The 57671-nt window shown below is 22.2% G+C and carries 52 protein-coding genes, 1 other RNA gene and 2 pseudogenes; 11 read left to right on the top strand and 44 right to left on the bottom strand.

The window, feature by feature from the left end; genetic code table 4:
* Positions 1-104: 104 nt before the first annotated feature.
* Positions 105-926, top strand: a pseudogene (locus tag ACICQF_RS00280) (IS5 family transposase).
* On the opposite strand, the gene ACICQF_RS00275 reads toward ACICQF_RS00280, so the two are convergent.
* From ACICQF_RS00275 to ACICQF_RS00255, 5 genes are all read right to left on the bottom strand, one after another.
* The gene (locus tag ACICQF_RS00275; RefSeq protein WP_395473677.1) at positions 927-1043 is read right to left on the bottom strand and encodes an AAA family ATPase; all 117 of its coding nucleotides are present in this window, start codon (positions 1041-1043) and stop codon (positions 927-929) included.
* An 8-nt stretch (positions 1044-1051) separates the two neighbouring features.
* Positions 1052-1246, bottom strand: coding sequence for a hypothetical protein (locus ACICQF_RS00270; RefSeq protein ID WP_395473250.1), 195 nt, complete (start codon positions 1244-1246; stop codon positions 1052-1054).
* Between the two features lie 125 nt (positions 1247-1371).
* The gene (locus ACICQF_RS00265) at positions 1372-1521 is read right to left on the bottom strand and encodes a hypothetical protein (RefSeq protein WP_395473249.1); all 150 of its coding nucleotides are present in this window, start codon (positions 1519-1521) and stop codon (positions 1372-1374) included.
* Between the two features lie 51 nt (positions 1522-1572).
* On the bottom strand, positions 1573-1854 hold the full coding sequence (locus ACICQF_RS00260) for a hypothetical protein (RefSeq protein ID WP_395473248.1): 282 nt from the start codon (positions 1852-1854) through the stop codon (positions 1573-1575).
* A 275-nt stretch (positions 1855-2129) separates the two neighbouring features.
* Positions 2130-2555, bottom strand: a complete 426-nt coding sequence (locus tag ACICQF_RS00255) for a hypothetical protein (protein ID WP_395473247.1) — start codon at positions 2553-2555, stop codon at positions 2130-2132.
* Positions 2556-3237: 682 nt separating this feature from the next.
* Here ACICQF_RS00255 and ACICQF_RS00250 point away from each other — a divergent pair.
* From ACICQF_RS00250 to ACICQF_RS00240, 3 genes are all read left to right on the top strand, one after another.
* A complete protein-coding gene (locus ACICQF_RS00250) occupies positions 3238-3936 on the top strand; it encodes an IS30 family transposase (RefSeq protein WP_395473246.1) in 699 nt (232 codons plus the stop codon).
* A 400-nt stretch (positions 3937-4336) separates the two neighbouring features.
* Entirely contained in the window at positions 4337-5599 is a 1263-nt protein-coding gene (locus tag ACICQF_RS00245; protein ID WP_395473245.1) for a rod shape-determining protein, read from the top strand.
* Between the two features lie 41 nt (positions 5600-5640).
* On the top strand, positions 5641-5955 hold the full coding sequence (locus ACICQF_RS00240; protein WP_395473244.1) for an HU family DNA-binding protein: 315 nt from the start codon (positions 5641-5643) through the stop codon (positions 5953-5955).
* Positions 5956-6029: 74 nt separating this feature from the next.
* Here the strand turns inward: ACICQF_RS00240 and ACICQF_RS00235 are convergent, their stop codons facing one another.
* The 3 genes from ACICQF_RS00235 to ACICQF_RS00225 form a co-directional block, all read right to left on the bottom strand.
* Entirely contained in the window at positions 6030-6329 is a 300-nt protein-coding gene (locus tag ACICQF_RS00235) for a hypothetical protein (protein WP_395473243.1), read from the bottom strand.
* Between the two features lie 206 nt (positions 6330-6535).
* Positions 6536-6781 carry a hypothetical protein gene (locus ACICQF_RS00230; protein WP_338980394.1) on the bottom strand — a complete coding sequence of 82 codons (246 nt, stop codon included), beginning with the start codon at positions 6779-6781 and terminating at the stop codon, positions 6536-6538.
* A 28-nt stretch (positions 6782-6809) separates the two neighbouring features.
* On the bottom strand, positions 6810-7172 hold the full coding sequence (locus tag ACICQF_RS00225; RefSeq protein WP_395473242.1) for a zonular occludens toxin domain-containing protein: 363 nt from the start codon (positions 7170-7172) through the stop codon (positions 6810-6812).
* A 208-nt stretch (positions 7173-7380) separates the two neighbouring features.
* On the opposite strand from ACICQF_RS00225, the gene ACICQF_RS00220 reads away from it, so the two are divergent.
* Positions 7381-7707, top strand: coding sequence for a transposase (locus tag ACICQF_RS00220; RefSeq protein ID WP_395473241.1), 327 nt, complete (start codon positions 7381-7383; stop codon positions 7705-7707).
* Positions 7708-7779: 72 nt separating this feature from the next.
* Positions 7780-8730 (top strand): IS30 family transposase, encoded by a 951-nt coding sequence (locus ACICQF_RS00215; protein ID WP_395473240.1) that lies wholly within the window; start codon positions 7780-7782, stop codon positions 8728-8730.
* Positions 8731-8742: 12 nt separating this feature from the next.
* Here the strand turns inward: ACICQF_RS00215 and ACICQF_RS00210 are convergent, their stop codons facing one another.
* From ACICQF_RS00210 to ACICQF_RS00190, 5 genes and pseudogenes are all read right to left on the bottom strand, one after another.
* Positions 8743-9591, bottom strand: coding sequence for an ATP-binding cassette domain-containing protein (locus ACICQF_RS00210; protein ID WP_395473239.1), 849 nt, complete (start codon positions 9589-9591; stop codon positions 8743-8745).
* Positions 9592-9602: 11 nt separating this feature from the next.
* A complete protein-coding gene (locus ACICQF_RS00205; protein ID WP_395473238.1) occupies positions 9603-11282 on the bottom strand; it encodes a hypothetical protein in 1680 nt (559 codons plus the stop codon).
* 55 nt (positions 11283-11337) lie between these two features.
* Positions 11338-12957, bottom strand: a complete 1620-nt coding sequence (locus ACICQF_RS00200) for a lipoprotein (RefSeq protein ID WP_395473237.1) — start codon at positions 12955-12957, stop codon at positions 11338-11340.
* An 89-nt stretch (positions 12958-13046) separates the two neighbouring features.
* Positions 13047-14223 (bottom strand): annotated as a pseudogene (locus ACICQF_RS00195) (IS3 family transposase).
* Between the two features lie 248 nt (positions 14224-14471).
* Positions 14472-15422, bottom strand: coding sequence for an IS30 family transposase (locus ACICQF_RS00190; protein ID WP_395473236.1), 951 nt, complete (start codon positions 15420-15422; stop codon positions 14472-14474).
* A gap of 126 nt (positions 15423-15548) precedes the next feature.
* On the opposite strand from ACICQF_RS00190, the gene ACICQF_RS00185 reads away from it, so the two are divergent.
* The 5 genes from ACICQF_RS00185 (at position 15549) to ACICQF_RS00165 (ending at position 20108) form a co-directional block, all read left to right on the top strand.
* Positions 15549-15731, top strand: a complete 183-nt coding sequence (locus ACICQF_RS00185) for an IS3 family transposase (RefSeq protein WP_395473676.1) — start codon at positions 15549-15551, stop codon at positions 15729-15731.
* A gap of 89 nt (positions 15732-15820) precedes the next feature.
* Positions 15821-17449, top strand: a complete 1629-nt coding sequence (locus ACICQF_RS00180) for a lipoprotein (RefSeq protein ID WP_395473235.1) — start codon at positions 15821-15823, stop codon at positions 17447-17449.
* Between the two features lie 55 nt (positions 17450-17504).
* The gene (locus ACICQF_RS00175) at positions 17505-17990 is read left to right on the top strand and encodes a hypothetical protein (RefSeq protein WP_395473234.1); all 486 of its coding nucleotides are present in this window, start codon (positions 17505-17507) and stop codon (positions 17988-17990) included.
* A complete protein-coding gene (locus ACICQF_RS00170) occupies positions 17983-19191 on the top strand; it encodes a hypothetical protein (protein ID WP_395473233.1) in 1209 nt (402 codons plus the stop codon). The genes ACICQF_RS00175 and ACICQF_RS00170 overlap by 8 nt, the downstream gene beginning before the upstream one ends.
* Before the next feature lie 11 nt (positions 19192-19202).
* Positions 19203-20108 carry an ATP-binding cassette domain-containing protein gene (locus ACICQF_RS00165; RefSeq protein ID WP_395473232.1) on the top strand — a complete coding sequence of 302 codons (906 nt, stop codon included), beginning with the start codon at positions 19203-19205 and terminating at the stop codon, positions 20106-20108.
* A gap of 319 nt (positions 20109-20427) precedes the next feature.
* Here the strand turns inward: ACICQF_RS00165 and ACICQF_RS00160 are convergent, their stop codons facing one another.
* From ACICQF_RS00160 to dnaN, 31 genes are all read right to left on the bottom strand, one after another.
* Positions 20428-21192, bottom strand: coding sequence for an IS30 family transposase (locus ACICQF_RS00160; RefSeq protein WP_395473675.1), 765 nt, complete (start codon positions 21190-21192; stop codon positions 20428-20430).
* A 277-nt stretch (positions 21193-21469) separates the two neighbouring features.
* The gene (locus ACICQF_RS00155) at positions 21470-22048 is read right to left on the bottom strand and encodes a hypothetical protein (protein WP_395473231.1); all 579 of its coding nucleotides are present in this window, start codon (positions 22046-22048) and stop codon (positions 21470-21472) included.
* Positions 22049-22180: 132 nt separating this feature from the next.
* Positions 22181-23305: a bifunctional folylpolyglutamate synthase/dihydrofolate synthase gene (locus ACICQF_RS00150; protein WP_395473230.1), complete on the bottom strand. Its 1125-nt coding sequence runs from the start codon at positions 23303-23305 to the stop codon at positions 22181-22183.
* Between the two features lie 18 nt (positions 23306-23323).
* Positions 23324-24271 carry a hypothetical protein gene (locus tag ACICQF_RS00145; protein ID WP_395473229.1) on the bottom strand — a complete coding sequence of 316 codons (948 nt, stop codon included), beginning with the start codon at positions 24269-24271 and terminating at the stop codon, positions 23324-23326.
* A gap of 109 nt (positions 24272-24380) precedes the next feature.
* Entirely contained in the window at positions 24381-25052 is a 672-nt protein-coding gene (locus ACICQF_RS00140; protein WP_395473228.1) for a uracil-DNA glycosylase, read from the bottom strand.
* Positions 25053-25064: 12 nt separating this feature from the next.
* Positions 25065-25538, bottom strand: coding sequence for a 23S rRNA (pseudouridine(1915)-N(3))-methyltransferase RlmH (locus tag ACICQF_RS00135; protein WP_395473227.1), 474 nt, complete (start codon positions 25536-25538; stop codon positions 25065-25067).
* A complete protein-coding gene (locus ACICQF_RS00130) occupies positions 25538-26350 on the bottom strand; it encodes a hypothetical protein (protein WP_395473226.1) in 813 nt (270 codons plus the stop codon). Before ACICQF_RS00130 ends, ACICQF_RS00135 begins: the two co-directional genes overlap by 1 nt.
* Before the next feature lie 186 nt (positions 26351-26536).
* Positions 26537-27487 carry an IS30 family transposase gene (locus tag ACICQF_RS00125; RefSeq protein WP_395473225.1) on the bottom strand — a complete coding sequence of 317 codons (951 nt, stop codon included), beginning with the start codon at positions 27485-27487 and terminating at the stop codon, positions 26537-26539.
* 395 nt (positions 27488-27882) lie between these two features.
* Positions 27883-28044 (bottom strand): ankyrin repeat domain-containing protein, encoded by a 162-nt coding sequence (locus ACICQF_RS00120; RefSeq protein ID WP_174481339.1) that lies wholly within the window; start codon positions 28042-28044, stop codon positions 27883-27885.
* A gap of 117 nt (positions 28045-28161) precedes the next feature.
* Positions 28162-30396 (bottom strand): hypothetical protein, encoded by a 2235-nt coding sequence (locus ACICQF_RS00115; protein WP_395473224.1) that lies wholly within the window; start codon positions 30394-30396, stop codon positions 28162-28164.
* 222 nt (positions 30397-30618) lie between these two features.
* On the bottom strand, positions 30619-32238 hold the full coding sequence (locus ACICQF_RS00110) for a lysine--tRNA ligase (protein ID WP_395473223.1): 1620 nt from the start codon (positions 32236-32238) through the stop codon (positions 30619-30621).
* A gap of 240 nt (positions 32239-32478) precedes the next feature.
* Positions 32479-33006, bottom strand: coding sequence for a GNAT family N-acetyltransferase (locus tag ACICQF_RS00105; RefSeq protein ID WP_395473222.1), 528 nt, complete (start codon positions 33004-33006; stop codon positions 32479-32481).
* Positions 33007-33071: 65 nt separating this feature from the next.
* On the bottom strand, positions 33072-34097 hold the full coding sequence (locus ACICQF_RS00100) for an ABC transporter ATP-binding protein (protein ID WP_395473221.1): 1026 nt from the start codon (positions 34095-34097) through the stop codon (positions 33072-33074).
* A gap of 90 nt (positions 34098-34187) precedes the next feature.
* Positions 34188-37415, bottom strand: a complete 3228-nt coding sequence (locus tag ACICQF_RS00095) for an ABC transporter permease (RefSeq protein ID WP_395473220.1) — start codon at positions 37413-37415, stop codon at positions 34188-34190.
* 137 nt (positions 37416-37552) lie between these two features.
* Positions 37553-38131: a hypoxanthine phosphoribosyltransferase gene (gene hpt / locus ACICQF_RS00090; protein ID WP_338958485.1), complete on the bottom strand. Its 579-nt coding sequence runs from the start codon at positions 38129-38131 to the stop codon at positions 37553-37555.
* A 122-nt stretch (positions 38132-38253) separates the two neighbouring features.
* Positions 38254-40278, bottom strand: coding sequence for an ATP-dependent zinc metalloprotease FtsH (gene ftsH, locus ACICQF_RS00085; RefSeq protein ID WP_338958483.1), 2025 nt, complete (start codon positions 40276-40278; stop codon positions 38254-38256).
* Positions 40279-40315: 37 nt separating this feature from the next.
* Positions 40316-41605 carry a tRNA lysidine(34) synthetase TilS gene (gene tilS, locus ACICQF_RS00080; RefSeq protein WP_395473219.1) on the bottom strand — a complete coding sequence of 430 codons (1290 nt, stop codon included), beginning with the start codon at positions 41603-41605 and terminating at the stop codon, positions 40316-40318.
* Positions 41606-41637: 32 nt separating this feature from the next.
* Complete coding sequence (locus tag ACICQF_RS00075) at positions 41638-42366, bottom strand: tRNA1(Val) (adenine(37)-N6)-methyltransferase (RefSeq protein WP_395473218.1); 729 nt, start codon at positions 42364-42366, stop codon at positions 41638-41640.
* A gap of 3 nt (positions 42367-42369) precedes the next feature.
* Positions 42370-43335: a hypothetical protein gene (locus ACICQF_RS00070; protein WP_252319072.1), complete on the bottom strand. Its 966-nt coding sequence runs from the start codon at positions 43333-43335 to the stop codon at positions 42370-42372.
* A 52-nt stretch (positions 43336-43387) separates the two neighbouring features.
* The gene (locus ACICQF_RS00065) at positions 43388-44338 is read right to left on the bottom strand and encodes an IS30 family transposase (RefSeq protein WP_395473217.1); all 951 of its coding nucleotides are present in this window, start codon (positions 44336-44338) and stop codon (positions 43388-43390) included.
* Positions 44339-44424: 86 nt separating this feature from the next.
* On the bottom strand, positions 44425-45078 hold the full coding sequence (gene tmk, locus ACICQF_RS00060) for a dTMP kinase (protein WP_395473216.1): 654 nt from the start codon (positions 45076-45078) through the stop codon (positions 44425-44427).
* A gap of 38 nt (positions 45079-45116) precedes the next feature.
* Positions 45117-45386, bottom strand: a complete 270-nt coding sequence (locus ACICQF_RS00055; protein WP_395473215.1) for a YbaB/EbfC family nucleoid-associated protein — start codon at positions 45384-45386, stop codon at positions 45117-45119.
* Positions 45387-45404: 18 nt separating this feature from the next.
* Complete coding sequence (dnaX, locus tag ACICQF_RS00050) at positions 45405-47171, bottom strand: DNA polymerase III subunit gamma/tau (RefSeq protein ID WP_395473214.1); 1767 nt, start codon at positions 47169-47171, stop codon at positions 45405-45407.
* Between the two features lie 58 nt (positions 47172-47229).
* Positions 47230-47682, bottom strand: coding sequence for a nucleoside deaminase (locus tag ACICQF_RS00045; RefSeq protein WP_395473213.1), 453 nt, complete (start codon positions 47680-47682; stop codon positions 47230-47232).
* A 24-nt stretch (positions 47683-47706) separates the two neighbouring features.
* Positions 47707-47801: signal recognition particle sRNA small type (ffs, locus tag ACICQF_RS00040), an RNA gene on the bottom strand.
* A gap of 69 nt (positions 47802-47870) precedes the next feature.
* Positions 47871-49136 (bottom strand): serine--tRNA ligase, encoded by a 1266-nt coding sequence (serS, locus tag ACICQF_RS00035; protein WP_395473212.1) that lies wholly within the window; start codon positions 49134-49136, stop codon positions 47871-47873.
* A 16-nt stretch (positions 49137-49152) separates the two neighbouring features.
* Positions 49153-51642 carry a DNA gyrase subunit A gene (gene gyrA / locus ACICQF_RS00030; protein ID WP_395473211.1) on the bottom strand — a complete coding sequence of 830 codons (2490 nt, stop codon included), beginning with the start codon at positions 51640-51642 and terminating at the stop codon, positions 49153-49155.
* A 31-nt stretch (positions 51643-51673) separates the two neighbouring features.
* A complete protein-coding gene (gene gyrB / locus ACICQF_RS00025; protein WP_395473720.1) occupies positions 51674-53596 on the bottom strand; it encodes a DNA topoisomerase (ATP-hydrolyzing) subunit B in 1923 nt (640 codons plus the stop codon).
* A gap of 240 nt (positions 53597-53836) precedes the next feature.
* Positions 53837-54139, bottom strand: a complete 303-nt coding sequence (locus ACICQF_RS00020; RefSeq protein ID WP_395473210.1) for a hypothetical protein — start codon at positions 54137-54139, stop codon at positions 53837-53839.
* A 243-nt stretch (positions 54140-54382) separates the two neighbouring features.
* Complete coding sequence (locus ACICQF_RS00015; RefSeq protein WP_395473209.1) at positions 54383-54868, bottom strand: hypothetical protein; 486 nt, start codon at positions 54866-54868, stop codon at positions 54383-54385.
* Positions 54869-54925: 57 nt separating this feature from the next.
* Positions 54926-56113 (bottom strand): DNA polymerase III subunit beta, encoded by a 1188-nt coding sequence (gene dnaN / locus ACICQF_RS00010; RefSeq protein WP_252319050.1) that lies wholly within the window; start codon positions 56111-56113, stop codon positions 54926-54928.
* Between the last annotated feature and the right edge of the window lie 1558 nt (positions 56114-57671).

Genomic DNA, 57671 nt, shown 5'->3' with positions numbered 1-57671 from the left:
TTATAGTCCCAGTAGGTTCACTGGGACTATAATTTGGGTGAGCAACGTAGTGGCGAGGGACGTAGTCCCTATATACTTGTTAAGGAAAAAGAATGGTGTTTAACTTGAAATTTATTGAATTTAAAGATATAAGTTATAAAGAATTTTATCGTTTAACGGGTGTTAAAAATAAAACATTTGAAAAAATAGTAAAAATTTTAAAAGAAGCAGAAAATCAACAAAAATATTATGGTGGTAGAAAAAATAAACTTTTAATTGAAGATCGTTTATTAATGACATTAGAATATTGACGTGAATACAGAACTTATTTTCATATTGGAAAAAGTTTTGGCATTAGCGAACCAAGTTGTTATCGAAATATTAAATAAATTGAGGATATTTTAATAAAACACCCTGATTTCCAACAACTTTCTGGAAGAGTTAATAAAAAAGCATTTTAAAGATAAAACATTTATCATTGATGTTACTGAAACCCCAATTCAACGCCCAAAAAAAGTCAAAAGCAGTACTATTCAGAAAAAAATATAAAATAAGAGATAAAAACTCAAGTCATAATTGAAAAAGAAAGTAAACAAATTCTGACAACACATTTTTCATTTGGTAAAAAACATGATTTTTGTTTGTTTAAAGAAACAAAAATTAATTTTTTAAAAAATTCCTTATTAGTAGCTGATACTGGTTATCTAGGTTTAGCAAAAATTCATAATAATGTTTTATTGCCAAAACGAAAATCAAAGAAAAATCCTTTAACTAAAGAGTAAAAACAAAATAATAGGTTAATTTCAAAAATGAGAATTGTTATTGAAAATGTCTTTGCTAGTCTTAAAAAATTTAAAATTATTGCTGAAAAATATCGAAATCGTAGAAAAAGATTTGCTTTACGATTTAATTTAATAGCTTCAATTTATAACTTAGAATTGATTTAGTTATGAAAGAACTCTAATTAATAAAAATTTTTTATTTTTTAAAGCAAGTTTATAAGCAATATTTTTACAAAGTGTTGTTTTTCCAACTCCACCCTTTTTAACAGCAAATGAAATCATTTTCACAACTATTCACTCTCACTTTCATTTTTTTGTGCATATCAATTTTCTAAAATCATAGTCATTAGAGTTGTATATTTTCAATGATTTTGTTTGGCTTCATTTTTAAATTTTTCTACTAAATTTGGTGGACATGTCATTGTTGGTAATTTTTGATTTCATGGTTTGTCTTTATAAGGTTTATTTTTCCAAAATGAAGCCATTTTTTAACTTGTTCCATTGGTTTTATTTTTGTTTCGTTTATTTGAATATTTAATTTCAATATTTATAATCTAAATAATTTTTTAGTTGGAATTACAAGTATAATTCAGCATAAAATTTTTAGATATTAAACAAGTTTATAGTGTTTAGGAACCGCTCCTTGATTTTGATATTTTTTTAATTCTTCTTTAGTTAAACAAGGTGATTTTTTTGGTTCTTTTTGATTATAAAAATTATTGATTTTATTAATATCACTTTGAGTTAATGAACTTGCCATTTCGGTTCTTAATTTATAATTTAATTTTTCTAAGATTTTTTGCTGTTCATTTTAAATATTGATGATTATTTTATTTTGATATTTATCAATGAAAAAAGCTTCTTCAAATTTTTTAGTTTTTTTGCAAAAAATGATCGTAATGTTATTTTTTTGTTCAATAAGATTATTTAAAATTTTATTTTCTTCAATATTTAATAATATTGTTTTTTCTATTTTTTCATCTTTAATATTAGGTAATGTTTCAATATTTCAATTGTTATCTTTATGTTTTGAAATGATAATTGGTTCTGAAATATATTTTAATTTTTGATAATAGTCTGAATTTTTAATCAAAAGTGATTCTTCTAGTGTATCAGTTAAATCTTGTTTTGCCTTAGTAATTGTATCTAACTGTTGTTGTGATAAATCTAGTTTATCTGTTAAATATTTTTTTTCTTGAATAACTTTATTTAATTGTTTAGCTAAATTTTGTTTTGTTTTATTTAAATCAATAATTTGTTCTTCATTACTTATTTTAGTTTCTTTTAAAGATTGAACTTCATCAGTTAAATCTTGTTTTGCCTTAGTAATTGTATCTAACTGTTGTTGTGATAAATCTAGTTTATCTGTTAAATATTTTTTTCTTGAATAACTTTATTTAATTGTTTAGCTAAATTTTGTTTTGTTTTATTTAAATCAATAATTTGTTCTTCATAATTTTTATTATCAATTTCAAAATTTTCTAATTCTTTTTCTTTAAATATTAAATTTTGACTTAGTCGATGATTTTCTTGCTTTAAATTTTCTAATTCTTCATATTTATTATCATTATCATCTTTAAAAGATGATAATGAATTTTGTAATTCTTCGAAGACTTGAATTAATTTGTTTTTCATTTCTAAATCATAATTTACTTTTTTTCAATTTTTTAAAAGATTTTTGATACTTTTTTTAAAATTTTCAATTTTTTCTAATAAATATTTATTTTTTTCTTCTAAGTCTTGAATAGTATCGTATACAAATGTTTGATTTAATAAATTTTCTATATTTTTCATAAGTTTTAATTTTACTCCTTTTTAATAATTTGCTAATAAAATACTAACAAACATTATAAAATAATAATACAATTTAAATGTGTTTATTAACAAAATTTATTTTGTAATTTCATTATTTTTTACCATATACTTATAAAAAGCTCATATTCGCTAAAAACAGCAAATATGAGCCAAATAAAGGCATATATCTAAAAAGGAGAAATTATGAAGAAACTTTTAGGTTTAGTATTTATTCCATGATTTATAATTGAATTTATTTTTGCAATTATTGTTATTATCACAACAAGTATCGTTTGCAACTATAATTATCCATATAATGACTTTCTTAAAATAGAAAAAAATATGAGCTTATCAAAAAATAAAAAAATGTTATTTATATTATGGTTGATATGGCAACCGGTTTTGATGTTAAATCAATTTTACAAGGTAACTCGCAACTAGCAAATAATTTTACTGGTTTTACAAATTATGAAAATGTAATTACTACTAAATTGGATTAATAGCAATATCAACAATCATTTTCATTTTGTCATTTTCACTTGTTAATTGCATAATTTTCTCCTAATTTTTATTGATAAGCTGAATTATACTTGTAAGTGCAAGTAAATAAAATTGCAAAAAATTCTCATATAAAAATTTCATAATGCTAAATTTAGTTTAGAAAAAAGTAAGGAGTTTTTATATGAGTTATAAACATCTTGGCATAGATGAAAGGATTTATATTGAGAATCAATTGAAATTTAAATTTAAAATTAGTGAAATAGCTAAAAATATTAATCGAAGTATTAGTACTATTATTCGAGAAATTAATAGAAATAAAGATAATAATCATTATTTTTCATTAATTGCACAAAATAAAGCTGAAAATCGAAAACAATCACATATTAGTTTTCATAAGTTTAAAAATAAGAATTTAGTAAAATATGTACAACAAAAATTACTATTAGGTTGATCACCTGAACAAATTTATGGCAGAATTAAAAATTTTCATAAAGAGTGAGTTATTAGTTTTAAAACAATTTATACTTGAATTTATTTTGGAATGCTTGATAAAGTTACTAGTAAAAATTTAAGAAGAAAAGGTAAAAAACGAAAATCTAAAGAAAATCGTGGCAAGTTTAATGGTAAATCAATTAAAGAATGAGATATAAATGTTAATGATCGTATAACACTTGGTCATTGAGAAGGAGATACTATAGTATCATCACGAGGTAAAAGCAAATCATGTTTAATAACTTTAGTTGAAAGAGTATCACGATTTACTTTAGCAATATTAGTTAAAAACAGAACTACTAAAGTTATTAATAAAAATGTCAGTTATTATTTATCAATTCTTCCTAAAAACATTGTTAAAAATATTACTTTTGATCGTGGCAAATAATTTTCAAATTGACAACCACTTGAAAAAAATTTAGATGTAAAAATTTATTTTGCCAATCCATATTCACCTTGACAAAGAGGTACTAATGAAAATACTAATGGTTTAATTAGAGAAAAATTTCCTAAAAAATTTATTTTTTCAAAAACTAATAAAAATGAAGTTCATAAATTTATATTGTCTTTAAACCAAAGACCGAGAAAAATATTAAATTATCTTTCACCAATCGAATATTTGGATAGAAAAATAATTTAGTTGCACTTACCTTTACAATTTAGCAATTTAGCAATTCTTCTTTTATTAGACATATTCCATAATTAGTAAAGATTTATTCAGTAAATTTGATAAAATTATAAGTAAGAAAATTTAGGGTTTGAAATTTTTTAAAAATGAGGTAAAGAAAATGTTTAAAAGAATAAAAGAAATTAAAAAAAGTAATAAGCTTAAATCTATAAATGATTATCAGTGATTAGCTTTAGATATTGGAACTGAAAATTTTAAAGCTAGATATATTAATACTGGTCTTAGATATGATGCACCAACATATTTAGCTGAAGATTATGAAAAAAATATAATTATTTATGGTGAAGAAGCAAAAGCATTGATGGATAAAAGCAATGAAAATGTTATTATTAAACGTCCAGTTCGTGATGGTAATATTGCTGATCCCGATGCTTTACAGCGTATTCTTGCTAAAATTTTTCAAGATTTTAGACTTGAAATTAAAAATTCAAAACAAATTGATAATAATATTATAAAAAATTCTAAAGAACTTGAAAAAATAGATAAAAATCGTGATTTAATTGTGTTAATGGCTACACCAAGTGAAATCAATACAATACAAAGAGAAGCTCTAGAAAATATTGTTCATCAATTAGGAGCACTTCGTGGTTTTGTACAAAAAGAAGTTAAAATGGCAGCTTTAGGTTCAGGACAAGATATTTTTGGAACAGCAATTATATGTATTGATATTGGAGGAGGAAGTACTGATATTGCTGTCATTAATAATGATTCAATTTTATATTCATATACAACACATTGTGCTGGAGATTTTTTAACACAAAAAATTAAAGACTATATTGCTAAAAAACATGCTATAAGAATCGGAACAAAAGAAGCTGAAGATGTTCTTAAAAATATTGGCTCACTTATGAAATATCAAAATGAAAAACCGTATACTATTTCGGGAATTTCATTACCTAGATTGGACTCCCAACCCGGAGAAACAATGTCAATTTCTAAAACTATTGAAATTACACCCGAAGAAATTCGCGAAAATGTTATGAAAGTTGAATTTAGAGAACATGTTATTCCGTCCATTCGTACAGTCTTAAGAACTGTTGGAGAAAAAGCTGCTGGTAGTGTTAGTGATTTAAAGAAGAAAGGTAAAGGTATTACAATTTGCGGGGGTGGGGCTTACATTAAAAAAATAGATGAATTCATTAAAGAAGAATTATCTAAAGAATATTTCATTGAAGTTAAATATAATAAATCAAATACAAAACTAATTCGTCAAAAATATGAAGGAGATATCTTTGAAGTACGTATTGCTAAAAACCCTTTAGATAACGTTATTGATGGTTGTGTAAAATATCGTGATACAATTTATAAACAAATAATAGCCGAACAAAATCCTAACCGCGAAATTCTTAAAAAAGAAGAATAATAAGATAAAAATATTAAAATTAAAATTTTTGGAGGGATAATATGAATAAAAAAGAATTAGTAAAAGCAATAAGTAATGAAATTAATCTAAATCAAAAAGATGTTGAAAACTGCATTGATAAACTTTCAGAAATCATCATCACTAAAAATTCAACTGGTGAATTTGTTGATATTTCAAATCTTGGAAAATTCATGATTGTTAAAAAGAATGCAAGAACTGTTAGAAATCCTAAAACTGGTCAAACTTTACAAATAAGTGAACATTACTCACCAAAATTTCAACCAAAATCTATTTATAAACAAACTATTAAATCAGCAATTATTGAAAAAGAAACGGAGGTAAAGTCAAATGTTTAAAAACCTTAAATCAATTTTCAAAAAGAATAAAAATAAAACTGCACAATTGTGCAGTTTTAAAGTATTTAAAATATTTACATTTTTTGTGATTTACTACTAGAACTTTGATTTTTACTTGTTGAAGCTTCACTATTTATTTTTTTAATTTCTTTGAATCCCAGAGGATTACCAACTTTTTGTTTTTCTATTCATACTTTTTTAAACTGTTCTTGTTCTTTTTTTATAGTGTCTTCTTTTTCAAATCCAAGAGCATTAGCAACTCTTTCTCTTCTTTCTCGTTCGTTTTTTTCTCCTCAAGCTTTATTCGTTTCGGCAACTCTTTTTGCATGTGCTTCTTTTCTGTCTTGACTTCATTCATTACATGATCTTCACATATTTATATTCTCCTTTATTATTTTTGAATATTTTTTTCTACCCTTAAAATATTCACACAAAAAGTATATATTTTTAAAACAAAAAATGTGTAAAAAATAATAAAAAATATAGTTTTAGAAACAAGTATATAGGGACTTCGTCCCTCGCCACTACGTGGCTCACCCAAATTATAGTCCCAGTAGGTTCACTGGAACTATAATCATTTTTATTTATCTTTATTTTTAGGTTTATCTTTCTTCTTTAAAATATTATCTAATTTATCCAAACCAGCAGATTTAATATCACTATAAGTCATATCAATACTACTTGCTTCTTTAAGATATTTCTTAGGTGATAATTCACTTTTAAGTTCATGCACATAATGTAAAGCCCTAGAATTATACCTTTTCAACCAATGTCTAGGAAAAAATAAAGTCATAGCCATTGCTTCACCACTATAACTTGGAGGCATTATTCCTTTTTTAATCATTTTCTTTGTTCTATGACGTGAAAAACACTACTTTATTATAATCTTCAATATTAGTATATAAATTAAGATTAAATATAACAATAAAACCCAAAAAACGCATTCTTTTAACTTGCACAACATACTCTACTTTTTCTCTTGCTTGTACTGGTATTCTATTAGGATGTTGTTCCATCAAATACATAGTACCATTAAACATATGACCTATTAACTTACAAAATTGTCCTAAACTTTCTTGTTGATTTTTAAACTGTACTCCTAAATCATTAGAATTTATCTTTAATGCTAATTCATCTAAAATTATTAAATCTTCTTCTTCAAAAGCATAATTACTTGCTAACTGATTAAAAGTAAAAACATCATTATAATTAACCAAATAAGAATAACCATTTTTTAAATAGAAATATCATGTTTTGCTTTATTAATATCTTGCATATTATCAGCATAAGTCAAAGTAACAAAACTTAAAACCTTTGAATTGCTGAATTATACTTGTAAGTGCAAGTAAATAAAATTGCAAAAAATTCTCATATAAAAATTTCATAATGCTAAATTTAGTTTAGAAAAAAGTAAGGAGTTTTTATATGAGTTATAAACATCTTGGCATAGATGAAAGGATTTATATTGAGAATCAATTGAAATTTAAATTTAAAATTAGTGAAATAGCTAAAAATCTTAATCGAAGTATTAGTACTATTATTCGAGAAATTAATAGAAATAAAGATAATAATCATTATTTTTCATTAATTGCACAAAATAAAGCTGAAAATCGAAAACAATCACATATTAGTTTTCATAAGTTTAAAAATAAGAATTTAGTAAAATATGTACAACAAAAATTACTATTAGGTTGATCACCTGAACAAATTTATGGCAGAAGCTGAATTATACTTGTAAGTGCAAGTAAATAAAATTGCAAAAAATTCTCATATAAAAATTTCATAATGCTAAATTTAGTTTAGAAAAAAGTAAGGAGTTTTTATATGAGTTATAAACATCTTGGCATAGATGAAAGGATTTATATTGAGAATCAATTGAAATTTAAATTTAAAATTAGTGAAATGGCTAAAAATCTTAATCGAAGTATTAGTACTATTATTCGAGAAATTAATAGAAATAAAGATAATAATCATTATTTTTCATTAATTGCACAAAATAAAGCTGAAAATCGAAAACAATCACATATTAGTTTTCATAAGTTTAAAAATAAGAATTTAGTAAAATATGTACAACAAAAATTACTATTAGGTTGATCACCTGAACAAATTTATGGCAGAATTAAAAATTTTCATAAAGAGTGAGTTATTAGTTTTAAAACAATTTATACTTGAATTTATTTTGGAATGCTTGATAAAGTTACTAGTAAAAATTTAAGAAGAAAAGGTAAAAAACGAAAATCTAAAGAAAATCGTGGCAAGTTTAATGGTAAATCAATTAAAGAACGAGATATAAATGTTAATGATCGTATAACACTTGGTCATTGAGAAGGAGATACTATAGTATCATCAAGAGGCAAAAGCAAATCATGTTTAATAACTTTAGTTGAAAGAGTATCACGATTTACTTTAGCAATATTAGTTAAAAACAGAACTACTAAAGTTATTAATAAAAATGTCAGTTATTATTTATCAATTCTTCCTAAAAACATTGTTAAAACTATTACTTTTGATCGTGGCAAAGAATTTTCAAATTGACAACAACTTGAAAAAAATTTAGATGTAAAAATTTATTTTGCCAATCCATATTCACCTTGACAAAGATGTACTAATGAAAATACTAATGGTTTAATTAGAGAAAAATTTCCTAAAAAATTTATTTTTTCAAAAACTAATAAAAATGAAGTTCATAAATTTATATTGTCTTTAAATCAAAGACCGAGAAAAATATTAAATTATCTTTCACCAATCGAATATTTGGATAGAAAAATAATTTAGTTGCACTTACCTTTACAATTTAGCATTATTAAATAATATAAAATTAAGATTATCAATAACTTCTTTATTTTCTAATATAACCAAAAGTTCATTATTTTGCTCATAAAACTTAAATCTATAATTATATTTTTTTAACAGTTTTATAGTAATCAAAATATTACTAGTAATTAAAATTCAAACTTTATTAATATTAAAAGTTCTTATTGAACCGTCATAAAGTAATTTTCCTAATTCCATAATAGTAAAATTGTCAATGATATCTTTAACTTCATTAATCATATGTGTAGTTAAAAGAATAGTTTTTCCTTTTGATTTTAAATCTTTTAAAATATTATTAAATTGTTTACGTGATTCTGAATCTAAATTAGCTCCTGGTTCATCTAAAATTATTAGATCTGGATCATTAACTAATGCATGAATTATCATAATACGATTTTTCATTCCTGAAGAAAAAGAGTTTAATTTTTTATTACGATGTTCTCATAAATTAAACATTATTAAATACTTTTTTATATTTTGATTTAAAATTTCATCACTAATAATTGTTGCTCGTCCTAACATTTTTAAAAAAATATAAGCTGTTAAATCTTGAGGAAAATTTTCTAAATTTAAAGAAAATCCTAAACTGGATTTTGATTTTGCACTTCCAGCTTTATAATTATTAATAGTAATAATACCATTATAATTCTTATCAGATATTGCACCAATAATTGATTTTAATAAAACAGATTTACCACTACCAGATTGGCCAACTAAAGCATGAATAGTTCCTTTAATAACTTTAAAACTAATATTGCTAATATTAAATTTTTTTAATTTAATACTATAATCTTCCACATTAATAATAATATTGTTATTCACTTCTTACACTCCTAACTAATTTTTTTCTTTAAAAATATTACATAAGATACATAAAATAAAATAACTGAAATAATAATATAAACATAAGTAATTATTGAAATATTTTGAAAATATTCAATTTTATCAATATTTATTTTATTTTTAATAAAATTTAGTTTAAAATCATGATAACTAAATAAAGTATTTTTTTGTGTGTCAAAATCAATATTAGAAAAAGGGTAAATTTCAAATCAAAAATCACCATAATAACCCATAAAATAAGTTCATATTTGATTTCAATGTTCAATAATATTTATATAATTTAAAATTTGATATGTATTAACAGAATTAATGTATTTTTTATAGTTATTATTTATAATAATATCATTGTTAATGATATTATTATAAATGCGAACTTGTTCATAAATGTAATCTTCAACTGTTCTAATAACATAATATACTGGGTTATAGAAAATTTTGTTAAATTGATTTCGAAAATCAAATTGATATTTATAAGTTGATAAAAATATATCTTTAATTTCATAATCATTAATTGCTTTTTTACTATCAGTTTCTCCTTTAATAGCAATAAAACTTTTATTAATATCATTGTCAGAAATTAATAAAGTTGTTGCTTTAGTTTTTTGTGTTAACATAAATGTATTAATGTTATTACATTCAAGATTATAATCATTTATTAAATCTAATAAATCTTGAAAAATTTTATTACTATTTAAGTTTAATTTTAAAAAATCTAAATCTTTAAAATAACTATTAAAAGTTATTTGTAATATGATAGTTTTATTAATATAATCTACTGGTCTTCATATTGTAACTTTGCCTTCAAATTTTTTGACTACAGAATCTTGATAAATAAGTCCTAAACTTCTATAAAAATTAATTCTTTTATTAATAACATTTTCTGAATTAATGTCACTTAATTCTAAAGAAGTTAATCCAGAATAAAAAGTAAAAATACTTTTTGTTAAATTATGATATTTAATTAAATTATTTTTTAAATTTTCCTTAAACAAAATTGAATTTTTAATTTGTCTTACATTATATGAGTCATTATTTTTAAAACTCAAAATAATGTTATCAGTTTTTATTTTATTAAATGAATAAGGCAAACCACCCAATAAAAATAAACTACAAAAAATACTAAAAATTAAAAAAACAGGTTGTGAGTGTATAAATGCTAATAATACTACAACAGCAATAGTTAATAAAATACTAAACAAAAAACAAAAAACAAAAAATTTAAAAATAGTAATAACATGAAAAATTAAATATTGTTCATTAAATATAAAACCAAAAGTGGCAGCTATTATTAATAAAACTATCAAATTAAATAAAATAAAAATGAAATTATTAAAAAAAAGAACAATATATTGTGTTATAATAATATTTTTTCTTGAATATGGTTTTGTAATTAAAAGTAAAAAAGAACTATCTTCAATTGGAATACCAAATATTTTTATAGCATTCATTACAACAAAAATAAATAAAAGAATATTATAAAAAATAATAAAATAATATTGAAAATCATTAAAAATGATATCATTTGATAAATTTAAAGAAAATAAAATTAAAGAACTTATTAAAGAAAATAATAATGAAAATAAAAATAAAAAAATTGTAATGAAAGAATGATTAATTTTAAATAAAATTAATTCAAAAAGTTTAATTCAAGATTTACTTTTATTTTTCATAAAAAATCCTCTTTTTAAATTTATTATTAAACCTATAATTTGTTATATATTACTTTTAATTTCAAATATTACTATCTGATTTTTTAATTATTCATTTATTAAATGTTATATAACTATTTTTATTTGTATTATCTCTAGTTTTTTTATTACCAAAAATAAAACTAAAATCGTCAATAGTAATATTTAAGTAAGGATAATAATTTAAAGGATTTTTAATTACTTCTAGTGTAGAAGCATCTATGTTTCGAATAAATTCAGAATTTTTCAAAGTTGCATCTTCTTTTCAGCAACCATTTAATAGTATTCTAAATTCTGTATTATTAGAAATTACTCCTTCTGTTATTGCTTTTTCTTTAATTTTTTCACTAAAATAATTACTAACATCGAATAAACTTTTATTTTCAGAAACATATGAATTAAAGTCTGTTTTATCCATATACATAATTAATGCATTTTCTTCGTTAATAATACTAAATGGGATTTTAATAAAACCATCTAAAGAAAAAATTTTTCCTAATGCTTGAGATACAAAATTTACTCATTCTTGTCTTGTCTGATTTTTACGAATTGTAATAAAATTAAAATTAATTCTTTCTAAGGTTAAACCTGAAATAGTTCAATTATTTAATGAAATTTTTCCAAAATTTTTAATATTTGATTTATCTTTTTCAATTTTTGATTTTGTTGTGCTACTTAAATTCGAATCAATTCATTTATCTAAATCTTTTTTAAAATCTTCAACTATTATATTAAAATATTCTTTTAAATAATCTATTGAATCAATCCTTGATTTATTAAATGCATTATAAAAATGATTTGCTTCATTATATATATTTTTTTTAATTTTTACATCATTTTTTTCCAAAAAGGTACTTTCATTAATAACAATCTTGTTATTATTTAATATTCTAAGTAAAATTTCCTTAGCTTTATCAATTATGTTATGATTATCTTTAGTTATATCAATATTCACAAGATAATCTTCTATTTTATTTTTAATTTCTAATGAGGCTGCTTGAATTACTGAAAATATATTTGCACCTGTGTTTGCAAAATATATAATATATTCTTGATTTAGATCTTTATTTTGCAATTTATTATTATCATCTTTATATGATAATAATAAATTTAAATTTATTTTAATAGAATATCAAAATTCTATATTTAATTTATCTGGACTATAATTTTGAATGCCAAAATTAACTTCTTCTTTTTTTCATTTAAAAGGAACTTTTTTAAAATTGCTTCTATTAGTAGAAATCTTTAATATATCATCATTTGATATTCCATTAAATAATAATCTTAAATTATTATCAAGTATTAATTTATTAGTAATATTAATATTAATTATTTTTTGTATTCTTTTAGTAAAAGCATTAATAAAATTAATATTATCAATAATTACCTCTTTTTCAGAAGAAAGATTTTTTAAAATATTAAAATAATCTTTACCTGATACAAATTCATCTTGAAAAAATAAATTTGCATTTGAATTTGTTAAATCTCCAAATCCTTCTTTAATTTTATCTTGTGTTTTAATTAATAATTCTTGTATACTATTCCCATTATTAATTATTGGACTTATTGGTTCTTGACCACCACCACAAGCAATAACACTTGTACTTGCTGTTCCAATTAAAGTTATTACTGCTAACATACTAAGTAATTTCTTCATATCTTTTACCCCCTAAATTCTAAATTTTGTTATTAAAATTTTACAATATTTCTAAAATAAATCTTCATATATGCTTACTGCATAAATAATTAGTTAAGAAAGAAAAAAAAGAGAAAGAATTGATAATTGGAATGGTAACACTTTTTAGGACTATTTTTTGGTAGACATTTGTTTTTGGCTTTAACTGGAGTTAAGTAGTTTAGAATGCTGTGGATTCTTATGTTGTTGTATCAGTTGATATAATCAAATAATTCTAATTTTAATTGGATTAATGATGTAAAATTTTTATCATTAATAAATTCAGTCTTAAAAGTTTTAAAAATTGCTTCAGCAACAGCATTGTCATAAGGACAACCTTTTTTGCTTAAAGAATGGTTAATATTGAATGCTAATAAAAATTTATCAATAATTTTATTATTAAATTCATTACCACAATCACTATGAAATATTTGAATATCTTTTAAACAGCGATTTGATTGCATAAATGCTTGATGTACTAATGCTGCATTTTTTTAGTATCTACAACACTATGTCCAATAATTTCGCGGTTGTATAGAGGTCAATTAATAAGCAAATATAGTTTCATTTACCATAACTTGAACATAAGTTAAATCATCAACAATAACTTCATTTTTAATTTTATTATTAAAGTTTCTATTAACAAGATTGGTGATTTTTTCATCATTTACTTTATTATGGTTTTTATAATTTAATTTGGTATATTTTGATATTAAATTATGTTTATTCATAATTTCTTTAATTTTTCGTCTTGATAAATAAATTTTTTGGTTTTTTAGTATGACTTTTAATCTTCTTGTTCCATAAACACATTTATTTTAAAAGCACTAATAACAGTTTCATAATAAATATTATTTTGAATTTTATTTTCTTTTTTCTTTAAATTAAAATAATATGTTGATTTAGAAATTTTTAAAAAATGACACATTGTGCGAATTTTATATTTAAATTTATTATTGGCAATAATTTCTATTTTCTGCCTATTATTAGTGCTGCTTGCTTTAAAATATCATTTTCCATTTGTAACTGTTTTAATTCTTTTCTTAATTTAATTAATTCATTTTCTTCAATAGAATGATTATTTTTAGCTTTAAAGTTGCCTGAATTAGTAAATTGCTTAATTCAATTATAAGTAGCTGCTCTTGTAACATTATATTATTTAGCAAGACAAGATACTGATTTACCACTTTGATATAAAGCTACTATTTGTTTTTTAAATTCATTTGAATATGAGTTAATATTGGTCATAATTATAGTTCCTTTCTTTTAATTAATTTGTTAACTTGTCTACGTAATTAGTGTCCAATAAATTGGAGCCCATCTATAAACTTTATTATGAACTAATTGAGTTTATAGATATAATTAACTTGCTTTTGAATGAAAAAACTAAATAAATGTATTTTTACTGTCAATATCGAGTGAAAATTTCCCAAAAATATTTATCAAAAAAAAATAAAAAAGAAGTAAAATTTGCTAAATTGTAAAGGTAAGTGTAACTAAATTATTTTTCTATCCAAATATTCGATTGGTGAAAGATAATTTAATATTTTTCTCGGTCTTTTATTTAAAGACAATATAAATTTATGAACTTCATTTTTATTAGTTTTTGAAAAAATAAATTTTTTAGGAAATTTTTCTCTAATTAAACCATTAGTATTTTCATTAGTACCTCTTTGTCAAGGTGAATATGGATTGGCAAAATAAATTTTTACATCTAAATTTTTTTCAAGTTGTTGTCAATTTGAAAATTCTTTGCCACGATCAAAAGTAATAGTTTTAACAATGTTTTTAGGAAGAATTGATAAATAATAACTGACATTTTTATTAATAACTTTAGTAGTTCTGTTTTTAACTAATATTGCTAAAGTAAATCGTGATACTCTTTCAACTAAAGTTATTAAACATGATTTGCTTTTACCTCGTGATGATACTATAGTATCTCCTTCTCAATGACCAAGTGTTATACGATCATTAACATTTATATCTCATTCTTTAATTGGTTTACCATTAAACTTGCCACGATTTTCTTTAGATTTTCGTTTTTTACCTTTTCTTCTTAAATTTTTACTAGTAACTTTATCAAGCATTCCAAAATAAATTCAAGTATAAATTGTTTTAAAACTAATAACTCACTCTTTATGAAAATTTTTAATTCTGCCATAAATTTGTTCAGGTGATCAACCTAATAGTAATTTTTGTTGTACATATTTTACTAAATTCTTATTTTTAAACTTATGAAAACTAATATGTGATTGTTTTCGATTTTCAGCTTTATTTTGTGCAATTAATGAAAAATAATGATTATTATCTTTATTTCTATTAATTTCTCGAATAATAGTACTAATACTTCGATTAAGATTTTTAGCTATTTCACTAATTTTAAATTTAAATTTCAATTGATTCTCAATATAAATCCTTTCATCTATGCCAAGATGTTTATAACTCATATAAAAACTCCTTACTTTTTTCTAAACTAAATTTAGCATTATGAAATTTTTATATGAGAATTTTTTGCAATTTTATTTACTTGCACTTACAAGTATAATTCAGCTAATGATAAAAATTTTACATCATTAATCCAATTAAAATTAGAATTATTTGATTATATCAACTGATACAACAACATAAGAATCCACAGCATTCTAAACTACTTAACTCCAGTTAAAGCCAAAAACAAATGTCTACCAAAAAATAGTCCTAAAAAGTGTTACCATTCCAATTATCAATTCTTTCTCTTTTTTTTCTTTCTTAACTAATTATTTATGCAGTAAGCATATATGAAGATTTATTTTAGAAATATTGTAAAATTTTAATAACAAAATTTAGAATTTAGGGGGTAAAAGATATGAAGAAATTACTTAGTATGTTAGCAGCAATAACTTTAATTGGAACAGCAAGTACAAGTGTTATTGCTTGTGGTGGTGGTCAAGAACCAATAAGTCCAATAATTAATAATGGGAATAGTATACAAGAATTATTAATTAAAACACAAGATAAAATTAAAGAAGGATTTGGAGATTTAACAAATTCAAATGCAAATTTATTTTTTCAAGATGAATTTGTATCAGGTAAAGATTATTTTAATATTTTAAAAAATCTTTCTTCTGAAAAAGAGGTAATTATTGATAATATTAATTTTATTAATGCTTTTACTAAAAGAATACAAAAAATAATTAATATTAATATTACTAATAAATTAATACTTGATAATAATTTAAGATTATTATTTAATGGAATATCAAATGATGATATATTAAAGATTTCTACTAATAGAAGCAATTTTAAAAAAGTTCCTTTTAAATGAAAAAAAGAAGAAGTTAATTTTGGCATTCAAAATTATAGTCCAGATAAATTAAATATAGAATTTTGATATTCTATTAAAATAAATTTAAATTTATTATTATCATATAAAGATGATAATAATAAATTGCAAAATAAAGATCTAAATCAAGAATATATTATATATTTTGCAAACACAGGTGCAAATATATTTTCAGTAATTCAAGCAGCCTCATTAGAAATTAAAAATAAAATAGAAGATTATCTTGTGAATATTGATATAACTAAAGATAATCATAACATAATTGATAAAGCTAAGGAAATTTTACTTAGAATATTAAATAATAACAAGATTGTTATTAATGAAAGTACCTTTTTGGAAAAAAATGATGTAAAAATTAAAAAAAATATATATAATGAGGCAAATCATTTTTATAATGCATTTAATAAATCAAGGATTGATTCAATTGATTCAATAGATTACTTAAAAGAATATTTTAATATAATAGTTGAAGATTTTAAAAAAGATTTAGATAAATGAATTGATTCGAATTTAAGTAGCACAACAAAATCAAAAATTGAAAAAGATAAATCAAATATTAAAAATTTTGGAAAAATTTCATTAAATAATTGAACTATTTCAGGTTTAACCTTAGAAAGAATTAATTTTAATTTTATTACAATTCGTAAAAATCAGACAAGACAAGAATGAGTAAATTTTGTATCTCAAGCATTAGGAAAAATTTTTTCTTTAGATGGTTTTATTAAAATCCCATTTAGTATTATTAACGAAGAAAATGCATTAATTATGTATATGGATAAAACAGACTTTAATTCATATGTTTCTGAAAATAAAAGTTTATTCGATGTTAGTAATTATTTTAGTGAAAAAATTAAAGAAAAAGCAATAACAGAAGGAGTAATTTCTAATAATACAGAATTTAGAATACTATTAAATGGTTGCTGAAAAGAAGATGCAACTTTGAAAAATTCTGAATTTATTCGAAACATAGATGCTTATACACTAGAAGTAATTAAAAATCCTTTAAATTATTATACTTACTTAAATATTACTATTGACGATTTTAGTTTTATTTTTGGTAATAAAAAAGCTAGAGATAATACAAATAAAAATAATTATATAACATTTAATAAATGAATAATTAAAAAATCAGATAGTAATGTTTGAAATTAAAAGTAATATATAACAAATTATAGGTTTAATAATAAATTTAAAAAGAGGATTTTTTATGAAAAATAAAAGTAAATCTTGAATTAAACTTTTTGAATTAATTTTATTTAAAATTAATCATTCTTTCATTACAATTTTTTTATTTTTATTTTCATTATTATTTTCTTTAATAAGTTCTTTAATTTTATTTTCTTTAAATTTATCAAATGATATCATTTTTAATGATTTTCAATATTATTTTATTATTTTTTATAATATTCTTTTATTTATTTTTGTTGTAATGAATGCTATAAAAATATTTGGTATTCCAATTGAAGATAGTTCTTTTTTACTTTTAATTACAAAACCATATTCAAGAAAAAATATTATTATAACACAATATATTGTTCTTTTTTTTAATAATTTCATTTTTATTTTATTTAATTTGATAGTTTTATTAATAATAGCTGCCACTTTTGGTTTTATATTTAATGAACAATATTTAATTTTTCATGTTATTACTATTTTTAAATTTTTTGTTTTTTGTTTTTTGTTTTTTGTTTAGTATTTTATTAACTATTGCTGTTGTAGTATTATTAGCATTTATACACTCACAACCTGTTTTTTTAATTTTTAGTATTTTTTGTAGTTTATTTTTATTGGGTGGTTTGCCTTATTCATTTAATAAAATAAAAACTGATAACATTATTTTGAGTTTTAAAAATAATGACTCATATAATGTAAGACAAATTAAAAATTCAATTTTGTTTAAGGAAAATTTAAAAAATAATTTAATTAAATATCATAATTTAACAAAAAGTATTTTTACTTTTTATTCTGGATTAACTTCTTTAGAATTAAGTGACATTAATTCAGAAAATGTTATTAATAAAAGAATTAATTTTTATAGAAGTTTAGGACTTATTTATCAAGATTCTGTAGTCAAAAAATTTGAAGGCAAAGTTACAATATGAAGACCAGTAGATTATATTAATAAAACTATCATATTACAAATAACTTTTAATAGTTATTTTAAAGATTTAGATTTTTTAAAATTAAACTTAAATAGTAATAAAATTTTTCAAGATTTATTAGATTTAATAAATGATTATAATCTTGAATGTAATAACATTAATACATTTATGTTAACACAAAAAACTAAAGCAACAACTTTATTAATTTCTGACAATGATATTAATAAAAGTTTTATTGCTATTAAAGGAGAAACTGATAGTAAAAAAGCAATTAATGATTATGAAATTAAAGATATATTTTTATCAACTTATAAATATCAATTTGATTTTCGAAATCAATTTAACAAAATTTTCTATAACCCAGTATATTATGTTATTAGAACAGTTGAAGATTACATTTATGAACAAGTTCGCATTTATAATAATATCATTAACAATGATATTATTATAAATAATAACTATAAAAAATACATTAATTCTGTTAATACATATCAAATTTTAAATTATATAAATATTATTGAACATTGAAATCAAATATGAACTTATTTTATGGGTTATTATGGTGATTTTTGATTTGAAATTTACCCTTTTTCTAATATTGATTTTGACACACAAAAAAATACTTTATTTAGTTATCATGATTTTAAACTAAATTTTATTAAAAATAAAATAAATATTGATAAAATTGAATATTTTCAAAATATTTCAATAATTACTTATGTTTATATTATTATTTCAGTTATTTTATTTTATGTATCTTATGTAATATTTTTAAAGAAAAAAATTAGTTAGGAGTGTAAGAAGTGAATAACAATATTATTATTAATGTGGAAGATTATAGTATTAAATTAAAAAAATTTAATATTAGCAATATTAGTTTTAAAGTTATTAAAGGAACTATTCATGCTTTAGTTGGCCAATCTGGTAGTGGTAAATCTGTTTTATTAAAATCAATTATTGGTGCAATATCTGATAAGAATTATAATGGTATTATTACTATTAATAATTATAAAGCTGGAAGTGCAAAATCAAAATCCAGTTTAGGATTTTCTTTAAATTTAGAAAATTTTCCTCAAGATTTAACAGCTTATATTTTTTTAAAAATGTTAGGACGAGCAACAATTATTAGTGATGAAATTTTAAATCAAAATATAAAAAAGTATTTAATAATGTTTAATTTATGAGAACATCGTAATAAAAAATTAAACTCTTTTTCTTCAGGAATGAAAAATCGTATTATGATAATTCATGCATTAGTTAATGATCCAGATCTAATAATTTTAGATGAACCAGGAGCTAATTTAGATTCAGAATCACGTAAACAATTTAATAATATTTTAAAAGATTTAAAATCAAAAGGAAAAACTATTCTTTTAACTACACATATGATTAATGAAGTTAAAGATATCATTGACAATTTTACTATTATGGAATTAGGAAAATTACTTTATGACGGTTCAATAAGAACTTTTAATATTAATAAAGTTTGAATTTTAATTACTAGTAATATTTTGATTACTATAAAACTGTTAAAAAAATATAATTATAGATTTAAGTTTTATGAGCAAAATAATGAACTTTTGGTTATATTAGAAAATAAAGAAGTTATTGATAATCTTAATTTTATATTATTTAATAATAAAATTTTTATTCAAACTCTTTGTAAAAAAGAAATAGATTTATCATATATAAAACTATTTTTTACTTAATAAGTAGTGATTTTTTTTAATTCATAAACTTAATTGTTTAATTTGAAGACTTTGCTCTTTTGATTTTTCCATAAGGTTCTCCTTTTAAACAAATGAAATCTACGTTGATGCTAAATTGTAAAGGTAAGTGCAACTAAATTATTTTTCTATCCAAATATTCGATTGGTGAAAGATAATTTAATATTTTTATCGGTCTTTGATTTAAAGACAATATAAATTTATGAACTTCATTTTTATTAGTTTTTGAAAAAATAAATTTTTTAGTAAATTTTTCTCTAATTAAACCATTAGTATTTTCATTAGTACCTCTTTGTCAAGGTTAATATGGATTGGCAAAATAAATTTTTACATCTAAATTTTTTTCAAGTTGTTGTCAATTTGAAAATTCTTTGCCACGATCAAAAGTAATAGTTTTAACAATGTTTTTAGGAAGAATTGATAAATAATAACTGACATTTTTATTAATAACTTTAGTAGTTCTGTTTTTAACTAATATTGCTAAAGTAAATCGTGATACTCTTTCAACTAAAGTTATTAAACATGATTTGCTTTTACCTCGTGATGATACTATAGTATCTCCTTCTCAATGACCAAGTGTTATACGATCATTAACATTTATATCTCGTTCTTTAATTGATTTATCATTAAACTTGCCACGATTTTCTTTAGATTTTCGTTTTTTACCTTTTCTTCTTAAATTTTTACTAGTAACTTTATCAAGAAAACCCAAATAAATTCAATTATAAATTGTTTTAAAACTAATAACTCACTCTTTATGAAAATTTTTAATTCTGCCATAAATTTGTTCAGGTGATCAACCTAATAGTAATTTTTGTTGTACATATTTTACTAAATTCTTATTTTTAAACTTATGAAAACTAATATGTGATTGTTTTCGATTTTCAGCTTTATTTTGTGCAATTAATGAAAAATAATGATTATTATCTTTATTTCTATTAATTTCTCGAATAATAGTACTAATACTTCGATTAAGATTTTTAGCTATTTCACTAATTTTAAATTTAAATTTCAATTGATTCTCAATATAAATCCTTTCATCTATGCCAAGATGTTTATAACTAATATAAAAACTCCTTACTTTTTTCTAAACTAAATTTAGCATTATGAAATTTTTATATGAGAATTTTTTGCAATTTTATTTACTTGCACTTACAAGTATAATTCAGCATTTTAATACAATCATTTTACATGATTTCTATATCAATAAATAAACATGCTATTAAAATTAAAATAGTAATATTAAAAAATTACTATTAATTTAATATATTCTCAATAAAGAGATAAATTTAAAAATGTTACAAAAAATATCAGAAATTTTAATTAAATAATTATTTTTTGATTTATTCTTCAGGTATTCTATTATATTGTAAAGATTGCGGATCTGTAGCGAAATAATATTTTTTAAATTGATTTTCTAAATTTAAAGTTTTCTTTAATGCAGAATAACAAGTAATAATTAAAAAAACATTAACCGTTAAATCAATAGGATATTTTATAACTCTTAATGGAAAATACATTAATCATAAAGGTGGTAATCCAGGAAATAAGATTTTTAATGCAATAGGATCAGTACCAGTAATAATTAATGAAGTAATAGCATAAGCAATTGGCAAATATCAATAAAATGTCTTTTTACTATAATAAATTTTACTAAAATTTAATACTAAATAGTAAGGTAATATACATCATAAAATACTAGTAAAAGTAAAAAATAAACATGGTGATGCACCACTAGTACTAAATAATAAACCTAAAAAATCACTGGCAATACCACTAAGAAACCCTAATATTCCACCACAAAAGAAACCTATTAAAACTAATATAAAATTACCCAATTTAATTTCAAAATATTTAGAAAATGGTAAACTTTTTAACATTAAAGCACCTGTTGTATTTAAAGAAACAGCTAATGCTAACATTATTCCACTTAAGCAAATAAATTTTATTTGCTTTATCTTTTTTTTATTATCTTTATAATCAAAAACTGTGATCAATAAAAAAGTAATTAAAATTAACAGTCCACTAATTATATTCAATAACAACACATTCATTTAATTACCACCCTTTTTTATCATAATTATTTTCTTTGTTCTTAAATAATTAAGAACATCTGCCAAAAAATAACAAGAACCCGTAATTAAAATTATTTTATGAGGGCTACATTCAATCATTTTTTGATAATCAAAAAATTCACCAGTAATACTATTTAAATTACTATTACCACAAATAATAATATTATCTGATACTTTTTTTAAACAACTAATTAATTTTTGTGGATATTTATTTTTTAAACAAGAAAATATAATTTGTTGAGGAATAATTTTATTAATTTTTAGCGTTTTAATTAATGCTTTAATACCATCAATATTATGAGCAGCATCAAAATAAATAGTTTTATCATTAATTTGATATTTCTCAAATCGTAATCTAATATTAGTATCATTAATGATTTTTAAAGCTTGTTTAATATTAATTTCTAAAAATGTTTTTGAAATTAATATTAAAACTAATTTTTTATTTTCTTGATAGTATGGTTGGTTGATTAATCTTGGAGAATATATAGGTTTATAACCTTCCATATCAATTTGCTTTTTTAATTTATTATTTAAATTACCTGAAATAAAAATATTTTTTGTCGTTGGTTTTACTATTCCTAATTTTTGATGTAATATTTCAGATGTAGTTTTACCAAGTCTATCTTGATGATCTTTACCAATTGAAGTGATAATAGCATATGTTGCATCAATGATATTTGTAGGATCAATTTTTCCACCAATCCCAACTTCAATTATTGCTCATTGCACATTTTGTTCTTGAAAATAAATTAATGCAATTAAAGTTAAAATACCAAAAAAACCTAATTGATAATATTCAATATCATCAAAAATCAAGTCTCTAATGCGAACTAAATCTTGATTACTAATCATTCTATCATTAACAATAATTCGTTCATTAACAAACTCAATATGGGGAGAAGTAAACAAACCAATTTTTTGTTTTAAGGTTTGTGATAATATAGCAAAAATTAAACGTGATACTGAACCTTTACCATTTGTTCCAGTTACATGAATATACTTAATATTATTGTTTAAATATTTTGGACTAATAATTTTTAATTTTTTTAAACAATCTTTATTTGAATATTTAGATATTTTTTTAAAAAATTCTTCATTCATATTTTTAAAATCCTTTATTTAATAATTATTATTATCAATATTAATTAAAGGATTAACGGTTCTTCAAGTCACATAAATTATAATTGAATTAATTATAATTTTAAGAGGTGCTTGCAAAATTCTCATAATTGCTGTTACTCCATAATCCTTGGCATTAGGATCAAATAAAGTCATATCAGCATAAGAGGCTATAAGCACTGTTGTTACATACTCAGCTACTACCGCTAATAAAATAATTGGTAAAATTTCTTTAATTCTATAAATTTCTTTTTTCAATAAATAATAAAATAAAACACTATAAATACTTAATAGGCCAATAATGCCACCACCACCCATAATACTAGCCAGAACATATTTATTAACAATAATTCCTGACATAGAATATGATGATTGCTTACCTGAAATAACAATATACATGCCGCCACCAGCAAAGAAAATAATAAAAAAATTAATTAAAGCAAAAATAACTCATGGATAATCTTTTAGTTTTACTTTAAATATTCCAGCAATTCCTGCCAAAAAACCAGTAAAAATAATACAAAACATATAATAAACGCTAATATATGAAGGAACAAATAACATTACTAAAATATCTGTTACTGCAGCACAAATAATACCTATAATTGGACCAAACATATAACCGGTTATTTTAATCATTAAACCCTCAAAAGCAATTCTAATTGGTGGTAATACTGTAATTGGTATCGTAATAGAAACAATAATAGTTGCCACAACTGATACTGAAGATAACATTGTTATATAAGCAATATTTTTAGTAGTAAAACGAACACCTTTATATTTATCTTTACGAAATCATTTTCAAAAACTATTCATTAAAATATATGCTAACATTATGCTACTTAAAGTAATAATTAAATAAATAGCTGTAGATCTACTAAATAAATTTAAGGTATTTAAATCATATCGTTGAGAAAATATGTGATTAAATATTAAATTATTGGGCATTTAATAACCACCATTCCCGAAATATTCTTTAAAACTATATTAATTTTAACAAATATATCATAACATTGTTTGCTTAAATACATATAATAAAATTAGTATTTTTTTATTTTTATCACTTAATGGGAGTTTTATTTTTTGAAATCAATCAATTATTAGTTTTGCTAAATGGTCTTGAATTAAAAAAACCATTATAAGCAATTAAAGGTGAAGGATGTGCACTCTCAATAATAAAATGTTTTTCTGTATCAATTAGCATTTTTTTATTTCTTGCGTTTTTACCTCATAAAATAAAAACAAGATTAGTACAGTTTAAATTTAAAAATGATAAAACATGATCAGTAAAAGTTACTCATTGATATTGTAAATGACTATTAGGTTGACTTTGTCTGACAGTTAAAGTTGTATTTAAAAGCAAAACTCCCTGTTTAGCTCAAGTTGTTAAATTACCATCATTATCTTTTTCAATATTTAAATCATTTTTTAGTTCTTGAAAAATGTTTTTTAAACTTGGTGGTAATGGAGTATTTGTTTGAACACTAAATGCTAAGCCATGAGCTTGATTTGGCTGATGATAAGGATCTTGACCTAATATTATTACTTTAACCTTTGATAAAGGAGTTATTTTAAAAGCTTGAAATATTTCTTCTCATTGAGGATAGCAAAGATAAGTTTGATATTCCTTTTTAATATCTTCTAATAATTTAGTAAAATATGCTTCTTTATATTCTTGTTGAAAAAATTCTAATCATGAGGAATCAACAAATAAAGTTTTATTATACATTTTTTTCACCTACTACTTATGATAACTTTGATTATTAAGTATTTGTAATGAACGATATATTTGTTCTAATAAAACAACATAACATAATTGATGAGGTAATGTTATTTTACCAAAGGAAATTTTAATTAAATTAATATTGTCTTTTAATATTTGTGCTACACCATTACTACCTCCAATAATAAAACCAATTTTACCTTGTTGATAAATTTGATTTTTATTAATCATATGTGATAATTGTTCACTACTTATTAATTGTCCTGATAAATCTAATAAAAATCATTGATAATCATTATTCTTTGATATGTATTCGGTGATTTTATTGGTTTCAATTTTAATATTATTAGGAATTGAATTTAATTTAGATTCGATAATATTTTTTGTTTCAATATTAGTTCGCTTTTTAATTCGTTCTAAATAATCTTTGGCGGCTGATTTTCAATATGTTTGTGACAACTGGCCAATACAAACAATTTTAATATTTATCATTATAATTCTGAAAAAGCCATGTTATTTATTCTTTCATGAACCACTTTATCTGGGTTACGAAAATAAACATCACCCAAAGCTTTATCAATAGTATTTGGATTAATAACAACTATTTCTTTTTTATTTTTATCAACTCATAAACTAAAAATTACATCAATTTGAATATTAAAATCAATTTTAAAAGTCTTGTTCATTTTTGAATCTTCCATTATAAAGAATAAATGAATTCAACCTTTTTTAAAAAAAGTTTTATTTTTATCATCTTTAAAGTCAGTAATTTTTGGTGAAACAATACTAGTTTTAGCAACTTTTGAAGGGTTTTCTGCTTCTGTTGCTGTTTCATATGTAACATATCAATAACCATAATATTGCTGTTTAGATATATCATTATCAGTTAAACCAAAAACTAAAAGACTTCCATTTGCATCTTTACAACTAAATGGTTCATTCATTACTTTATCTGGATCATTATTAACATTATAATTAATACTCTCATAATTACCTGATTTATATTGGTCACTATTATAAAAATCCCTAGCAGCATCTGTAACTTCTAATGCATTACGATCAATTCTAATTTTGTCTGCTGCTAGTTGCATAAATGCAGTAAGTGGTTTGTATAAAAGTTTAGTATCATATTGATAGTATTTATTATAAACATAATCAACTAACGGATCACCTTCTTTGTTTGATGGCTCGTTTTCAAAATTTGCTTGAATTTTTAAACCATCTCCAGTACCACAAGCCACAATAGTACTCACAGAAGAAGAAAGTAAACTAAGTGTTGAAAATAAAGTGATTAATTTACGCATTTGATTGTTATTCTCCTTAAACTAAATAATAATTAAATATTCACTAAGAATTGTAACTTATTTTTTTATAAAAAGCAAAAGGAAATTCATATAGGTAAAAATACATTTTTTAAAATTAAAATATTAATGTTTATTTTAATATTTTAATAAAAATTATTATTAGCTAAATTGTAAAGGTAAGTGCAACTAAATTATTTTTCTATCCAAATATTCGATTGGTGAAAGATAATTTAATATTTTTCTCGGTCTTTGATTTAAAGACAATATAAATTTATGAACTTCATTTTTATTAGTTTTTGAAAAAATAAATTTTTTAGGAAATTTTTCTCTAATTAAACCATTAGTATTTTCATTAGTACCTCTTTGTCAAGGTGAATATGGATTGGCAAAATAAATTTTTACATCTAAATTTTTTTCAAGTTGTTGTCAATTTGAAAATTCTTTGCCACGATCAAAAGTAATAGTTTTAACAATGTTTTTAGGAAGAATTGATAAATAATAACTGACATTTTTATTAATAACTTTAGTAGTTCTGTTTTTAACTAATATTGCTAAAGTAAATCGTGATACTCTTTCAACTAAAGTTATTAAACATGATTTGCTTTTGCCTCTTGATGATACTATAGTATCTCCTTCTCAATGACCAAGTGTTATACGATCATTAACATTTATATCTCGTTCTTTAATTGATTTACCATTAAACTTGTCACGATTTTCTTTAGATTTTCGTTTTTTACCTTTTCTTCTTAAATTTTTACTAGTAACTTTATCAAGCATTCCAAAATAAATTCAAGTATAAATTGTTTTAAAACTAATAACTCATTGTTTATGAAAATTTTTAATTCTGCCATAAATTTGTTCAGGTGATCAACCTAATAGTAATTTTTGTTGTACATATTTTACTAAATTCTTATTTTTAAACTTATGAAAACTAATATGTGATTGTTTTCGATTTTCAGCTTTATTTTGTGCAATTAATGAAAAATAATGATTATTATCTTTATTTCTATTAATTTCTCGAATAATAGTACTAATACTTCGATTAAGATTTTTAGCTATTTCACTAATTTTAAATTTAAATTTCAATTGATTCTCAATATAAATCCTTTCATCTATGCCAAGATGTTTATAACTCATATAAAAACTCCTTGCTTTTTTCTAAACTAAATTTAGCATTATGAAATTTTTATATGAGAATTTTTTGCAATTTTATTTACTTGCACTTACAAGTATAATTCAGCATTATCATAAAAGGAATTAAATTTTTATCATTGATAATTGCTTTTGCCAATCTATTTCATCTTTAAAAAATCAGATTTATTAATTTTTTGTTGAAATTTCATTGCTTCTTCATATGTTGGTAATTTGTCTTTATTTTCTTTTAATATACTTTCATATGTTGATAATTTATCTTCATTTTGTTCTAAAATTTCTTCATCTAAAATATCGTTAGTTTTTGCATTAAAAAAAATTAAAGACTTCCAAATGATTATTTCAAACGACTAATATTAAAGCATTATGTCCATATTCATTTACTTGATAAAGATTTCATTATTATCTATTAAATACTTAACTATCTCTAAATCATTATCTTTGATAGCTAACATCAAAATAGTGAAACCATCTTTAATTACATAATTTATACTAACACCATTCCTAACTAATAATTTAACTTTTTCTAAGTTATTATTCATAATGACTTGTATTATTTTTTCATTTTTCTTATTAATAAATACTCTTTTTTTCTAATGTACTTTTTTTCTCTTTCTATAAATTAAACTTGATACAATAATAAATTTAATCTTATTAGTTTAAATTGTATTTAATATTTCTGCTTTTGTTTCCAAAGGTAATTGAGATTCTATTAAGCCCATATTCTCTCATTTTTGTTTGCTTGCATTTTTTGATTCTTCTGATAAAGGTTGCTGTAACTCTGGAATTTCAGTACTTATTAATTTTCATACTTCATTTAAAGATGTTAATTTTATTTCTTCTTCATTTAATTTATTTTTAATTTTTTGTTCTTCTTTTTTTGAATTTTTTTTATTTAAACTATTTTTTAAATTATCACAATTTTCAGTAGTTTTTTTAATTTCCATTGCAAAAAAATCTCTAATATTTTCCGATGTTGTAGATAAATCTTTTACTTCATCTTCATGTAATTCCTTTATTGAAATTATTTTTTTTTCTAAATCATTTATTTGAAATTCTAGTTTTTCAATGGTTTTATTTTGTTCCTCAATTTTTTGATCTTGTCAACTAGGCTTCTCATTTTCTTCATTTATTTCGGTTTGGATTTCAATACTTACTAATTTTGATTGATTAATTGTTCTTAAATACTCCTGAATTTTTTCCTTTTTTTCTCTAATTGCATTTTCTATTATTTCTTTTTCTTTTAATTTAAAATTAATTTCTAAAGTTGTGAAATCATTTTTAAATTCATTTTCTATTATTTCATTTTCTTCTCTTATGGTTTCTAAATTATTTTGAATGTTAAAATTTTCATTAAATTTTTTAATACTATCAGCATTTTGTTCTCAATAATTTTCAATAATCTTAATAAATTCCATATTTTCTAATTTATTAACTTCTTTTAAGAAATTAATAAATATTTTTTGATCTTTACTAATATTTTTAATTCATTTTTCTTTTATTTTTTTAAGTTCAAACATCATCGTATGTTTATTTTGCTTAAAAAAATCCTCAATTTTATTAATTTTATCCTCAATTTTTTTTATTTTTTTATCATTAATACTTAACTCGGTATCATGTCTTGTAATATTATATTGTAACTCCGCAATATAATCATTCTTTTTCTTAATATCACTATTCTTTTTTTTAATCACTACATCTATTTCTTTTAAATATTGTTTTTTTCCTTTTTTATCATCTGAAATATTTGGAATAAATATTTGATTTTCAATATTATTTTTATTTTCTTCTAAATCTTGCAAGTAAGTAATTTTTTTGATTTTTATATTTTTCTTTCGTTTTTCTAAATTTTCAATTTGTTTTCTTTTTTCTGCTATCTCTTTCTCATGTATTCTAATTTGTTCTTTTTTTTCTTCTAATTCATTTTTAAATAATTCTATACTTTCTTTCACTTTATCTTTAGTTTTAATAATTTCTTCTTGTTCACTTATTAATTCTTTTTCTCGATCATTATATTTTTCAAATATATCATTGTATATTCTTTCTTCATTTTTAATATTTTTTTTAATATATCGGTTAAATATGTCATCTATTAATTCAAAGAAAAATACAAAATTTTTATCAAATTTACTTTTTAAATCTTTATCTTCATTTAAAATTAATTTATATTCATCTCCACTTTTCATTCTAAATGCTCAAAAAGATAAAATTAATTGAGTCATAACTTCTTCTTTAAAAAGGTTTTCAAAAATTTTCTCTTTTTTATTTTCCAATTCCTCATTTTTTTGATATAGCCTACGAATTTCTTTATTAATTTTTATTTTTAATTCTCGTGTTTTTTTTAAAAACTCTTTTTTATTTTCAAAAATGTTTAAATTTATTGTTTTTAAAAAAATAATATCATTACTTATTGTTTCACTTAAAAAATTAAAAAGATTAAAATAATCTGTGATTTCAGTAAACTCAGTACTATTTTGGCTAACTTTATTAATTTTATTTTGTTCAATTAATGTTTTATTTTTCTCCAAGGATAATAATTTTTCATTTTGTTCTTTAATTTTACTATCAAGTTCTATTAAAAAATAATCTAATTGTCTAATTAATTTTAAATTTTCTTTTTTTTCTCAAAAATAAGAAAAGAAATTATATTTTAAATCATTTCTTAATTCTTTAATTAATTTATCTAAATCAGTTTTTTTATTTTCTTTTAATTGAGTTAATGGTGCTGATGTAGTTGGGTTTTCAAAATCAGTATCTTCTGAATTAGAAAAAAAATTATCTTTTTCATTGTATTCTTTAAAAAAATTCTTAAAAGTTTCAACAACTTCGTCTAAATTTTCATCAGTTAAAGGATAATTTCTAAATTTTTTTATTAATTCATTAAATCAGGGCATAAATCTTATTCTCCTAAATTTTATTTATAAAACAAAAAATCAATTGTTTTTAAATAAAACAATGGGTTTGAAAACTTATATTTTTCAATCTTTTGTGTTAATAACAATAAAACGCTCCTTATTCTAAAGAACTATCTTGATTATAACTAATTAATTTATCTTTTTTTAAAAAAAAGATAAATTACTATTATATGTTTATATAATAAAAATTTATCACAAAAATTATTTTTCAGTTCTGGGTTTCATATGTGGAAATAATAATACATCTTTAATACTATTTTGACCAGTTATTAACATAACCAACCGATCAATACCAATGCCCAATCCACCTGTTGGTGGCATACCATACTCCAATGCTTCAACAAAGTCTAAATCCATAGTTGCTGCTTCATCATTACCACTATTTTTTTCTTTTACTTGCTCTTCAAAACGATTATATTGTTGCAAAGAATCATTTAGTTCCGAATAAGCATTTGCATATTCTCTACCAGCAATAAATAATTCAAAACGATCAGTAAACTCTTTACTATTTTTATTTAATTTAGCAAGTGGTGAAATTTCAATTGGATAATCAAAAATAAAAGTAGGTTGAATTAAAGTTTCTTCAACAAAAGATTCAAAAAATAAATTAATAATATGACCAGTACTATTATAATGATCTGGAATATGAAGTTTATAATTTTTTGCAAGTTTTAATATAAGTTTAAATGTTTTATTTTTTTCAATATTTCTAATATTATCATCTTCAATATTATGATATTTTAAAATCATATCACTAATTTCTTGGAAAATTTTAGTAAACTCTTCATCTTTGATCATAGCTTTTTTAATTGAATCAATCATACTAATTTTTTTTCATGATTTTTCAAAATTTAATATATTTTCATCATATTCTAATGTTAATTTATTATGCACTATATTAATTAAATGTTTTATACAAGACTCTGTTAAATCCATCATATATTTCATATCTTGATAGGCAACATAAATTTCAATAGTTGTAAATTCTGGATTATGTTTTTTACTCATACCTTCATTACGAAATAATCTACCAATTTCATAAACTTTTTCAAAACCACCAACTATTAATCTTTTTAAATGTAATTCAGTAGCAATTCGTAAATATAAATCGGTTTTTAATGTATTATGATGAGTAATAAAAGGTTTAGCGGCAGCACCACCATATACTTCTTGTAAAATAGGTGTTTCAACTTCTAAATAACCTTTATTATTTAAAAAACTTCTTAATTCATTAATAATTTGTGTACGTTGTAAAAATGTTTTTTTAGTTTCTTGATTCATAATTAAATCTACATATCTTCGTCGATAACGTTCTTCAATATCTGTTAAACCATGAAATTTATCTGGTAAAGGTCTAAGTGCTTTTGATAACATTACAATATCATAGACTTGAACTGTTAGTTCTCCTTTATTGGTTTTCATAACCTTACCTTTAATACCAAAAAAATCGCCTAAATCTGCATATTCTGCAAATCATTCAAATTTTTTTTGATTAACATATTCTGGTTTTAAATAAATTTGAAATTTACCTGTTTGATCTTGCAAATGAGCAAAGATTGAGCCCTTTCCCATTTCTCTTTTTGTCATTAATCTACCTGCCATTTTAATTTGATCATTAGGTAAATTAGCAACAAATTTTGCTAACTCTTCTTTATTTTTATTTCTAAATTCGCTATTTAAAGTTTCACAATTATAATTTCTTTCTCAATTACGCCCATAAATATCATAATTTTGCTTATATAAATCTTGTATTTTTTGATATCTTAATGCTTCTTGCTCTGTCAAAATACGTCCATTAATTTCAAGTTTATTTTCTTTCATTGTTTTCATCCTTTGTATTTAAAATAAGTATTTAAAATAAAAAAATTAAATTAAATAAGATTGTTTAGGTTTATACATAATGATATCAATTTTCAATACCAAATTCTACTGTCAACAATTAATTTTAAATTTTATAATAAAACCCTTATATTTATAATAAGGATTAAAGTTTAATTTAAATATTTCTACTAATAGATATCTATAAAAATTAGAGATAATTTATTAAACATTTTTTACTTTCTAAATATTAATTTTGTATAAAACATGTTTTGCTAAAATATCACTTTTATTTATTTTTGGATGATAAAATTCTTTTATTTTTTTCATACCTATTCGTTTCATTACATTTTCTGATTTAATATTTAATATACTAGTAAAACTATAAATTTCAGTTAATTTTAAATTGTTTTTTGCATATTTTAAACATTCTTTAGCTGTTTCTGTTGCTATTCCTTGACCTCAAACACTTTTTTTAAAACGCCAACCAATTTCAATACATGGTCTAAAATCAACAATAAAATCAACTTCGCTAAAGCCAATAAAACCAATAAATTTATTGTCTTTTTTAAATTCAACAGCATAAAAACCAAATCCATTATTATTTAAATTATTTTTAATTTTCAAAAAATATTTTTCTGTATCATCTTTTGATAATGTAATAGAAAAATATTTCATGACATCTTTATCAGAATTTAATAAAACAAGTTCATCTAAATCACTATCTTTTCACTGTCTAATTTTTAATCTAGGGGTTTCAAAAAATATCATATTTTTACTCCTTTGTTATGATATTTTTTCTATTAACAATTTGTTAGTTTATTTAATTAATAATATTAATTTCAATTTATTTCACTTGGTTTCATTGGTTTTTCATTATTCTTTACACTAATAATTTTACCATTTTTAACGTTAATAACAGTATTTGCAACATATTGGAAGTTAGGATTATGAGTAACCATAATAATTGATGTTTTATATTCTCGATTAACATTCAATAAAATTTCTAACACCTTACGCCCCATTTCCTCATCAAGTGCTCCTGTTGGCTCATCACAAAATAAAATTGTCGGATTTTTTGCTAGTGCTCTACCAATCGATACTCTTTGTTGTTGTCCACCTGATAATTGACTTGGAAACTTATTCATATGTTCATCCATTTCAATAACTTGAAAAATATCATCAATACTCATATTTTTATTTTTATTTTTAGCAAGATTTTCACCAACTTCAGCATTTTCACGAGCAGTTAAGTTAGTTAATAAATTGTATTGTTGAAAAATAAAACCAACATTATCTCGTCTAAATTTAGTTAAACGACTATCTTTTAATAAAGATAAATTGTATCCGGCCACAAAAACATCACCAGTATTAGGTTTATCCAATCCCGAAATAATATTTAATAATGTTGTCTTACCACTTCCCGATGGTCCTAAGATAACAACAAAATCACCTAATTTAATTTTTAAATTAACTCCTTTTAATACTTCATATTCTAAGTCTCCAGTTAAGTAAGATTTTTTAACATCAAATAATTCAATAACATTAGTTTGAGTATCAGGAGTATTATTAGTCATTGATATAATTTTACCTGCTAAAATTTCTTTTGAATGAGTTTTTGTTAATTTTTTAATTGCTTTTTGATTATCTTTAAAAGCTTGTAATTTAGCTTTATTAGCTTCTATTTCTTCCTTTGATTCTGGTTTATCATGAGATTTATGAGTTACTGGTGGTATTGTACCTTCGGTTTTAGATACTGACTTCTTTGTAAAAATAGATTCTAATTTATTTTTAGTTACTTGTTTACTTCCAATGTCTTTATCATCTTTTTTAATTTCCTTATTATCTTTTTTCATAATCATTTCTCCTTTTTAATTCCATGCTTTTATAAATAACACACTCATTTTATCAATTGCTTTATCTTGTTTATATAGAAATGCTTAAAAAATATTTTAACTTCCTTGTAATAAAGCTGTTACTGGTTTGTATTTAATTAAATATAACCCAACAGCATAGCCAATAACCATTATTAAAAATACCATTCCAAAACAAGATAAAATTGTAACTAGATTAGCAGCCACATTAAAAACAACGCTTGCTTTAGTTGCAATAATTAAAGTAATAATATTTCACACAACATAAGAAATAATAGTACCTAAAATAAAAGCAACCAATAAAGCAATAATATAGGAGCCAATAATCAATCTGTTAATTTCATTTACACGATAACCCAAAGATTTCATCATTGCAATAATTAATAAATTATTATCTAAAATCATATTAACAATAATTACCAATACAAAAGCTACAGCAAATAATGTTAAAATTTTTGTAATATTTATAATTGTTCTAATTCCATCAAATATTTCAACTAATAATCTTTTAACTAAATCATTAATAAAAGGTATTTTATTAATAGGTTCTAAATTTTTTGCTAATATTTGTTCTTTAGTATATTCTGCAGATGGTTGCAAAATATTTATATAATTTAATGGAAAAATATTGCTCTCTTTAGATAATCAATGATTAAAAGAATCTGATATTGGTTTTGGATCTTCTGACGGGGAAGGTTTTATTAATCCAATAGATGTTCGTAAATCATCAAGATTAATATAAACATTCGAATTGTCTAAATTATTTTCAATAATTCCTTTAACTTGATAAATTACTGGAATTGTATAATTATATCAACTTGCTAACATTAAAAAGTGATCATCAATTTTATAATCATTTAAAATTGATAATGTTTTTGAAATAACTGCTGGTAAAATATAAGCTGTAGTTGTTATATTTTGTCCTTGATTATCAGTATAAGTAACTTTTTGTGCTTGTAAATTATGAGAATTATTAAAAATAGGATCAATATCACGATTTTTTGCTTCTTTAAAGTTAAATCAATTTTTTCAAACTAAATCTTGATATGGATCATTATAAAGTCCTGTTGCTTTAATTTTTTTTGCGAGAATGCGGCCTTGATTATGTCCTTTTCATTCATTAGGAGGTCTTAAATTTATTTCAATAGTTGGATAATACTTATTATTATAAATATTTAAACCTAAACTAATACCAGGCAACGAGTTTATTTCTGGATTAATACCTGTATTTGTTGAAATATAATTAAATATTTGATGAATATTTTGACAAATAATTTCCATTAATGGTTCAGGTAGTATCTTTTTTGGATTAATAAAATCTTCACAATCAGATTTAGTCTTAGTTTTTTGATAAAGGATATTAATTTCTTCGCTATTCATAAAATAATCTTTAAAATTATTATTAATAATAACACTTTCAATTTTTTTAGCTTTACTATCATTATCAATATGAAAATCATCAGCTACTCATTGATGATATTTATTAGTACCGGTTTCTTTATCTTTCGCAATATCTTTTTCTGAAACTCAATCAAAAACCTGCTTATCAATACTTAAATTAGAATCATTAGTATATGTATACATTGATGAAGTTGATGTATTTCATTTAACATCTTTATTGTAATATCCATATAAATTGTTTATTTTATTATCAAATAAATCAGTAGCTGAACTTTGAAATAGTAATAAAAAACTAACAAAAATAAAAGTAAAAAATACTAAAAATAGTTTTCCAACCGATTTTAGACTGAAAGCAATTGCTAAACGTTGTTTAAATGGTCAATAACGAAAGGGGTATTTTAAAACTGAAATTAGTTTAGAACTTGAATTACTTGGTCTATCATAAATTAATAATAATGGACTAACGCGTAATTTTGTTTCCGATTGCATATAACTAATTACTATAAAAATAATAGGAATAATTATTAAACTTACAATAAATACTATCCAACTAAAAAATAGTATTGGTAATGGCATAAAAAACCCAATGTTATTTAACGAATTAAATCATATTTGTAATCCTAGACCAATACCTAAACCAATAATACTAGAAATGAATGTTATCAAAAATATTAAAATTACAAAACTAATAGCAATTTGAAAATTACTATAACCAAGAGCTTTTAATAATCCTATCTGTGGTTTTTGTAAATCAATTTCTTTTCTAACATATGACATAATGATAAAAATAATAACTAATAATACTACAAGAGTAATTGCCGTAAACATTATATTTTCCATTTTAAAACTCTCTAAAATTTTTCCTGAACGAATATCTTCACTATCACTGCTAATAATTGAACCAAAACTAAAATTAAAAGTTTTAATTAAAAGTTCTTCTAACTTACTAACAAAATAACTATCGTTATTGTTAACTTTTAATAAAAATATATTATTTAAATTAGTTCTAAATGTAGAATCTTTTATTAAATTATTAAACCATTGATTTGACATATAAACAGGACTTGTATTTTCAGATGTCGGATTAGGATTTGTTGCAGTACGACTACCAGTAATTCCCCAATAAGCATAGCCAAAACCAACAACCTTTAACTTTTCAACTTTATCAATAACTGTTATATAATCATTTAATTTAATATTATTAATACGTGCAAATTCAGGATTGATCACTATTTCTAATGGATTAATAGGTTTAATACCTTCGGAAATATAAACTTCATTAATATTATTTCTTTTTGGAGTAAAATCAAAAGATTCACTTTTTTCTGAAGTATAAAATCCATTTTCTAATGAATAATAAATTTTTTTAAGAGAAATAACGCTTTCATAATCAAAAGTTTTAAAAAATGATTTAGCAAATTCATAATGTTGCAAATTATAAATTTCATCATCTTTAACTTCGTTTTCTAAAATATCATTAAATAATATTCCTTGATAACTTAATCCCCAGTTTAACAAATAATTTTCAAAATCTTTATTAATATCTATTCCCGAAGGAAGGGTAGGAAAATTATTATTTCTAAGATTATTTTCTTTAATTTCATCTATCTGTTCATCAATTTCTCGTTCTTGTGGATGATCTTTAAATTGTTTTTTGATAATTGTTTGGATTATTGATGTTGCATTAGCAGTATCTTTATAATTATTTAATAATTGTAAATTAATACGATAGTCATATTTACCACTATTGTTTAATACTGTATAAAAACCTGATTCAGCTCTTGATGCTGTACTATAAAGCGCAGAAAGAGTAGAAATTACAATAACTAATAGTATTATAATACCTAAATATTGTAATAATCTTTTCTTGATTCCTCTTAAAACATTAACAAAAAGATTGCTCATTATAACTCCAATATTCTTATACAACTTAAAAACTGCTAATAGTATAATTTTATCATAATAAAATAATGCTAATTATATTTGAACTATATTAAAAAATAAAAATTTTAATTTTATTATTAACTTCTAAACTTATTTACTTAACTACTTTTTTTACATTTTTCTAAAATTGCAATTTTATTAAGGTCAGCAATACCAACATAAGGTAAGTTTCTCAATTTTTCATCGTAATCAAGACCATATCCCACTAAAAAATGATCAGGAACTTCAAAACCATATCAATCAGCTTCAATTTTAGCAATTCTTTTAGATTTCTTATCTAATAGAGTAATTATTTTTACCGATTTTGCTCCAAGTTCTTGCAAATGATCACGAATTTTAAATAACGAATTACCTGAATCAATAATATCTTCAACAATTAATAAATCACGACCCTTAACATTATTAATAACATCCATTCTTATTTTTGGTTTATTTACCGCCTTTGTTTGTCCTAAATATGACTCTACATACATAAAATCAACCAAACAATCAATCTTAAGATTTAACATAAATTGTGATAAAAAAGGTAAACATCCTCTTAATATCCCTACTAAAATAATGGGCTCTTTATTATCTTTATAATAACTATTAACTGATTTTGCAAGTTCAATAATTTTATTATTAATTACATCAGTACTTAATAATATTTTTTCTACTAATTCATGTTTTTCCAACATTGTTTTTCTCCTTATTACTTTTTATATTATATTTACCAAATAAAAAAAGAAAATAAAACAAAACTTACACATTATTGAAAATATTAAAATAGTAAGTTTTGTTTTTTATTATAATAATTTAATTATTTCTTCTTAGGAACAACTGATATTGTATCATCATCAGTCCCTGAATTATTATCTTCCTTTTTATCATTTGATTCATTATCCTCTTTGGAAGGATTTTTACTATTTTTTTGCATTTCTTTTTGCATTTCTATTACTTCAATTGGTAATTTATTATATTTATCAATATATTCTATTTGTTCAGCAGTAATTGTTTCTAAAGTCATTAATGATTTAGCAATTAATTCTAATGTATCTTTATGTTTTTTAATTGTTGCTACTGCTTCAATATAACAAACATCTAATAATTTTTTAATTTCTCCATCAATTTTAGATGCAATATCATCAGAAAACTTATTTGCTGCAAAAGGTGAATACTCATTACGTGGACTTTCAAATTGAACTAATCCTAATTCAGATGACATTCCATATTCAGTTATCATTTTTCTGGCAATATTTGTTGCTTTTTCTAAATCATCATGAGCACCAGTAGTAATATTTGCATTACCAAACATAATTTCTTCTGAAGCGCGACCACCTAAATAACCAGTAATAGTTGCTCTTAAATGTACTTTTGAATAAAACATAGTATCTTCTTTAGGAGTCATAATAGTATATCCACCTGCTTGTCCACGTGGTATTATTGTAACTTTTTGGACTTTAGAAGCATATTCTAGTTTTAAACCAATAAGAGCATGTCCAGCTTCGTGATATGATACTATTTTTTTATCCATATCAGTAATTACTCTTGAAGTTTTAGCAGGTCCACCAACAACTCTATCAATAGCTTCATCAATTTCTACTAAACCAATAACTGTTTTATTATGACGAACAGCTAACAACGTTGCTTCATTTAATACATTTTCTAATTGTGCACCACTAAATCCTGGCGTTCTCTCTGCTATTCTTTGAAAATTAACTTTTGGCGAAATATTTTTATTACGAGCATGTAATCGTAAAATTGCTTCACGTTCTTTAATATCAGGTCAACTTAAAGAAATTTGACGATCAAATCTACCTGGACGCAATAACGCTTCATCAAGTACATCAGCACGGTTAGTGGCAGCCATAATAATAACTCCCAAGTTAGTTTCAAATCCATCCATTTCAACTAATAATTGGTTTAAAGTTTGTTCATTAGTTGCAGTTGAAGCTGAGGCACGTTTTCTTCCTACTGCATCAATTTCATCAATAAAAATAATACAAGGAGCACTTTTTTTAGCAGTAGTAAACATTTCTCTAATTCTTGAAGCTCCAACTCCAACAAAAACTTCTTCAAATTCAGAACCAGAAATTGAAAAGAAAGGAACACCTGCTTCACCAGCAACTGCTTTTGCTAATAAAGTCTTACCAGTACCAGGCGGTCCTACAAGAAGAACTCCTTTTGGCACTCTTGCACCCATTTGTGCATATTTTTGTGGAAACTTTAAAAAATGAACAACTTCTTCTAATTCCAATTTTTCTTCTTTAATACCAGCAACATCAGTAAATCTAGTATCTGATGTTCTAATCTTAGCACGACTTTTTCCCATTGAAAAAGGACTCATGCCACCACCGGCACCCATTTTATTCATTTTAGAAAATAATCAAAATGAACCACCAACTAATACTAATATCGGAAACATACTAATTAAAAATGTTTTTCAAAATGGAACTAATTCACTAATAATTGTGGGGTTAATATCAAAGCCTTTACCCTCTTTATCTTTTCTGAATAATTTTTCAATAACATCATGATAAAAACCACCTGTAGCAGTTCCAGAAACTGTCGCTTCAAATCGTTTTACCTTACCATTAATTCCTAAAAAACCTGTAATATAAGTAGTATGATCAAAAAATTGAACTTGTACTCCATCAATTTTACTAACAGTGTCACTACTACTATTGCCAGGGAGTTTACCATCTCTAAGTAATGTTTCTAATTGAAATTGATCTAAAGTTAAAGCATTACCTCTTAAAAAATATCACAATAAAATTCCAACAAATACTAAAAAAGCAACGAATAGTGCAACAATCATTCAATTAATTTTAATTCGCGTTTGCATTATTTTTTCACCTACGTTTAATTTCTAATTTATTTTCTTAAATAATACCATAATATTTTAGCACATACAAATTAGGTTTCTCACTAATATTGTTTTTATTTACCGATAATTTTGGAATTGCCACTACTTTTCCGCTTGAATTTATGATTACTGGTCATATAAGACGTTCACGATATGGAATTTTATTATCAATAAATAAACGATTAATTTTTTTTGTACCAAATGGTGTTTCAATTTCTTCTTCACCATTATTAGTTCTAATTGTTAATGGAAAATCTGATTTATTAATATATAAAGCTTGAAATTCACCACCTGTTGGTTCAGTTTTAGAAATAGTAATTTCCTTAAAATTATAGTTATTTATTTTAGAAATTTTATAACTAAATTGTTTTGGTTCATTTTTTTCACTAATATATGCAAAATTATATTCTTTAATAACTCAAGTATTTTCAAAAATACAAATAGTAATATTTGGTTTACTAGATTTAGTTAAAACTCTAACTATTTCTTTAATTTTAGCCTTTTTTAAAGATAAAACTAATTCTTCATCATATTGGCTTAAAAATTCATAGATAATCATTTGTTGTAATTTAAATTCATATTTTTTAAATTCATTAATAGCAAGCACATCATCATTAATAATGGTATTATAAATTACTTCAAGTTCATCTTTCAGTAACTCTTGTTCACTATTTAATTCTTTAATTTCACTTAACATTAAATTAATATCAAAATCAGTAAGTTTATTAATTTGTTGTTGTCTAACTCGATTTCTTTCATAAATAATTAATTCATTTGTTTCATCAAATCCATATTTAATATGATACAAAGTTAAATAGTCAATAATATCTTCTTTTTTTAATTCTAACATTGGACGATAAACCGATAAAGATTTATATGTTGTTTTAAATTTTAATCCATAATAAGAAACTATTGCTTTGCGTTGTTTTTGAATAATATATGTTTCAAGTAAATCGTAAATATGATGTGCTACAACAAGATTATAAACTTGATATTTTTGAGCAATTTCATTAAAAAAATCATATCTAAGTACACGTGCTTGACTTTGAAAATTTTGTTTTTTATTGTATTCCTCTTCTTTAATATTTTTTACTTCTAAAGTTATTTTATTATTTGTACAATATTCTCGAACAATTTGCTCATCAACATTACTACTTCAACGTTTATGATAATTAACATGACAAACAATAATTTTAAACTCATTACGTACTAAATTATCTAATAAAAACATACTATCTGGACCACCTGATACAGCTAATAAGTAAGTTATTTTTTTATTAAGTTTATTTAATCAATTAATATTCATTTTAAACACCTAACCTTACACTTATATTAAGATTATTTATATCACTTTGCTATTTCATCAATATAAGTATTATTTTTATTATGACAAATCAATGGTGGCAAAACAATCATTCCTTCTTTCGCTAAAAATCCTGCTTCAATTAAAAAAACATTGGCAGCCTGATTAATTTTAGGATAAACTATTTGTAATTTTTTAGGTGTAATTTGATATTTTTTTAATAAAAGCAGTGTTTCGTTTATTCTTTCTACACTATTTATCATAACCAATCGCCCTTTGTCTTTTAATAATTTACTTGCGCTAGCAATAATCTCCTCTAAATTAATATATACTTCATGTCTTGCTGGAATTTTTAAAGGTTGTGCTTTTACTTTGCTTTTATCTCATAAAGGAAAAAAAGGTGGATTACATACAATTAAATCAACTTTTTCTTTTTCTCTTTGAGCATAAATTTTTATGTCTTCATGAACAACGACAATTCTTTTTTCTAAATTATTAAGTTTTATATTTTCTAAAGCAAGTTCAACAGCTGGCTCTTGAATTTCAATACCAATTACTTTTCCTTGAAATTTTGCCGCTAAAATTATTGGAATAACAGCATTATTAGTTCCAAAATCAATTATTTTTTTAGTACTGGGTTTTATTTTAATAAAATTACTTAATAAAATAGTATCCAAAGAAACACAAAACATATCTTTTCTTTGAATAAGTTTAATTTTTTTATCATCTTGATTTAAAATTAAAATTTTTTTTGTACTTTCCATAGTTTAATTATCACTTACCTTAATAAGAAAAGAATTTATTAATAAATTTAAGTTAACATTAAATTTTAATTTAGTAATTGTAAATGAAATTTGTTCTAAAATATAGGCTATGTTTTTTAAATTACTATTTTTTCATAAATTAACTAAACTTTCAATAAAAAAATTATTAAAATCATACTTTTTAAATAAAAGAAAAGTTAATTTATTAAAAACTACTAAATTAAAAAATCTAAAAAAGTAAATAATTTCTTCTTTTAAACTAATTATTTTTTTATTCAAAAGTTGATTGTTAACTTTTTTATCATTATCATTAATAATAAATTGTTTAATAATTTCAATATATTTTTTTAATTTAAGTTTACTGCTTTCATCTGTCAAAAAAGTAGTATTTGAAAATATTTTTAAAATTAATAATTGTTCATCATCATAATCGTTACTAACAAATATATCATTTTCTTTTGAACAATTTATCAATTGACAACGAGATTTAATAGTAGGGAGTATTTGATTAATATTAGTGGTAGTAAAAATTACATAAATATTTTTAGATAATTCTTCTAAAGTTTTAAGCATAACATTTGAGGCTGAAGTTGAAGAAAATTCAATTTGATTTATTAAATAAATTTTATTAGCATCTTTTTCTAAATTAGTTTTAGAAAAATCATTAATAATTTCTAAAACAATATTTTTATTCATAATATTATTTTTACTAAAATCAAATTTTTTAAAATCAAAATAACTATTAGTTTTAATTTTAAAACAATTTTGACACATATTTTCTTCAGTACATTTTTTTAATTGATTATTATTTTTACAAACAATTTTTTTTATTAACTTATTACTAACATTTATATTTAATATTTTATTTTTCGAATACAATAAAATTACCTGCGGAATATTTTCCATTGCAAAAATAGAAAAATTTTCTGATTCTTCATTTTCAAATAAAATTACATTATTTTCCTTCATTAGATCCTCTAATTTTAATTTTTTTTCTGCTAAATTGTAAAGGTAAGTGCAACTAAATTATTTTTCTATCCAAATATTCGATTGGTGAAAGATAATTTAATATTTTTCTCGGTCTTTGATTTAAAGACAATATAAATTTATGAACTTCATTTTTATTAGTTTTTGAAAAAATAAATTTTTTAGGAAATTTTTCTCTAATTAAACCATTAGTATTTTCATTAGTACCTCTTTGTCAAGGTGAATATGGATTGGCAAAATAAATTTTTACATTTAAATTTTTTTCAAGTTGTTGTCAATTTGAAAATTCTTTGCCACGATCAAAAGTAATAGTTTTAACAATGTTTTTAGGAAGAATTGATAAATAATAACTGACATTTTTATTAATAACTTTAGTAGTTCTGTTTTTAACTAATATTGTTAAAGTAAATCGTGATACTCTTTCAACTAAAGTTATTAAACATGATTTGCTTTTACCTCGTGATGATACTATAGTATCTCCTTCTCAATGACCAAGTGTTATACGATCATTAACATTTATATCTCGTTCTTTAATTGATTTACCATTAAACTTGTCACGATTTTCTTTAGATTTTCGTTTTTTACCTTTTCTTCTTAAATTTTTACTAGTAACTTTATCAAGCATTCCAAAATAAATTCAAGTATAAATTGTTTTAAAACTAATAAATCACTCTTTATGAAAATTTTTAATTCTGCCATAAATTTGTTCAGGTGATCAACCTAATAGTAATTTTTGTTGTACATATTTTACTAAATTCTTATTTTTAAACTTATGAAAAATAATATGTGATTGTTTTCGATTTTCAGCTTTATTTTGTGCAATTAATGAAAAATAATGATTATTATCTTTATTTCTATTAATTTCTCGAATAATAGTACTAATACTTCGATTAAGATTTTTAGCTATTTCACTAATTTTAAATTTAAATTTAAATTGATTCTCAATATAAATCCTTTCATCTATGCCAAGATGTTTATAACTCATATAAAAACTCCTTGCTTTTTTCTAAACTAAATTTAGCATTATGAAATTTTTATATGAGAATTTTTTGCAATTTTATTTACTTGCACTTACAAGTATAATTCAGCTTCTTTAAAACCTTTTTCTTCAACTAAATTTATGATTAGTTCATAAACACTATTAAAAACTTTTTTTTCCGATAAATTAGCATTTATTGTATGAACGCGATTTGGATTACTAATAGCAATTTTTTTATAACCATTATATACTTTTTGATGAAATTCTAATGTTTCTTCATCTAATCTATTTAATTTTTCACCTTTTCTTAATAAAATTCGTTGTAAACCTGTTTCTGGTTTAATATCAAATAAAACTGTCAAATCAGGTTGATAATCTTCAAAAATAAGTTTTTGAATAAGATTTATTTTATCAATATCTAAATTTCTAGCATAACCCTGATATGCTAAAGTTGAGTCAGAAAAACGATCAGAAATAATGATTTTATTACTGTTTTTATTTGGCAGAATTTTTTCAATTAAATGTTGTCTTCTAGCTGCAATATAAAGCAAAACTTCTGTTCATGGATCCATTAATGTATTTTCTTTATTTAAAATAACTTGTCTTATTTGTTCAGAAATTTCGCTACCACCTGGTTCTCTCGTAATAATAACATCAAAACCATCTTGTTTTAATTGTTCTTTAATCATTTTTAAAACTGTAGTTTTACCTGCACCTTCTGTCCCTTCAAAGGTAATAAATAACATTTTTCTACCTCTTTCTATGCTAAAATTACTAAACTTTTCTAAAACTTGCCAGCAATATTTTTTTCTTTTTCATCTATTTGTTTTAATGCTTTATTTAGTTCTGTTTGTAGCATATCATTAATACTTGAATAATCATTTTCTGCTTCTTTTAATAATCCTTCAATATTAACTGAAACTATTTTACGTCCACCTGTTATAATAATTTTAACTAAACCATCAATATCAGAAAAAGTAAATTCTTCTTTTTTAAATTTTGTTAACTTTCCTTGAATTGCTTGTGCTTGTGCTAACATTCTTTTCATATCCATATTTTTCACCTCATATTTTTATATTTCTTCAATTTCAGTAAATATTTTTTTTATAAAATTTAAAGTCGGATCTCTATCTACATTGGTAAATGACTCAATTACAGGTTTTGATATTACAATATCTACTGGTTTTGGTAATATTTTTTTTGTTAGTAACTCTTGATATTTTTTTCTTGTTTCCTGTCATTGATTTTTATCAAGGGCATAAATCATGTATTCATTTTCTAATAAAATATTTAAAAATTCTCTATGTTCTTTACTTAAAAAACTTTGATTTATTAAATCAGATTGAATAATATTTTTGGTAATAATAATAATGCCATTAGTAGATGCTGCCGCAATAATAGTATTTATATAAACTTTAGTTATGTTTCTAAATTTATTATCATTAATAAATTTAGAAATATTTTTTCACTTTTCACTAACTTCTTTTCTAATATTTTTATCAGCTTGTAAAATTAAATTAATGGCTTTATCAATTATCTCATCATTTTTTAAATTTTTCACAGTTGGTACATCAAAAATTTCTTTTTCTTTAATACTAGTATTTTCTTCTTTTACTAAAATTGAAGTTAATTCTTCATTATTTTTATCTATTTCGCTTTTTTTTAAAATTTTTGTTATTTCATCTTTACTATTTAAATTTATACTTTTATTTTCTATATTCATAATAGATATTTTTGTTTTTTCTAAATAATTTAATGAATATTTATTCTCAAAATTTTTAATTAAATTTAATATTTTTAGTATTAATGTTGGTTTTAAATCATCAACATCTTCTTGAATTAAAATTTCATTAAATGAATTCAAAATTAAAAGTAAATCAGATTTTACTACTTCAGAAAAAATATTTACTTGTTGAATATTTATCATTTTAAGTAATTCTGTTTTTTTAGTAATAGCATAAATTAATATTTCTTCAAGAATGTAAATAAAATCAATAATATTTTTTTTATATTGAATAGTATATTCATCAAATAATGTTAATTGTTTTATTACTTGCTCAATATTACAATTAAATATATTAATTAAAAATAATATTTTATTTTTTGTTGATAAAACAGAAAATATTTTTTCAACATTTTTAAGTGTTATATTATTACCATAATTAAATGTTTTTTCTAAATAATTTAAACCATCACGTAAAGAACCTTCGCTCAATATTGCTAATTCCTCTACTGCTTCAACCTCAAAATTAATTTTTTCTTTTGTTAAAACATCAATAAAATGTTTTTTAGTTTCATTTACATTAATTTTTTTAAATTCAAATCATAAACAACGAGAAATTATAGTTGGAATTACTTTATATGGTTCTGTTGTTGCTAAAATAAAAATAATATGTTGTGGTGGTTCTTCTAAGGTTTTTAATAATGCGTTAAAAGCAGAAGTTGTTAACATATGAACTTCATCAATAATATAAACTTTATATTTAAAATTCATCGGTAATAAGTTAATATTATCTCTAATACTTCTTATTTCATCAACACCATTATTGGAAGCACCATCAATTTCTAAAATATCAATACAATTATTTGAACTAATGTTTATACAATTTTCACAAGTATTACATGCATCTCCATCAATGTTATTTTGACAGTTAATTGATTTAGCAAATATTTTAGCCGTTGATGTTTTTCCTGTACCTTTTGAGCCTGAAAATAAATAAGCATGATTAAAACTATTATTTAAAATAGAATTTTTTAATATTCTTACAATATTATCCTGACTAATTATTTCTAAAAAAGAATTTGGTCGATACTTTCTATAAAAAGATTTATGTTTCATTTAAATCACCTATATTTATCCTAACAATTTTTTATAAAATTTGTTATAAAAACAATTATTATAAATTACGAATTTCTCCAAAAAAACTTTGTAACATTTCTTTACTATCTAATTTTAAAGAATAAGTATATTCACTACGATGATTAAATCTTTTATCTAATGTTAAATTATAGAGTGATTCAACGCATCCAAACTTACTATCTTTTAAAGCAAAAACAATATGTTTTATTCTTGTTTGTAACAAAGCCCCTACACACATTAAACATGGTTCTAATGTTGTATAAATAGTACAATTTAATAAACGTCAATTATTAATTTTTTTACATGCTTTTTTTATTGCAATAATTTCCGCATGTTGAGTTGGATCTTTGTCTTTTTCCTTTTTGTTAAATCCTCTACCAATAATATTATCATTTTCATCAACAATAATTGCACCAATTGGAACATCACCATTAATAGCAGCTTTTTTAGCAAGCTTTAAGGCAATTTCCATATAATTTTGTTTTTTCATTTAAAGAAACCTCTTTTTTATTTTTCAAAATAAAACCACCACACACAATCCTAATCCTTATGGCTGCTACCTTTCGGTCCTGACCCGGTTCGAATGTAATTGTTGCAGTGGCATTATTAATTATAACAATTTTTTTATAAAAAAATACTTTTTTTTAATTTATAATGTTTCACGTGAAACATTATAAATTAAATAGTTTTTAAATTATTCATATAAGGTTGTAAAACAATAGGTATATTTACAACATTATCTTCTTCAACATAAAAATTTTCTAAAATTGCTGCAACAACTCGATCAATAGCTAATCCCGATCCATTTAGTGTATGTGGAACTACTTTCTTATTATCTTGACTAACTCTAGTTTCCATTCTTCTTGCTTGAAAATCTTCACAATTACTACATGAAGAAACCTCACGATAACACATTTGATAAGGTAATCATAATTCTAAATCATAAGTTTTAGCAGCACTAAAACCAATATCACCACTACATAAATTAATAACTCTATAAGGAATATCTAATTTTTGTAAAATTAATTCAGCATTTTTAGTTAACTCTTCAAGGGCATCATAAGATTTTTCAGGATCAACAATTTGAACTAATTCTACTTTATTAAATTGATGTAATCTAATTATTCCTCTTGTATCTCTACCAGCAGAACCCACTTCTGAACGAAAACATGGTGTATAAGCACACATTTTTATTGGTAATTCAGAAAAATTAATAATTTCATTACGATAAATATTTGTTAAAGGAACTTCTGCTGTTGGAATTAAATACTGTTCATTATTTAATTGAAATAAATCATCTTTAAATTTAGGAAGTTGCCCTGTACCAAATAAGTTTTCTTTATTAATAATTAATGGTGGTAAAAATTCAGAATAACCATTTTTTAAATGAGAATCAATCATAAAATTCATTAATGCTCTAACTAATAAAGCACCTTTATTTTTATACATAATAAATCTAGTACCACTTAATTTAGTTGCTTTTGAAAAATCAATTATATTTAACTTTTCAGCAATTTCTCAGTGTGGTTTACTATTTTTTTTAATAATTTTCCCTCATTTTCTAACTTCTTGATTATTAGTTTCATCGTTTCCTTGTGGAACTGAAAAATGTGGTATATTAGGAATTACTAACTGTAATTCATATATTTTATCTTCTAAATCTACAATTTTTAAATTATTTTTTATAATTTTTTCTTTTAAAATAATCATATCATCTTTAATTTTTTTTATTTGATCATTTTTTTTATTTTTTAATAATTCACTAATTTGTTTAGATTGCTTATTTCTTGTTTCTTCTAATTTTTGATTTTTTGTTTTTAAAGTTCTTATTTCTAAATCTAAATTAAAAATTTTATTTATTTCGTTTTTATAACTTTGGCCCCTTGTTTCTATTTTATTAATAGTTTTTTCTAAATTATTACGTATTTTTTCTATATCAATCATTTTAGCACCTCTTAAATTAATCAATAAAAATAGTTTTTTCTTTAGTGATTGGGATTGTTACAATTGAAGAAATTGCATCATCTTCTGTTTTAAATCTAATTAATTTAACACCTATAGTATTTCTGCTTGTAGTTCTTATATCTTCTAAAGAAAATCTAATAACTATACCTTTTAAAGTCATAATTAATAAATCATTGCTATTATTAGTGTTATTTATTGAATTTATACCAATTAATTTTCCTGTTTTTTGAGCTAATTTCATTGAAATTACACCCTTACCACCACGATTTGCTAAACGATATTCTTCAAATCGTGATATTTTTCCATAACCTTTGTCACTAATAGAGACAACTAAATCACCATCTTGATTAGAGCACATTCCAATTACATGAGTACCTTTTGTATCTATTCCTTTTACTCCGCTGGCTATTCTTGACATTACTCTAACTTGATTTTCATTGATTCTAACTGCTCGTCCATTAGCCACAGCAATAATTATTTCATTATTACCTGTAGTTTTCAGAACATCTACTAATTGATCATTTGAACGCAATTTAATAGCTATCTTACCATTTTGGTAAATAGATTTAAATTGATCTAAAGTTGAACGTTTAATAATTCCTTTTTTAGTAACAAAAAATAAATTAGCATTTATATCATAATCTTCTGATATAGCAATTATTGTTTTAATAGTCTCATTTTTTTCTGTTGCTATTAAATTAACAATTGGTGTTCCTTTAGCTGTTCTTGAGTAATTTGGTACCTTATGAGCACGAATTCGATAAACTTTTCCTTTATTACTAAATATTAACAAATCAGAATGGGTTGAAGTAATTAAAACTTTATCAATATCATCAGTATTAATATCAGTGCCACCAGCACCTTTAACACCAACACCACCACGATGTTGAGTTCTATATGTATCTAAAGGTAAACGTTTAATATAACCACTTTTTGAAAGCGTTATAACCACCTGTTCTTCTTTAATTAAAGCTTCATCAATAATTTCACCTTCATAATTTTCAATAATTTCAGTTCTTCTATCATCACCATAATTTTCTTTAATTGTTGTTAACTGAGAAATCATTAATTCTATTTGCTTAGAAGGTTCATTAATTAAAGTTCTTAATCGAATAATTTCTTCATTAATAAATGATAATTCATTATTTAATTTTTCTTGTTCTAAATCTGTTAAACGTTGCAGTTTCATTTCTAAAATAGCTTTAGCTTGTTTTTCAGAAAATTCAAATTTATTCTGTAAATTAGTTAATGCTTCTTCTGTTTTCTTTGATTCCTTAATTATTTTAATAATTTCATCAATATTTTGTAATGCTTTAACAAGACCAAAAATAATATGATATTGATGTTCATATTTTTTTAATTCAAAATTAGACTTATTAAGAATAATTTCAATTTGATGTTCAATATAAATTTCAATCATTTCTTTTAAATTCATTACTTTAGGTTGTTTATTATGTAATGCTAATAAATTTATTGTGAATGTTGTTTGTAATGAAGTAAATTTATATAGTTGATTTAAAATAAGTTCAGCATAATCAATATTTTTAATTTCTAATACTAATCTTATTCCTTCACGATTAGATTCATCTCGCAAATCAGTTATATAATTTACTTTTTTTTCTTGAACTGCTTTAACTATATTATTTATTAAATTAGTTTTATTAGTTTGATAAGGTATTTCTTCAACAATAATTGCAGGTTTACCATTTGATAATTTTTCAACTTTAGTTTTACTACGAACTGTTATTGTTGATCTTCCGTTTAAATAAGCATTTTTAAATGAATTTACGCCTAAAATCATTGCACCTGTAGGAAAATCAGGTCCTTTAACAATATCTAATATTTCCATAATATCACAATCAGGATTGTGAGCTACAAAAATAATTGCATCAACTATTTCTCTTAAGTTATGTGGTGGAATACTTGTTGCCATTCCAACAGCAATACCTGTTGTTCCATTAACTAATAAATTAGGAAAATAAGCTGGTAAAACACTAGGCTCTTTTTCAGCACCATCATAATTTTCAACAAAAGTAACTGTATTTTTATTTAAATCTTTAACCAACTCTCCTGCCATTTTACTCATTCTAACTTCAGTATATCTCATAGCAGCAGCACTATCACCATCAATTGAACCAAAATTACCTTGGCCATCAGCTAAAGGATAACGATAATTAAATTCTTGTGCCATTCTTACCATTGTTTCATAAACTGCAATATCACCATGAGGATGAAATTTTCCAATACATTCTCCAACAATACGTGCTGCTTTTTTATAAGGTTTATCATATGTCATACCTAAAATTGCTAAAGAATATAAAATTCGACGATGTACTGGTTTCAATCCATCTCTTGCATCTGGTAAAGCTCTTGAAACAATAACTGACATTGAATATTCTAAAAAACTAGTTCTCATTTCATCAGATATATTACGAACATATTTATTAGAAATAAATGTTTCATTTTTTTTAGTTATTTCGCTCATATATAAACTCCTAATTTTATTTTATTAAATTTTAAGCATCAATGTTTTTTACATATTTAGCATTTTCTTGAATAAATTCTTTTCGTGGAAATACATCTTTCCCCATCAATATTGAAAAAGTTTCATCTGCTTCTGAAGCATCATCAATACTTACTTGTAATAAAATTCTATGTTGTGGATCCATAGTTGTTTCTCATAGTTGTGTGGCATTCATTTCTCCTAAACCTTTATAACGTTGAATGTTAAAATTAGTTCCATTAAAATTATCTTTAATTTCTTGCAATTCTTGATCATTATATGCATATTTAACAAATTTACCACTATAAAATTTATATAAAGGAGGCTGAGCTATATATATATAACCAGCATCAATTAAGGGACGCATGTAACGATAAAAAAATGTTAATAATAATGTTTTAATATGTGAACCGTCAACATCAGCATCAGTCATAATAATAATTTTATGATAACGTAATTTAGTAATATTAAATTCTTTACCAACACCACAGCCAAAGGAAATAATAAGATTATTTATTTCTTCATCAGAAAAAACTTTTAAAAGTCGTGCTTTTTCAACATTAATTATTTTCCCTCTTAATGGTAAAATTGCTTGAATTTCTCTACTTCTTCCCAACTTTGCAGTTCCACCAGCTGACTCACCTTCGACAAGAAAAACTTCTGTTTTAGTTGGATCTTTAGAAGAACAATCTGCTAATTTACCAGGTAAATTAGAAAATTGTAAAGGATTTTTTCTCGAAGTCATAATATTCTCACGTGCTTTTTTAGATGCTAAACGTGCACTTACTGATAAAATAACTTTGTTAATAATAACTTTTGCTTCAGCAGGGTTTTCCAATAAAAATTTATTAATTATTTTTCCAGTTACATTAGAAACAATTTTTCTAACTTCAGAATTACCAAGTTTTGTTTTAGTTTGCCCTTCATATTGTGGATTAGGATGTTGAACTGAAATAATTGCTAAAATTCCTTCTTTAACATCATCACCAGTAAATGTTTCATCATTATTTTTTAAAAGATTATTTTTTTTCGCATAATAATTCAATTCTCTTGTTAATGCTAAACGAAAACCATCTTCATGTGTTCCACCTTCAGGTGTATTAATATTATTACAAAATGAAAATATTTGAGATTCTTCACTTTCATTATATTGAAAAGCTATTTCTGTATTTATACCATTTATTTCAAACTCTCCATAAATAATTTCATGTTTTAAAGGTTCAAATTTATTATTTAAAAAAGCAACATATTCTTTAATGCCCCCTTCATAACAAAAAGTTTCTTCTTTATTTTCACGTTCATCAATAACTTGAATAGTTAAACCTTTATTTAAAAAAGCAAGTTGTCTTAACCTTGTTTTAATTATTATAAAACTAAAATTTACAGTTTCAGTAAAAATACTTTCATCAGGTTTAAATAAAACAGTTGTTCCTTTTTTATCACTTTGTCCAATAACTGCCAATGGTAATTCTGGTTTACCACCTTCAATATATTTTTGAAAAAAAATATTACCATCACGGTAAATAGTAACTTCCAAATACTTACTTAAAGCATTTACTACTGAAGCACCAACACCATGCAAACCACCTGATACTTTATAAGAACCATTATCAAATTTTCCACCAGCATGTAATGTAGTAAAAACCGTTTCTACTGTTGAAATATTAGTCTTTGGATGTATATCAGTAGGAATACCTCGACCATTATCTTTTACTAATATTTCATTATTTTTAGTAATAGTTACAGAAATTTTTGTACAAAAACCGGCAATAACTTCATCAACAGCATTATCAACTATTTCTCAAACTAAGTGATGTAATCCTCTTTCTGCAGTGGAACCAATATACATTCCAGGTCGTTTTCTAACTGCTTCTAGTCCTTCTAAAACTTGAATTGAGTTAGCATTATAATCATTTGGAGTCCTTGTGCTCACTATTTTCACTCTCTTTCATCATTAAATATTTTCATTAATTTAATAATGAAAATATTTAAAATTTCAAAAATAAATTCAAAAAAAGACTTTTTATTCTTTAAAATAAGCATATTATTTTACATTTTATGCATAAATTATACATTTTTTTTTGATTTAAAACAACATAATTTTTTTAAAAGAAAAATTAAAAAATCTTTATTCAAAAATAATAAATTACTTTTTTAAAAATATTTAACAAAAAATCTATTTAAAATTTTCTATTAAATTAATAATACTATTTGCCATTTGTTGATGAAATCACATACCTGTATGAAACTCATCAAAATAAAAATATTTATTTAAATTACTTTCATTAACTCCAGAATTAAAAACTGGTTTATAAGAATATTTTGTTTCTTTAGACATCATTTTACAAATTGTAGCACTATTTTCAACAATTCCATCTGGAATTTTATTTTTAAAATTATTAATATCAGTTGCTAATTCTCTTGAAAGAAAAAAAGGTGTAATAATATTTTTATAAATTATTTTCATTTCTAATATCATTTTTTTTCATTGTTTTTGATATTCAATACATGTTTTACGTGCTATTTGTATTTTTTGTTGATTATTATGTAATATCTTTTTAATTTTTGGTGTTAATGTTAAGTCAGGAACATCACTAATAATAATTTTATTTGCACCATTTTTAATTAATAATTTTATTGCTTTTTTTCTTCATTTATTACATTATTAATCTTACTGTTAATAATAATAGGATCTGTTTTATTCATTAAATTACCAATATCATTAGCTCCCATTTCTATTCAAATAACATCTTTTTTTTTGTAAAGAATGTTGTAATAACAACATTTGTGTTTGATGAGACAAATCAAAAGTTTTAATAATATCTAAATTATTATCACTGCTATTAGCAACTTCTCCTCCATAAGCATAATTATTACCCAAACTTTGAAATGTTTTACCATTGATATTAAATAATCACCCAGGTTTAAAATTAATATTTAATTTTTCAGCAATTAATTGTGAAGCTACTTTATTATTACTTCAACAATTATTATAATAAGGTTTATCTAATTGAAAATGTTTAAATTTACTATTACTATTTTCTAAATATTGATTTTGTGCAAATGTTCATGCACCAGTATCTGATAAACTATCCCTTAAAACATAAAATTGACTAATACTATCTTGCTTATTTTTACAAGCAATTATATTTAAATTAGTAAAAATTAAAATAGTAAACATACTTAACAATTGTAATTTCTTCTTCATTATTTTTTACCTTTTCTTAGCTTATTAATTAAAAATAACTATTTTAGTTATATCATATTATTTTTCTCCAATTGGTAAAACTAGTTGTAATAACCCAGTTTCTTCTTCACTATCAATAATTGTATAATTTTTTGGTCAAGAAATTTTCAAATTTACTTTTTTACATTTATTAAAAGATTTTAAAGCATTAATAATTAATTTTGAATTAAAAACTACTTTTATTTCTTCTTTTAAACTTTTAGATTTCACAATATGAAATTTTTTAAATTGTTCAATTACTTCACCTATACTATCATTATTAGATAAACAATTAATTTTAAAATCATTTTTTTCCACATTGATTCAAAATTGAATCATAGGTGAAGTATCTTTTTTTGCTAAAATTATTGATAATTCAATAATTTTTAAAAATTCTCTAACGTTATTAATTTCAATAATATTTTTTTCTTTTTCTATAATATTTTTAATAATATCATCCGTATTTGGATAAGTACCTTCAATCATTCGTGTTTGAAATAAAAAATTTTCAATTTCAATAATTAAATTATAATCATTTTCAAAATAAAAATTTATATTTGAATTTAAATCACTAGTAATTTTATCAATTTCATTTAATAAATGAACTGGAATATTAAACTCTTTATTACTAAATTCTAATTTTTCTTCAAAAGAAAATCACTTTTTTGCTAAACAATATCCATCAGTTGCTGTAACAAATAACTTTTGATCATTAAATTTAAAATTAATTCCACTTAATGCTGGTTTATTATTGTTTGTATTTGTTGCAAAAGCAATTTGTTCATTTATATTTTGCAACAAACTTTTATTAAAAGATACTTTATTTTTAATATTTTTATTAAAGTTAATTTTTGGAAATTTTTCAATTGTCAACGTACTTAGTTTGAAGATAAAATCATTATTATCATTTTTAAAATTACTAATGATTAAGTTATTAATTTTAAGTTCAAATAAAATTCATTCATCTTCTAATTTACTAAAAATATCATAAATAATTTTAGTATTAATTAATACTGAACCAATATTTAATATTTTTAAATATTTTTCATTATTATTTAGTTCATATTTTAATGATAAATTACCATTAGATGCGGTTAAAATTATTTTTTCTTTTTCAACTTCTAATAAAAAACAAGATAATTCTTCATAATTGTTATTAGAAATTGTTATTTTTATTATTTTTTTTATTATTTTGAATAATATAGAACTTTTGATTTCGATTTTCATAAATATCTCCCATTTTTTAAACATTAATAATTAATTATATTATATATATTAATTATTATTATTTATTTAATTATTAATAATATTACAATGTGGATTAATGTGAATAACTAATTTTAACTTATAAAATCAGTAAAAAATCAGGATTTTATAAGTTAATAATTTATGATTAAAATAGTGGATTAATTGTGTTTTAAACATTCACGTGATAATCTTTCAATATTTTTTTTAAATTCATAATTAGTTTCAATATTTTTTTTAATTTTGTTATAAGCATTCATTACTGTTGTATGATCTTTACCTCCAAATTCAGAACCAATTTTTGTATATGATTCATTTAAAAGTGTTTTTATTAAATACATTGATACATGGCGTGCTATTGTTATCGTTTTAACTCTAGAAGTACTAATCAATAATTTGATTGGAATATTATAATATTCAGATACAATTGTTTTAATTTTTTTAATAGTTAGTTTTTCTTTTAATGAAGTATTTGGTGTTTTAAAAGCTTTCATAACGTCTTCAAGCACTATTAAATGATTAGGCTTTATATATAAAATGCTGTAAAAAATTAATCTATTTAATGCTCCTTCTAATTTTCTAACATCACTATTAAAATTTAAAGCAATAAAACTTAAAGATTCTTCAGTAAAAATGCTTGGATCATAATTTAAAGACTTAATTTTTTCTTTTAAAATAATTAATGAAGTTTCAAAATCTGGTGAATCAATACCAACACTTAAACCACTTTGAAATCTTGAAACATTTCTTTCTTCAAAACCATATAAATCATCAGGATGTTTATCTGATGTAATAACAATTTGTTTTTGTTTGTTAACAAAACTATTAAATATATGAAAAAATATTTCATTTGTTTTACTACGATTAGCTAAAAATTGAATATCATCAACTAGAAGAACATCGTATTGATTAAATGAATCTTTAAATTTTTCAATATCATTAACATTTTGTTTAATAATTTCTGGTACCATACGACCAAATTCTTCAGAAGATAAGTAAAGTACTTTTTTTTGATTATTATATTTTGTTAGTATTTCATTTTCAATAGCATGAAGTAAATGTGTTTTTCCTAATCCAGAATTACCATAGATAAATAAGGGATTTCAATACCTACCAAGTTCTATGGTAATTGAAAATGCTGCTTGATAAGCATCGTTATTTGATTCACCTTTAACAAAGTTATTAAATTGAAATTGTTTTTTAATTTGTTGCAATTTATTAAATTCAACAAAATCTTTTTCTACATATATTTTTTGTTTCTTTGCTTCATTAAGTTCTAAAAATTCAATTTGAAGATTTTGTTGAATAATTCTTTCCAAAATTTCTTTAACTTTAAATGTTATATTTTTAGTTAAAATTTCTTTTGCAAATAGTGAATCAACAATAATTAAACATTTATTTTCAAAAATATCATAAATATAAGTGTTTTTAATATAGTTATTAAAAACACTTGGATCAATCATTTCATCATATTGAAGAAAATTTCTAACTTTATTTCAAATATTTTGAAAGTTTTCTCGTTTATTATCAGTGTCATTCA

The sequence above is a fragment of the Spiroplasma endosymbiont of Nomada rufipes genome (genome assembly GCF_964277355.1).
GTDB lineage: Bacteria > Bacillota_I > Bacilli_A > Mycoplasmatales > VBWQ01 > Spiroplasma_E.
Note: the sequence above shows the minus strand (reverse complement) of the source record. Positions and strands in the feature narration are given on the sequence as shown.